56 protein-coding genes (1 of these 56 cut by a window edge) are annotated in these 55,848 nt (G+C 67.7%); 29 read left to right on the top strand and 27 right to left on the bottom strand.

The features are described 5' to 3' along the window. The 4 genes from ACFW6D_RS27740 to ACFW6D_RS27725 all read right to left on the bottom strand — a co-directional run. Positions 1-165, bottom strand: the beginning of a protein-coding gene (locus ACFW6D_RS27740; RefSeq protein WP_228537147.1) for a molybdenum cofactor biosynthesis protein B. The gene continues 330 nt to the left of window position 1, outside the view; only the first 165 of its 495 coding nucleotides appear in the window; it begins with the start codon at positions 163-165; the stop codon falls past the left edge of the window. 47 nt (positions 166-212) lie between these two features. Next, entirely contained in the window at positions 213-1,646 is a 1,434-nt protein-coding gene (locus tag ACFW6D_RS27735; protein ID WP_379332869.1) for a trypsin-like peptidase domain-containing protein, read from the bottom strand. A 93-nt stretch (positions 1,647-1,739) separates the two neighbouring features. Continuing rightward, entirely contained in the window at positions 1,740-3,191 is a 1,452-nt protein-coding gene (locus tag ACFW6D_RS27730; protein WP_379332867.1) for an ATP-binding protein, read from the bottom strand. A gap of 9 nt (positions 3,192-3,200) precedes the next feature. Next, positions 3,201-3,887 carry a response regulator transcription factor gene (locus ACFW6D_RS27725; RefSeq protein ID WP_378911181.1) on the bottom strand — a complete coding sequence of 229 codons (687 nt, stop codon included), beginning with the start codon at positions 3,885-3,887 and terminating at the stop codon, positions 3,201-3,203. A 301-nt stretch (positions 3,888-4,188) separates the two neighbouring features. Between ACFW6D_RS27725 and ACFW6D_RS27720 the strand changes: the two genes are divergently transcribed. The 6 genes from ACFW6D_RS27720 to ACFW6D_RS27695 all read left to right on the top strand — a co-directional run bounded on the left by ACFW6D_RS27720 (position 4,189) and on the right by ACFW6D_RS27695 (position 9,887). Then, complete coding sequence (locus tag ACFW6D_RS27720; RefSeq protein WP_379332865.1) at positions 4,189-7,005, top strand: ATP-binding protein; 2,817 nt, start codon at positions 4,189-4,191, stop codon at positions 7,003-7,005. Continuing rightward, on the top strand, positions 7,002-7,406 hold the full coding sequence (locus tag ACFW6D_RS27715) for a roadblock/LC7 domain-containing protein (protein WP_019049250.1): 405 nt from the start codon (positions 7,002-7,004) through the stop codon (positions 7,404-7,406). Before ACFW6D_RS27720 ends, ACFW6D_RS27715 begins: the two co-directional genes overlap by 4 nt. Positions 7,407-7,412: 6 nt before the next feature. Next, complete coding sequence (locus ACFW6D_RS27710) at positions 7,413-7,784, top strand: DUF742 domain-containing protein (RefSeq protein WP_378609420.1); 372 nt, start codon at positions 7,413-7,415, stop codon at positions 7,782-7,784. Positions 7,785-7,788: 4 nt separating this feature from the next. After that, positions 7,789-8,388, top strand: a complete 600-nt coding sequence (locus tag ACFW6D_RS27705; protein WP_379238986.1) for an ATP/GTP-binding protein — start codon at positions 7,789-7,791, stop codon at positions 8,386-8,388. Further along, positions 8,381-9,157: a hypothetical protein gene (locus tag ACFW6D_RS27700; protein WP_379332863.1), complete on the top strand. Its 777-nt coding sequence runs from the start codon at positions 8,381-8,383 to the stop codon at positions 9,155-9,157. The genes ACFW6D_RS27705 and ACFW6D_RS27700 overlap by 8 nt, the downstream gene beginning before the upstream one ends. A gap of 505 nt (positions 9,158-9,662) precedes the next feature. Continuing rightward, positions 9,663-9,887 carry a hypothetical protein gene (locus tag ACFW6D_RS27695; RefSeq protein ID WP_379226796.1) on the top strand — a complete coding sequence of 75 codons (225 nt, stop codon included), beginning with the start codon at positions 9,663-9,665 and terminating at the stop codon, positions 9,885-9,887. Positions 9,888-9,941: 54 nt separating this feature from the next. On the opposite strand, the gene rpmF is transcribed toward ACFW6D_RS27695, so the two are convergent. Genes rpmF through mrf form a run of 3 tightly spaced genes read right to left on the bottom strand, consistent with a single transcriptional unit; the run spans position 9,942 to position 11,686 of the window. Beyond that, on the bottom strand, positions 9,942-10,115 hold the full coding sequence (rpmF, locus tag ACFW6D_RS27690; RefSeq protein ID WP_378911147.1) for a 50S ribosomal protein L32: 174 nt from the start codon (positions 10,113-10,115) through the stop codon (positions 9,942-9,944). A 3-nt stretch (positions 10,116-10,118) separates the two neighbouring features. Next, positions 10,119-10,385, bottom strand: a complete 267-nt coding sequence (locus ACFW6D_RS27685) for a type B 50S ribosomal protein L31 (RefSeq protein WP_379332861.1) — start codon at positions 10,383-10,385, stop codon at positions 10,119-10,121. Continuing rightward, entirely contained in the window at positions 10,382-11,686 is a 1,305-nt protein-coding gene (gene mrf / locus ACFW6D_RS27680; RefSeq protein ID WP_379332859.1) for a ribosome hibernation factor-recruiting GTPase MRF, read from the bottom strand. Before mrf ends, ACFW6D_RS27685 begins: the two co-directional genes overlap by 4 nt. A 103-nt stretch (positions 11,687-11,789) precedes the next feature. On the opposite strand from mrf, the gene rpmB reads away from it, so the two are divergent. The 4 genes from rpmB to rpsR all read left to right on the top strand — a co-directional run bounded on the left by rpmB (position 11,790) and on the right by rpsR (position 12,869). Then, entirely contained in the window at positions 11,790-12,026 is a 237-nt protein-coding gene (rpmB, locus tag ACFW6D_RS27675; protein WP_379238964.1) for a 50S ribosomal protein L28, read from the top strand. 9 nt (positions 12,027-12,035) lie between these two features. Further along, positions 12,036-12,206 carry a 50S ribosomal protein L33 gene (rpmG, locus tag ACFW6D_RS27670; RefSeq protein WP_056813994.1) on the top strand — a complete coding sequence of 57 codons (171 nt, stop codon included), beginning with the start codon at positions 12,036-12,038 and terminating at the stop codon, positions 12,204-12,206. 72 nt (positions 12,207-12,278) lie between these two features. Then, positions 12,279-12,584, top strand: a complete 306-nt coding sequence (gene rpsN, locus ACFW6D_RS27665; protein WP_379238966.1) for a 30S ribosomal protein S14 — start codon at positions 12,279-12,281, stop codon at positions 12,582-12,584. A 27-nt stretch (positions 12,585-12,611) separates the two neighbouring features. Then, positions 12,612-12,869: a 30S ribosomal protein S18 gene (gene rpsR, locus ACFW6D_RS27660; RefSeq protein ID WP_067449582.1), complete on the top strand. Its 258-nt coding sequence runs from the start codon at positions 12,612-12,614 to the stop codon at positions 12,867-12,869. 61 nt (positions 12,870-12,930) lie between these two features. On the opposite strand, the gene ACFW6D_RS27655 is transcribed toward rpsR, so the two are convergent. Further along, the gene (locus ACFW6D_RS27655) at positions 12,931-13,488 is read right to left on the bottom strand and encodes a LysM peptidoglycan-binding domain-containing protein (RefSeq protein ID WP_379332856.1); all 558 of its coding nucleotides are present in this window, start codon (positions 13,486-13,488) and stop codon (positions 12,931-12,933) included. Between the two features lie 180 nt (positions 13,489-13,668). Here ACFW6D_RS27655 and ACFW6D_RS27650 point away from each other — a divergent pair, with 180 nt between their 5' ends. After that, positions 13,669-14,118, top strand: a complete 450-nt coding sequence (locus tag ACFW6D_RS27650) for a hypothetical protein (RefSeq protein WP_379332855.1) — start codon at positions 13,669-13,671, stop codon at positions 14,116-14,118. 71 nt (positions 14,119-14,189) lie between these two features. Here ACFW6D_RS27650 and purH read toward each other — a convergent pair whose 3' ends face one another. The 6 genes from purH to sucC form a co-directional block, all read right to left on the bottom strand. Further along, a complete protein-coding gene (gene purH / locus ACFW6D_RS27645) occupies positions 14,190-15,755 on the bottom strand; it encodes a bifunctional phosphoribosylaminoimidazolecarboxamide formyltransferase/IMP cyclohydrolase (protein ID WP_379332853.1) in 1,566 nt (521 codons plus the stop codon). Beyond that, entirely contained in the window at positions 15,748-16,428 is a 681-nt protein-coding gene (gene purN, locus ACFW6D_RS27640; RefSeq protein ID WP_379332901.1) for a phosphoribosylglycinamide formyltransferase, read from the bottom strand. Before purN ends, purH begins: the two co-directional genes overlap by 8 nt. A gap of 36 nt (positions 16,429-16,464) precedes the next feature. Then, entirely contained in the window at positions 16,465-17,958 is a 1,494-nt protein-coding gene (locus ACFW6D_RS27635; protein WP_379332851.1) for a DUF6350 family protein, read from the bottom strand. A gap of 117 nt (positions 17,959-18,075) precedes the next feature. Then, positions 18,076-19,116, bottom strand: coding sequence for a DUF5336 domain-containing protein (locus tag ACFW6D_RS27630; RefSeq protein WP_379332849.1), 1,041 nt, complete (start codon positions 19,114-19,116; stop codon positions 18,076-18,078). Positions 19,117-19,394: 278 nt separating this feature from the next. Next, positions 19,395-20,312: a succinate--CoA ligase subunit alpha gene (gene sucD / locus ACFW6D_RS27625; RefSeq protein ID WP_379332847.1), complete on the bottom strand. Its 918-nt coding sequence runs from the start codon at positions 20,310-20,312 to the stop codon at positions 19,395-19,397. An 11-nt stretch (positions 20,313-20,323) separates the two neighbouring features. Continuing rightward, the gene (sucC, locus tag ACFW6D_RS27620) at positions 20,324-21,493 is read right to left on the bottom strand and encodes an ADP-forming succinate--CoA ligase subunit beta (protein ID WP_379238974.1); all 1,170 of its coding nucleotides are present in this window, start codon (positions 21,491-21,493) and stop codon (positions 20,324-20,326) included. Between the two features lie 483 nt (positions 21,494-21,976). On the opposite strand from sucC, the gene ACFW6D_RS27615 reads away from it, so the two are divergent. Together ACFW6D_RS27615 and ACFW6D_RS27610 are read left to right on the top strand one after the other, a co-directional pair. Continuing rightward, positions 21,977-23,029 (top strand): M23 family metallopeptidase, encoded by a 1,053-nt coding sequence (locus ACFW6D_RS27615; protein WP_379332846.1) that lies wholly within the window; start codon positions 21,977-21,979, stop codon positions 23,027-23,029. Between the two features lie 207 nt (positions 23,030-23,236). Further along, positions 23,237-24,658 (top strand): DUF1731 domain-containing protein, encoded by a 1,422-nt coding sequence (locus tag ACFW6D_RS27610; protein ID WP_379332844.1) that lies wholly within the window; start codon positions 23,237-23,239, stop codon positions 24,656-24,658. 89 nt (positions 24,659-24,747) lie between these two features. On the opposite strand, the gene ACFW6D_RS27605 is transcribed toward ACFW6D_RS27610, so the two are convergent. Then, positions 24,748-27,300 carry a UvrD-helicase domain-containing protein gene (locus ACFW6D_RS27605; protein ID WP_379332842.1) on the bottom strand — a complete coding sequence of 851 codons (2,553 nt, stop codon included), beginning with the start codon at positions 27,298-27,300 and terminating at the stop codon, positions 24,748-24,750. A gap of 380 nt (positions 27,301-27,680) precedes the next feature. On the opposite strand from ACFW6D_RS27605, the gene ACFW6D_RS27600 reads away from it, so the two are divergent. After that, complete coding sequence (locus ACFW6D_RS27600; RefSeq protein ID WP_379332840.1) at positions 27,681-27,974, top strand: chorismate mutase; 294 nt, start codon at positions 27,681-27,683, stop codon at positions 27,972-27,974. Between the two features lie 97 nt (positions 27,975-28,071). Here ACFW6D_RS27600 and ACFW6D_RS27595 read toward each other — a convergent pair whose 3' ends face one another. Continuing rightward, positions 28,072-29,529, bottom strand: a complete 1,458-nt coding sequence (locus ACFW6D_RS27595; protein WP_379332839.1) for an NAD-dependent succinate-semialdehyde dehydrogenase — start codon at positions 29,527-29,529, stop codon at positions 28,072-28,074. Between the two features lie 89 nt (positions 29,530-29,618). Between ACFW6D_RS27595 and pgi the strand changes: the two genes are divergently transcribed. After that, positions 29,619-31,259, top strand: coding sequence for a glucose-6-phosphate isomerase (pgi, locus tag ACFW6D_RS27590; RefSeq protein ID WP_379332837.1), 1,641 nt, complete (start codon positions 29,619-29,621; stop codon positions 31,257-31,259). On the opposite strand, the gene ACFW6D_RS27585 is transcribed toward pgi, so the two are convergent. The 4 genes from ACFW6D_RS27585 to ACFW6D_RS27570 form a co-directional block, all read right to left on the bottom strand. Then, on the bottom strand, positions 31,228-31,794 hold the full coding sequence (locus ACFW6D_RS27585; RefSeq protein WP_379233293.1) for a potassium channel family protein: 567 nt from the start codon (positions 31,792-31,794) through the stop codon (positions 31,228-31,230). The two genes, pgi and ACFW6D_RS27585, sit on opposite strands and share 32 nt — an antisense overlap. Before the next feature lie 183 nt (positions 31,795-31,977). After that, positions 31,978-32,643 carry a nucleoside/nucleotide kinase family protein gene (locus tag ACFW6D_RS27580; RefSeq protein ID WP_379332835.1) on the bottom strand — a complete coding sequence of 222 codons (666 nt, stop codon included), beginning with the start codon at positions 32,641-32,643 and terminating at the stop codon, positions 31,978-31,980. Positions 32,644-32,692: 49 nt separating this feature from the next. Next, the gene (locus ACFW6D_RS27575; protein ID WP_379332833.1) at positions 32,693-34,321 is read right to left on the bottom strand and encodes an acyl-CoA dehydrogenase family protein; all 1,629 of its coding nucleotides are present in this window, start codon (positions 34,319-34,321) and stop codon (positions 32,693-32,695) included. Between the two features lie 13 nt (positions 34,322-34,334). Continuing rightward, complete coding sequence (locus ACFW6D_RS27570) at positions 34,335-34,940, bottom strand: TetR/AcrR family transcriptional regulator (RefSeq protein ID WP_379332831.1); 606 nt, start codon at positions 34,938-34,940, stop codon at positions 34,335-34,337. Positions 34,941-35,134: 194 nt separating this feature from the next. Between ACFW6D_RS27570 and ACFW6D_RS27565 the strand changes: the two genes are divergently transcribed. Together ACFW6D_RS27565 and ACFW6D_RS27560 are read left to right on the top strand one after the other, a co-directional pair. Further along, entirely contained in the window at positions 35,135-35,896 is a 762-nt protein-coding gene (locus ACFW6D_RS27565) for a crotonase/enoyl-CoA hydratase family protein (RefSeq protein WP_379332899.1), read from the top strand. Continuing rightward, a complete protein-coding gene (locus tag ACFW6D_RS27560; RefSeq protein ID WP_379332829.1) occupies positions 35,896-37,428 on the top strand; it encodes a hypothetical protein in 1,533 nt (510 codons plus the stop codon). The genes ACFW6D_RS27565 and ACFW6D_RS27560 overlap by 1 nt, the downstream gene beginning before the upstream one ends. On the opposite strand, the gene ACFW6D_RS27555 is transcribed toward ACFW6D_RS27560, so the two are convergent. Further along, positions 37,429-38,118, bottom strand: coding sequence for a TetR/AcrR family transcriptional regulator (locus ACFW6D_RS27555; protein WP_379332827.1), 690 nt, complete (start codon positions 38,116-38,118; stop codon positions 37,429-37,431). A gap of 57 nt (positions 38,119-38,175) precedes the next feature. Here ACFW6D_RS27555 and ACFW6D_RS27550 point away from each other — a divergent pair, with 57 nt between their 5' ends. Next, the gene (locus ACFW6D_RS27550) at positions 38,176-38,907 is read left to right on the top strand and encodes a DUF4386 domain-containing protein (RefSeq protein WP_379332825.1); all 732 of its coding nucleotides are present in this window, start codon (positions 38,176-38,178) and stop codon (positions 38,905-38,907) included. Here the strand turns inward: ACFW6D_RS27550 and ACFW6D_RS27545 are convergent. Next, positions 38,856-39,539 (bottom strand): TetR/AcrR family transcriptional regulator C-terminal domain-containing protein, encoded by a 684-nt coding sequence (locus ACFW6D_RS27545; protein WP_379332823.1) that lies wholly within the window; start codon positions 39,537-39,539, stop codon positions 38,856-38,858. The two genes, ACFW6D_RS27550 and ACFW6D_RS27545, sit on opposite strands and share 52 nt — an antisense overlap. Before the next feature lie 42 nt (positions 39,540-39,581). Continuing rightward, complete coding sequence (locus ACFW6D_RS27540; protein WP_379332822.1) at positions 39,582-40,880, bottom strand: alpha/beta hydrolase; 1,299 nt, start codon at positions 40,878-40,880, stop codon at positions 39,582-39,584. A gap of 132 nt (positions 40,881-41,012) precedes the next feature. Between ACFW6D_RS27540 and ACFW6D_RS27535 the strand changes: the two genes are divergently transcribed. Continuing rightward, on the top strand, positions 41,013-43,115 hold the full coding sequence (locus ACFW6D_RS27535) for a bifunctional lysylphosphatidylglycerol flippase/synthetase MprF (protein ID WP_379332820.1): 2,103 nt from the start codon (positions 41,013-41,015) through the stop codon (positions 43,113-43,115). Between the two features lie 84 nt (positions 43,116-43,199). On the opposite strand, the gene ACFW6D_RS27530 is transcribed toward ACFW6D_RS27535, so the two are convergent. Next, positions 43,200-43,892 carry a pyridoxamine 5'-phosphate oxidase family protein gene (locus ACFW6D_RS27530; protein WP_379332818.1) on the bottom strand — a complete coding sequence of 231 codons (693 nt, stop codon included), beginning with the start codon at positions 43,890-43,892 and terminating at the stop codon, positions 43,200-43,202. A gap of 79 nt (positions 43,893-43,971) precedes the next feature. Between ACFW6D_RS27530 and ACFW6D_RS27525 the strand changes: the two genes are divergently transcribed. The 3 genes from ACFW6D_RS27525 to ACFW6D_RS27515 all read left to right on the top strand — a co-directional run bounded on the left by ACFW6D_RS27525 (position 43,972) and on the right by ACFW6D_RS27515 (position 47,245). Beyond that, the gene (locus ACFW6D_RS27525) at positions 43,972-45,351 is read left to right on the top strand and encodes a PLP-dependent aminotransferase family protein (protein WP_379332816.1); all 1,380 of its coding nucleotides are present in this window, start codon (positions 43,972-43,974) and stop codon (positions 45,349-45,351) included. Between the two features lie 209 nt (positions 45,352-45,560). Then, the gene (locus ACFW6D_RS27520; protein ID WP_379332814.1) at positions 45,561-45,806 is read left to right on the top strand and encodes a DUF2630 family protein; all 246 of its coding nucleotides are present in this window, start codon (positions 45,561-45,563) and stop codon (positions 45,804-45,806) included. Next, positions 45,803-47,245, top strand: a complete 1,443-nt coding sequence (locus tag ACFW6D_RS27515; RefSeq protein ID WP_379332812.1) for a dihydrolipoyl dehydrogenase family protein — start codon at positions 45,803-45,805, stop codon at positions 47,243-47,245. The genes ACFW6D_RS27520 and ACFW6D_RS27515 overlap by 4 nt, the downstream gene beginning before the upstream one ends. Here the strand turns inward: ACFW6D_RS27515 and ACFW6D_RS27510 are convergent. Together ACFW6D_RS27510 and cobF are read right to left on the bottom strand one after the other, a co-directional pair. Beyond that, entirely contained in the window at positions 47,238-48,107 is an 870-nt protein-coding gene (locus tag ACFW6D_RS27510; RefSeq protein ID WP_379332810.1) for an Fpg/Nei family DNA glycosylase, read from the bottom strand. The genes ACFW6D_RS27515 and ACFW6D_RS27510 overlap by 8 nt on opposite strands. A gap of 42 nt (positions 48,108-48,149) precedes the next feature. Continuing rightward, the gene (gene cobF / locus ACFW6D_RS27505; RefSeq protein WP_379332808.1) at positions 48,150-48,890 is read right to left on the bottom strand and encodes a precorrin-6A synthase (deacetylating); all 741 of its coding nucleotides are present in this window, start codon (positions 48,888-48,890) and stop codon (positions 48,150-48,152) included. A gap of 80 nt (positions 48,891-48,970) precedes the next feature. Between cobF and ACFW6D_RS27500 the strand changes: the two genes are divergently transcribed. The 6 genes from ACFW6D_RS27500 (at position 48,971) to ACFW6D_RS27475 (ending at position 53,173) form a co-directional block, all read left to right on the top strand. Then, positions 48,971-49,774 carry a thymidylate synthase gene (locus ACFW6D_RS27500; RefSeq protein WP_379332807.1) on the top strand — a complete coding sequence of 268 codons (804 nt, stop codon included), beginning with the start codon at positions 48,971-48,973 and terminating at the stop codon, positions 49,772-49,774. Beyond that, positions 49,771-50,256, top strand: coding sequence for a dihydrofolate reductase (locus ACFW6D_RS27495; RefSeq protein WP_379332805.1), 486 nt, complete (start codon positions 49,771-49,773; stop codon positions 50,254-50,256). Before ACFW6D_RS27500 ends, ACFW6D_RS27495 begins: the two co-directional genes overlap by 4 nt. Positions 50,257-50,360: 104 nt before the next feature. After that, the gene (locus ACFW6D_RS27490; protein WP_379233259.1) at positions 50,361-50,687 is read left to right on the top strand and encodes a cupin domain-containing protein; all 327 of its coding nucleotides are present in this window, start codon (positions 50,361-50,363) and stop codon (positions 50,685-50,687) included. Positions 50,688-50,771: 84 nt separating this feature from the next. Then, positions 50,772-51,827, top strand: a complete 1,056-nt coding sequence (locus tag ACFW6D_RS27485) for a Dyp-type peroxidase (protein WP_379332803.1) — start codon at positions 50,772-50,774, stop codon at positions 51,825-51,827. Next, a complete protein-coding gene (locus ACFW6D_RS27480; RefSeq protein ID WP_379332801.1) occupies positions 51,824-52,621 on the top strand; it encodes a family 1 encapsulin nanocompartment shell protein in 798 nt (265 codons plus the stop codon). The genes ACFW6D_RS27485 and ACFW6D_RS27480 overlap by 4 nt, the downstream gene beginning before the upstream one ends. Before the next feature lie 36 nt (positions 52,622-52,657). Then, positions 52,658-53,173, top strand: coding sequence for a hypothetical protein (locus ACFW6D_RS27475; RefSeq protein ID WP_379332800.1), 516 nt, complete (start codon positions 52,658-52,660; stop codon positions 53,171-53,173). Between the two features lie 49 nt (positions 53,174-53,222). Here ACFW6D_RS27475 and ACFW6D_RS27470 read toward each other — a convergent pair whose 3' ends face one another. Continuing rightward, positions 53,223-53,906 (bottom strand): helix-turn-helix domain-containing protein, encoded by a 684-nt coding sequence (locus ACFW6D_RS27470; RefSeq protein WP_379332798.1) that lies wholly within the window; start codon positions 53,904-53,906, stop codon positions 53,223-53,225. Positions 53,907-54,122: 216 nt separating this feature from the next. Between ACFW6D_RS27470 and ACFW6D_RS27465 the strand changes: the two genes are divergently transcribed. Then, a complete protein-coding gene (locus ACFW6D_RS27465; protein WP_379332796.1) occupies positions 54,123-55,646 on the top strand; it encodes an amino acid permease in 1,524 nt (507 codons plus the stop codon). Positions 55,647-55,848 lie beyond the last annotated feature (202 nt).

Raw genomic sequence — 55,848 nt, 5'->3', positions numbered from 1 at the left:
CTCGACCTCCTCGGCCTGCACCGTCACCGAGGCGTCGACGAGGAACCCGGCCTCGTTGAGCAATTCGGTGACGAGCGGTCCGAGCGAATCCACGCCGCCATGAGCCGTCCGATCGTCGACGACAACAACCAGTGCGCGCCCTGCCACGGGAGCATCGATGTCCATGGTCATCACCGTAGCGCTTACGCACGACAGGTTCGCCGTCGATCGCATCATCGGCCGCCTTCTGCCGCCGCGGCCGTGAGCGTGACCTCGACGGTCTTGGAATTACCGCCCTGTTCGTCGGTGTAAGTCACCTTCACCTTGTCTCCTGGCTGATGTGAGCGGACGGCCGCGATCAACGCGTCGCCGGAATCGATGGGTCGGTCGTCGAGGCGGGTGATCACGGCACCCGCCGGGATGTTCGCCTTGGCCGCGGGGCCGTCGGGGGTGGCCTCCAGCACCCGCGCGGCGGAGTCCTGGGGGCGCAGTTTGATGCCGATCTGGGCGTAGGTGGCGTGGCCGGTCTTGATCAGTTCGTCGGCGACCCGGCGCGCCTGATCCACCGGGATCGCGAAGCCGAGGCCGATGGAACCGCTCTGGGTGCCGCCCGCCGCCTCGCCGCCGAGGCTGGCGATGGCGGTGTTGATGCCGATCAGCTTGCCCTGACCGTCGACCAGCGCGCCACCGGAATTACCCGGGTTGATCGCGGCGTCGGTCTGGATCGCGTCGATCACCGGGTTCACCTGGCTCGGCGTGCCCTCGCCGCTGGTCGAGACCGGGCGATTGAGGGCGGAGACGATGCCGGTGGTGACCGTGCCCGCCAAGCCGAGCGGGGAGCCGATCGCGATCACCGGCTGACCGACGGCCAGACCGTCGGAGGTGCCGAGTTCGATCGGAGTGAGGCCGGTCTTGCCGCTGACCTTGATCACGGCCAGATCGGAGACGGGATCCGCGCCGATCATGGTGGCGGGCGCGGTGCTGCCGTCGCTGAACACCACTTCCATCTTCGCCGAGGCACCCGCGCCCGCGGCGACGTGATTGTTGGTGAGGATCAGCCCGTCAGAGGACAGCACCACACCGGAACCTTCACCGGAAGCTCGATTACCCGCGACCTTGATCATCACGACACTGGGCAACACCCGCTGCGCCACGGCCTGGGTCGACCCGGCGGGCGCGTTGGCGACGTTGTTCACCGCAGGCTTCGGCGCCTCGAGCGCGTTGGTCACCGGCGCGGAACCCGAATCGGCGGCGAGCACGCCGACGACGCCACCGACACCGCCACTGACCAGCGCCAACGCCGTTGCACCCGCGATCAGGCCGAGCCGCAACGGCTTTCGCTGTGGGGCCGACGCGGGCCCGAATGCCTGCGGCTGCGCACCATGAGGCGGCTGTCCACCCTGCGAAGGTTGGCCACCGAACGACGTGGGGCCGTTGTAGGGCGCGGAACCGCCGAGGGGGTCGGTCGGTTGTCCCCCGTAGGGCGCCTGCCCGCCGAAGGGTGCCGATCCGCCGTAGGACGCCTGGTCGCCAGAGGACGGCTGGCCGCCGAAGCCTGGCGCCTGAGCCTGATTCCCGGTCGGCAGCCCCGACTCGACGGGGTGGCCCGTGTTGCCCGGTCCGGTCGCGGCGGGTCGGTCAGCGGGGTGCTGGGGATCGTCGGTCATCGTGTCTGTCTCCTCACGCTTGCAGACCAGCTTCCTGACGGCTACTGAGAGAGGCCTGAGATCGGACTATCAGTTCCCCGAGACTGACGTCGATCACTCGGCGGTCTCGTCGAGAACGGTCGGCGCCTCCCCCGGCAACACGATGCGCACCAGCGCGCCGCCCCGATCGGAGGTGTCGATGGCGATGGTGCCGCCGTGTTTGGTCACCACCTGCTTCACGATCGCCAGCCCGAGCCCGGAACCGGGCATCGAGCGAGAGGCGGTGGTGCGGTAGAAGCGTTCGAAGACCAGTTCGCGTTCACCCGACGGAATACCGGGGCCCGCGTCGCCGACGGCCAGTTCGAGCAGTCCCGGTCCGGCCGGGCGCATGGCGATCTGCACGACCGCATCGGGCGGACTCCACTTGGCCGCGTTGTCGAGGACGTTGAGAACGGCCCGTTCCAGCCCCGCCTCGTGCCCGTAGACGAACCAGGGCGCCAGATCGGCAACGAAGGTGATCCCCACCCGTCTGCGTCGCGCACGCTCGAGCGCACGCTCGGCCACCTCGCCCAGATCCACCCGCTCGTAGACGGTTTCGGGGGCGTCCTCGCGGGCCAGGTCGACCAGGTCGCCGACCAGCGTCGACAGCTCACCGATCTGGGCGACCACATCGGCGCGCAATTCGGCCATGTCCTCGTCGGGCAGTTGGGGCGCGCCCGGCCTGCCGGAGGCGATGAGCAGTTCCATGTTGGTGCGCAGCGAGGTGAGCGGGGTGCGCAGCTCGTGACCGGCATCGGCGACGAGTCGGCGCTGGCGGTCGCGCGATTCGGTGAGCGCGCGCAGCATCGTGTTGAAACTCTCGGTGAGCCTGGCCAGTTCGTCGTCGCCGGTCACCGGAATCGGGGTCAGGTCATCGGTGCGGGCGACACGCTCGGTCGCCGCGGTGAGGCGGGCGATCGGGCGCAAGCCGGTGCGGCCCACCGCGGTTCCTGCCGCGGCCGCGAGCACGACGCCACACGCGCCGACCACGAACAGCAGCCATGCCAGCTGGTCGAGCACCTCGCGGGTGCGGTAGAGCTTCTGCGAGATGATCAACGTCGCGCCGCTGTGCGTGCGCGCGGCGAGCACCCGCTGGTCACCGACGGTGCGCAGCGACGAGCCGATCTTGCCGTCGGCCACGGCGAGTTCCTGGGCGCCGACCGGCGGAATCGTCTGCTGGGGCGGCATATACGGCTTGTGCCCGGCATAGATCAGCGCCACGCCGACATCGTTGGAGAACAACCCGGCCAGCACGATCGACTGAAAGCCCGCGGTCTCGAAATTGTTGTTGATCATGGTCGCCGCGCGCGCCTCCAACTGGGCGTCGACATCGGCGTAGAGCGCGCGCGCCACCATCGCGTAGGCCGCGATCGAGGTGACCGCGACCGCGATCAGCACCACCGACGCCGCCAGCAGGGTCACCCGCCAGCGCAGCGAGACCGAGCGGGTCAGCGGGGTCGGCGGACGCATCTCGCTCGCGTCCAGCGGCCTGCCGAGTACGGCGACCGCGGGTTCCTTGTGTGCCATGCCGCCCGCCTACGGAGGGGTCTCGCGCAGCACGTAGCCGACGCCACGCACGGTGTGGATCAGCCGCTCTTCGCCGTCGGCCTCGGTCTTGCGCCGCAAATAGCCGATGTAGACCTCCAGCGCGTTGCCGGAAGTCGGAAAGTCGTAGCCCCAGACCTCTTCGAGGATTCGCCCGCGCGTGAGCACCCGGCGCGGATTGGCCATCAACATCTCGAGCAACGAGAACTCGGTACGGGTGAGACTGATCGCGCGTTCGCCGCGCGAAACCTCGCGGGTGACCGGATCCAGCGACAAGTCAGCGAACACCATCGCCTCCGACGCTTCACCAGGATCTGGTGTTCGCCGGCGCAGCAACGCCCGTAAACGCGCGAGCAATTCCTCCAACGCGAAAGGTTTCGGCAAATAATCGTCGGCGCCAGCGTCGAGGCCGGCCACCCGCTCGGACACCGAATCGCGCGCGGTCAAAACGAGAATCGGCAGATCGTCGCCCGTGCTGCGCAGTCGCCTGCACACTTCGAGGCCGTCCAGGCGCGGCATCATGACATCGAGGACCAGGGCATCAGGCCTGGATGCGGTCACTTTTTCGAGTGCGTCCAGACCGTCGACGGCGAGGTCGACGGTGTAGCCGTTGAAGCTCAGTGACCGGCGCAGTGATTCCCGCACCGCGCGATCGTCGTCGACTACCAGAATGCGCATGTGCAGTAGTTTGCCGTGATCGACTGAGAACGCACTGAGAGGACCGCCGGGCGCGTCGAGGTGTCCGCGCACAGCACTTCGCGACTTCGGTTGTAGGTCTTGACAAAATCCGCTGAATCGTCGTTGTGGCGCTGGCTATTCGGAGAATTATCGAACGTGCCGCCCGGATTGCCGTTGCCCACCCAGCACGGTATCTTTCCTGCGGTAAAAGAAGACCTCCAGTTGGTTCTGCGCTCGCATCGCTCCGCGACCTCCCCGCGCGGGCCGGGGTCACACGTGGAAGCAGAGGCAACGCACGCGGATGGAACCTGCATCGCGCTCCTGGCAATTCAGCCTGTCCAACTGGTCGGTAACGCGCAAGGTCGGTGTGGTGCTGGTGCTGCCGGTGATGCTCGCGACCACCTTCGCGGTGCTGCGCATCAACAACGAACTGCAGACGATGACGCAGCTCGGCGCCGCTACCGAGCAGGCCACCGTCATCCGTCCGGTCGTCAAATTCGCCACCGCGACCGAACAACTCGCCGTCGCCGCGACCGCCAACTGGGGTGCGATCGCCGACCCACAGACCGACGCCGCGCTCACCACCTACGACCAGGCACTAGCCGAAGTCCAGAGCGCCCTTCGCTCGGCTCGGATCGAGCCTGCTGTCGCCACTGAGCTCAACGCGGCCGTCACGGCGGGCGCGACCCTGCGCAATACGGTGCGCGGCGGCTCCCCCGCGATGGTCGGCGAGCAGACCGACCTGATCGGCGAACGCATCGGCAATGCGCTCTCGCGCACCCCCAAGGTCGACGACACCACCGTGGAGCGCTACTTCCTGCAGCTGACGGCGCTGCACCAGTCCCGCCGGATCCTCACCAGGGAACGCACGCTGGTCGTGTCGCCCGAGTCGGGTCGCAGCCAGAGCGCGCGGGCGAAGATGCTCGTCGAACTCGGCGCCGAAGCGAACATGATCAAGACCTACGCGATGGTCCTGCCCGAACACGCGGGCAACCAGGCCGCACTGCTGGATGCGGTGGAGACCCGGATCAGCGTGTTCAGCCAGAACAACGGCGACCCGACCACCAATGCCGCGGTGCTCAACACCCTGCAGGTCAGCGCCGACACCTATTCCTCGACCATCGCGAGCCTGCTCGACACCGTCGACCACACCCTCGACAGCAACACCGCCACCGCCCAGACGGGCGCCCTGCGCGAGACCACCCTGGTGCTCGGCATGCTGCTGGCGGGCCTGGCGCTCGCGCTGGCCGTGGCCCGCACCCTGGTGGTGCCGGTGCGCAGGCTGCGCCGTGACGCGCTCGAGGTGGCGCACGTGAAGCTGCCCGACGAGCTGGCCGTGGTCCGCAGCGGTGGCGCGACACCGGAGATCACCCCGGTCGGCGTGCATTCCACCGACGAGATCGGCCAGCTGGCCCGCGCCGTCGACGAGATCCACGAGCAGGCCCTGAATCTGGCAGGTGACCAGGCGCGCCTTCGCCTGCAGATCGGCAACATGTTCGAGACGCTCTCGCGGCGCAGCCAGTCGCTGGTGGAGCAGCAGCTCGCGCTCATCGAGGAACTCGAGCACGACGAGGACAACCCCTCGCGCCTGCAGACCCTGTTCCGCCTCGACCACCTCGCCACCCGCATGCGCCGCAACGGCGACAACCTGCTCGTGCTCGCCGGCACGGTGCTGCGCCGCGGTCATCTGCCGCCGGTGCCGCTGTCGGACATGTTGTGGAGTGCGGTCTCGCAGGTGGAGGACTACCAGCGGGTCGAGATCGGCAATGTGCCCGACGGTGTCGTGGCCGGTGAGTCCGCGGTCGATATCGAGCATCTGCTGGCCGAGCTCATCGACAACGCCCTTCGCTACTCCCCGCCGAGCACGTCGGTGGCGGTGATCGTGGGCCGTGCGGTCGACAGCGGCTATCTGATCGAGATCACCGACCGCGGCCTCGGCATGTCGGGCGACGATCTGCGCACGACCAACGAGCGGCTCGCCTCCGGTGGTGAGGTCACCATCGAAACCGCCCGTCGCATGGGTCTTTTCGTGGTCGGCAGGCTCGCCAAGCGCCACACCATCACGGTGAGCCTGCGCCGGACCAGCGGTGCTGCGCCGCAACCCGGCATCACCGCCAGCGTGCATCTGCCCAGCGCACTCGTCGCGCCGTCGCCGCCGCTGGCATCGGGCCCGCCCACCGGTCCGAACTCGCTGGTCTCGACCGGCCCGAACCCGATCGCGCCCGCCGGAATCGGCCCGTACGCGCTGACTCCGGCCGATATCACGGGCCCGAATCCGATCATGCCGATGGGACCGCGGCCGCTGGTCTCGCTGGAGGCGGTGACCGGTCTCGACCTCCCCGGTCTCCCGGCTTCCCCGCTGCCGCCGATCTTCACGCCTGCGAGTCCGAGCGTGCCGACCGACGGTGCGCGTACGTCCGACAGTCTGTTCACCAGTGTCGGTCTCCCGCAACGTATTCCGGCCGCAGTACCGGCGCCCCCGCCGGAGCCGGTCGCCGTCGAACCCGACGACGACGCGACCCCGGTCGGCATGTGGGCCGAACACGAACACGAACACGTCACCGACGATCTCCCGGTGGCGGCCGATCCACCGCCGCCCACCGACTCGCTGCCCTTCGGTCTGCCGCAGCGCATCCCCGCGAGCGCACTGGCCGAGCTGGCCACGCCTACCGCACCCGCGGAGCCAGAGCCGACGGAGCCAGAGCCGCCGACACGTCCCGTCGACGCGGACCCGATGCCGACCACGAGCACTCGTCTGCAGCCGGTCGCCGGTCCCGCACCGACCCCGATCTACCAGCGGATGGTCTCGGAGTGGCTCGTCGAACCCGCCTCCGCCCCTACCGAATCCGGTGGCGGCAACGGCGCGACGTGGAGCGCCCCCGGCGACGCGGGCTGGTCGGCCGCCGCGGAGGCCGACCACCCACCCACGTCTTCGCGCACGAGCGGCGGGCTCCCGATCCGCAAGCCGGGCGCCCAACTCGTCCCGGGTGGGCTCACCCCCGCCGAGGAAGAGGGCGCGCGCGACCCGGAGGAGATCCGCAACAACTTGACCAGACATCTCAGCGGCGTCCGCAGCGGCCGCGCCGAGATCCAGTACAACGACGGAGGCCTCGAATGAGCAACGCGCACCCCACAGACGAGAATCTGAACTGGTTGGTCGCCCGCTTCACCCGTGACGTGCCCGGCGTGTCGCACGCGGTGCTCGTCTCTGCCGACGGACTGCTCCAGGCGACCAGTCCCCATCTGCCCTCCGATCGCGCCGAGCAGCTGGCCGCGGTCACCGCCGGGCTGGCCAGCCTGTCGATGGGTGCCGCGCACCTGTTCGACGGCGGCAAGGTGATGCAGTCGATCGTGGAGATGCAGCGTGGCTACCTGCTGGTGATGAGCGTCGGAAACGGTTCGCACCTGGCGGTGCTGGCCAACAAGAGCCATGACATCGGCCGTATCGGCTACGAGATGGCATTGCTCGTCGACCGGGTGGGCTCGGCGGTTACCGCCACCGCCCGCTCCGCCGGCTGAGGTGAGATGTCGAGCCCTTACGGATCCGATGCCCGGCCGACTACACGAGTCAGGCCCTACGCGCTGACTTCCGGCCGGACCGAGCCCGCGATCGCGCTGCCACTGGAGGCAGTCGTGGAAACGGTCTCTTATACAGCGCACAACGACTGGTCCGCAGGCGATTTGCGGATCGAAATCGTGCGTCTGGCCACACATCGGCTATCTGTCGTCGAGATAGCCGCATACCTCGGGCGCCCACTGGGTATGGTCCGGGTGATGATCGGCGATCTCGTTGTGGGCGGGATTCTTCGAGTGCATTCGACGCTGACCGAGCAGGCGAGCTACGACGAACGCCGATCACTGATGGAGAGGACTTTGCGTGGACTCCGTGGCCTCTGATGGCATGCGCCCGCCGACACAGGAACAACGAGTCGCGTCGACCAAGATCGTGGTGGCCGGTGGATTCGGCGCCGGGAAAACGACTTTCGTCGGTGCGGTGTCGGAGATCGTGCCGCTGCGCACCGAGGCGATGGTGACCCATTTCTCCGACGGCATCGACGACCTCGCCGAGACGCCGGAAAAGGAAACCACCACCGTCGCGATGGACTTCGGTCGCATCGTGCTGCCCGGCAACCTGGTGCTCTACTTGTTCGGCACCCCGGGTCAGAAGCGCTTCTGGTTCATGTGGGACGACCTGATCCGCGGCGCCATCGGCGCGGTGGTGCTGATCGATACCCGCAGGCTGGAGGACAGTTTCGCCGCCGTCGACTTCTTCGAGGCGCGCGGGCTGCCGTTCCTGATCGCGGTGAACCGCTTCCCCAACGCACCGCGTTTCCCCATCGCCGAACTGCGCGAGGCGCTCTCGGTGCGCGAGGGCATTCCGATCGTCGACATCGACGCGCGCAATGCCGTCGAGGTCAGGCAGGCGCTCGCGGCTGTGACCGAATACGCCATCGCCCAGCTCGAGCCGCAGCAGTTCGAAGGAGCGGGCAGGCGTGCTTGATGTGCTCGCCGCGACCGGTGCCGAGACCTTCGCGCACGGCACCGGTATCGCGTGGCTCGCGCTGGATCTGTCGGCACTCGGCGCGCTGGTGGCGTTCGCCTGCATCCGGCATGCGAAGTACTCGATCAAGTTCCGGCTGATCTGGCTGACGATGGCCGCGGTCTCGCTCGGCGGGGTCGGGCTGTGGCTGGCGAATTCGGTCGCACTGCTGGCGATGCGGGTGCACGACAGCACCATGCGCTACAACGTTGCGCTCGGTGCGGCCGCGGCGGCTGTCGCGGTGGTCGGCGTGCTGGCCGGATTGCTGATCTGCGGCCGGACGCTGCAAGCGCCGCGGCTGATCATCGGCGGGTTGACGATGGGGCTGAGCGTCGGGCTGTCGACCTTTCTGACCCTGGATGCCGTTGCCGTGCAGGGCACTGTCGACGAGTCGCTCGGACTCATCGGGGTGGCCGTGCTGGAGTCGATGGCGCTGTGCACCGCGACGCTGTGGGCGGCGCAGGTGATGCGGCGGGTGCCGATGCGCGTGCTGGTGTCGGTGTTGTTCGCGGTCGGCGTCGCGGCGGTGTATTACACGGCGGTCGCCGCGCTGACGTTCTCGATCGATCCGGGTATTCGCACGCCCACCGGGATGCCGTTGTTCGACCTGGTGTTCCCGATGTTCGTGCTCGGTGCGCTCGGGTTGACCGTGCCGATCACCGCGGTGATGGTGGCGCCGGATCGGCGCGACGCGGTGGCGCCGGTGCGCCAGCCGGTTTCGGTGCGCTGAGGGACAAGCAGCTAACGTCCGGTTTGTCGGAATCTTTCCGGTCTCGCGCCCCGCTCGATCGAGCCGTCGCGACCTCCCGCGAAGTGCGGTGAAAACCGCCCCTGAAGTGGCGATGAGCGGGTTCCCCCAACTCGGGGAACCCGCCCTCCCGCACGAGAGTACATACCTGTGAGGGACTCCGCATCAGTGGTTCGGGAATTTTCTTGTGGCGCAAAACAAACCAAAAGTTGGCAATTCAATCACCAGCAAACCTTCCGCAAGCCCTTCTGTGTGCACACGCCAAGTGGCATCCCTCACACCGTTAACGGGGCGGTAGCCCTGACACCCCTTGCAAGGCCCTGAACAGGCACAACAGTGCCGGAGTAAGGCCCCTGGACAGACACGCACCCAGAACAGACCGACGACCCCGTGGAAGCTCACCCCATGATGCGCGAACCGAGTTATGGTCGCTGCGGGGCGCATTCGTCTCGCCCAGCACATCCAAGGTTCGTTCGAAGGAGTTCGCATGGCCGTAAACGTGGTGCTCGACAAAGTCCTCGACAAGGAATTCGAGAACAAGACGCTCGCTGAAATCCTCGCCGCGCCCCCGTCGGCGCTGGCCGGTCTCACCGAGGCGCACGACAAGCAACTGCTCGAGGCGCTGAAGATCAAGACCATCGCCGACCTGGGCAACAACAAGTTCTTCCAGCTCGCCGCCGCATTGGTAGCCGTGGCCGAGCGCGAAGGCTGACATTCTTTCAACAACGATGGCCTGCCAGTAATTACTGGCAGGCCATCGTTGCGTTCAGAGTCGTGCTGGGTCGATCATGCCCTTGCGGACCGCGTTGACGATGCGGCGCGGGACTCGATACTCGACGCCTGCCACGGTCACCGGGACCAGCTGGGGCACTTCGGCTTTCCACTGGGCACGCCTGCTGCGAGTGTTCGAGCGCGACATTCTGCGCTTGGGAACCGCCATGATTCAGCCCTCCTGCCCTGCGCGCGAGCGCTTTCCGTACTTGCGCTCGAACTTCTCGACCCGACCCTGGGTGTCAAGGTTGCGGGCGGTGCCCGTCCAGAACGGGTGCGAATCCGAGGTCACGTCGACCACCATCAGCGGATACGTGTTCCCGTCGGTCCATTCGATCGTCTGACCACTGGTCGCGGTGGACCTGGTCAGGAACTGCTTCCCGGTGTTCGCGTCCTCGAACACGACGGGGTGGTAATCGGGGTGGATGCCCGTTTTCATGCCATTTCTCCTCTCGGATTGGTGCCCTCGCTCGCCGAAGCCGTGGCCTCAGTGGGGTCGGCGCAGGGATCTTCGTGCCAGTCGCCGAAGGGGTCCGCCCACAACGCGACTCGTTCGGGGGCCCGGTCGACCAGCAGCAGCTCGTCGTCCTCGACCAGCGCCCAGTGCAGGGCGTGGCGGATCTCGGCGGGGTCGGCGTCGTGGGCCAGGATCACCAGCGACACATCGCGATCGCCGAACCGCTCGTCCCATCCCAATCCAGCCATCGCCCGCCGATCCGGGTTCGCGGCGGCCTGTTCCTCGGCGCTCATCGCCGCCAGCCAGCGACCGGCGCCGCCGACGCGCAGACCGCCGCCCGCCGACTCGAGCCACACGACATGGTCGGGCTGCGTCGCCAGCCAGACCCGGCCGCGCGCGGTGACGACGCCGTCCAGCAGCACATCGAGGGCCTCGTGCAACCGCTCGGGATGGAACGGCCTGCGGGCGGCGAATTCGACGATCGAGACACCACAGTCGGTACTCAGCGGCGGCTGACCGCGCAGCAGCGGGGCGTGCGCGTCGAAGATCCGGCCGCGGCGCGAGTCGGCGGGCACGCGGGTAAGCAGGGCGCCGACCTCGAGTGCGTCGAAGCCGGACAGCTCGCCGAGCCAGGCAACGGGAGCGCCGGGCGCGAGTCGGTCCAGCACCGCCCCGAGGCGTTCGCGGTCGAGTGCGTCGGCACCGGCGGTCAGGACGACCAGCGCGTCGGCGAAGTCGACCTGTCCGACGGCCACCTGCGCGACCGTCCGCTCGTCGTCTGCCGAGGCGAGCCCGCGATCGGCCAGCACTTCGTCGCTGGTGGCGTCCTCGAGCCACTGCGACCCGTCCAGGCAGGTCAGCACGGACTCGATGCGCACGGTGCGCCCGGCGGGCCCGTCGACGCGATCGGCGACTCCGGTGACCACGACGTGCTCGATCGCCTGGCACAGCGCCTCGGCCTCGATCCCGGGGTCCAGCGCGAGCACGATGCGCTTGACGTGATCACGCGTGGCGAGCTTGCACAGCATCGGCAGCAGATCGGCGCGCAGCGTGCACGACACGCACCCGTGCGCCAGTTCGAGCACCGCGGTGGTGACGTTGCCCGCGGTGCGCACCGTGCGGCGCACCACGCCTTCGCGCAGTTCGGCGAGATCGTGATGCACCACCACGGTGCCCGCGTCTTCGCTCAGCGTCGCGGCGATGTGTTCGACACCGCCCATGGCAGGTCCGGAGAAGCCGGCCAGCAGCACCACGGGCGTTCTCCGGTCGGTCTGGTCCAGCACCCGAAACCCCTTTCGACAATGATTTTCATTTACCTCACGGCGACTGTACAGTGCGGAATAATCGTTGTCGAAAATGGTTGTCATAACCATGGAAGGAGGTCGCATGTCGGCCCACTGCCAGGTCACCGGTCGCAAGCCCGGCTTCGGAAAAGCCGTCTCGCACTCGCACCGGCGCACCAACCGACGCTGGAACCCCAACATCCAGCACAAGACCTACTACCTGCCCAGCGAGGGCCGCCGCGTCACGCTGACGGTCTCCGCCAAGGGCATCAAGACCATCGACCGCGACGGGATCGAGGCTGTTGTGGCCCGCATCCGCGCCCGCGGCGACAAGATCTAGGAGCTGTCAATGGCCTCGAAGTCGACCGATATCCGGCCGATCGTCAAGCTGAAGTCCACCGCGGACACCGGCTTCACCTACGTCACCCGCAAGAACCGCCGCAACGACCCCGACCGGCTGGTCCTGCGCAAATACGACCCCGTCGTGCGCCGCCACGTCGATTTCCGCGAGGAGCGCTGACGCTCCCTGAGCTCAGGGCCGAAAGCGGCAGCGAAGCGTAACCATGTAGGCCCGTGAAGGGAGCCAATAGATATGGCCAAGAAGTCGAAGATCGCCCGCAACGAGCAGCGGCGCGTGATCGTCGAACGGTTCGCGGCCCGGCGCACCGAGCTCAAGGAGCTCATCCGCAAGCCGAGCACCAGCGAGACCGAACGCGCCGCCGCCCAGCTCGAACTGCGCAATCAGCCGCGCGATGCCAGTCCGGTACGCTTGCGGAATCGGGACGCTGCCGATGGTCGCCCCCGCGGCTACCTTCGAAAGTTCGGCCTCTCCCGGATTCGTGTGCGCGAGATGGCCCACCGGGGCGAGCTCCCCGGGGTCCACAAATCGAGCTGGTAGAGACACCCTCGTGAGAAGGAATATCCCATGGCTGTGAAGCGAGCACCGTCCAAGAAGGCACGCGCCGACCAGGGGCGCAAGCCGAAGAAGAACCCGCTGATCGCCGCGGGTATCGAGTACGTCGACTACAAAGACGTCAATCTGCTGCGCACCTTCATCTCCGATCGCGGCAAGATCCGCAGCCGCCGCGTCACCGGCCTGACCCCGCAGCAGCAGCGTCAGGTGGCCGTGGCGGTGAAGAACGCGCGCGAGATGGCGTTGCTGCCGTTCACCACCACCAAGTAACTACTCGTGAACGCGAGAATGGCCCCGAAGCTGTTGCCTCGGGGCCACTTTCGTCTGCCTATTACGGGATGGTCAGGACCTGACCCTCGTTGATGAGGTCCGGGTTGTCGATACCGGAGGCAGCCGCGATCTCCTGGTAGCGGTTGCCGTCACCGTAGAAGCGCTCCGAGATGGCCCACAGGGTGTCGCCCGACTCGACCGTGTAGGTCTGCGCGGCAGGCGGCGGCGCGACCTCTTCGGCGATCGGGGCGGCGGCGACCGGCTCCGGAGCGGGCAGCGGGTTGTCGGTGGCGGTCGCGGTGGTCCACGCGACCGAACCGTCGGTGCCGTAGAGCACCACGTTGCGGTCGGACTGCACGACCAGCTTCTCGACGTTCTTGCCGCTGGTGTCGGTGGCCCAGACGCGCTGGCCGCCGCCGTTGTAGACGACGAAATCGCCGTCGTGCTGCAGGGCCGCGCGCTGCGCGTCCTGCCCGTGCGTCATCGCGGCCCACACGACGTTGCCGTCGGGCTCGCTCAGCACCAAGTTGCCGTCCGGCTGCAGAGTCAGGGTGTAAGCACCGCCGGTGAGGGACTGCCCCAGTCCCAGTTCTTCGCCTACGCGCAGCGTGTCGCCCACGTTGTTCCTTTCGAAGATCCCGTAGCAGAGCATCAGAGCACTGATGCTGGCCGTATGCCATGACATGGCACCGCAGCCGAATGTAGTCCTCGCAGGGCCGAAACAGGACAGTTATGCGCAGGGTTCGCGGAAAGTTCACGGCGGGGACCGGCACCTACAGTTCCGTCTAGGGTTGGGGCCATGAGAACGATGTCGCGCCGCACCGCCACGGTGGCAACCCTGGCCGTCCTCCTCACCCCGCTCACGGCGTGCACCTCCTCCGAATCCGCTGCGCCCGAACCGGATTCGTCCCGAACGAACGTCCGCCCCGAGGAACCCTCCGCCACCTTCGGCCACCCCTTCACGTCCGACCCGACCCTGCTCTACCCCCAGCTGATTTCCTTCACCTCATGGAATCGTCTGGGCGACAACAAGATCAGCATCTTCTTCCAGACCGGGAACCCCGAGTGCCACGGGGTCGAGGCCGTCGCCACCGAAACCGTCGCCAGCATCTTGGTCGCCCTCCGCTCCGGCATCCGGGCCGACGCCGTCGACAAGATGTGCACCATGAACGCCGTCTTCGGCACCCTGGACATCACGCTCGATGCCCCTGTCCGCAATCGCCAGGTGATCGACGCCAAGAGCGACTGACCCCCGCTGGGGCCTCCAGAAACGCAGTGGGGCCCGCCACCACAATCGGTAGCGGGCCCCACTTTCACAGCTCAGTGCGCGAAGTGGCGTGCCCCGGTGAGATACAGGGTGACACCGGCTTCCTTGCAGAGTTCGATGGTGTCCTTGTCGCGGATCGAGCCGCCGGGCTGCACGATCGCGCGCACACCGGCGGCCACCAGGATTTCCGGCCCGTCCGAGAACGGGAAGAACGCGTCGGAGGCGGCCACGGAACCCTTGGCCCGCTCCCCCGCGCGCTCGACGGCGAGCTTGCAGGAGTCGACGCGGTTGACCTGGCCCATGCCGACGCCGACAGCGGCGCCGTCCTCGGCGAGCAGGATCGCGTTCGACTTCACCGAACGGCAAGCGCGCCAAGCGAATTCGAGGTCGGCGAGAGTGGTGACGTCGGCCGGGTCGCCCGCGGCGAGGGTCCAGTTGACCGGGTCGTCGCCCGCGGCGTCGAGCACATCACGATCCTGCAGCAGCGCGCCGCCGCTGATCGGACGCAGCTCCACACCCTTGCGCTGCGGCGCCTCGGCCACCAGCACGCGCACGTTCTTCTTGCGCTGCAACACTTCCACCGCACCGGGTGCGTACGACGGCGCGATGATGACCTCGGTGAAGATCTCGGCGACCTGCTCGGCCATCTCGACGCTCACCTCACGGTTGGCCGCGATCACGCCACCGTAGGCGCTGACCGGGTCGGTGGCGTGCGCCTTGCGATGCGCCTCGGCGATATCGGCACCAACGGCGATGCCACACGGGTTGGCGTGCTTGATCACCGCGACGGCGGGCTCGTCGAAGTCGAACGCGGCGCGCCAGGCGGCGTCACCGTCGGTGTAGTTGTTGTACGACATCTCCTTGCCGTGCAACTGCTCGGCCTGCGCGATGCCGACCGTGCCGTCGTTGCTGGTGTACAGCGCGGCGGCTTGGTGCGGGTTCTCGCCGTAGCGCAGTACCGCGGCGCGCTCCCACGAACCGGCCACCCAGCCGGGGAACTGCTCAGTATCCTCGGCCACGGCGGGCACGGCCACCGAGCCCATCCAGCTCGCGACGGCCACGTCGTAGCTCGCGGTGTGCTGGAAGGCCTTGGCGGCCAGCGCGGTCCGCTCGGCCAGGGTGAACCCGCCGGACTTCACCGCGGCGAGCACCTCGTCGTAATCGGTGACGTCGACGACCACGCCGACCGAGGGGTGGTTCTTCGCCGCGGCACGCACCATCGACGGTCCGCCGATGTCGATCTGCTCGACGCACTCGTCCACGCTCGCGCCGCTGGCCACGGTCTGGGTGAACGGGTACAGGTTCACCACCACCAGTTGGAACGCCTCGACGCCCAGCTCGACCAGCTGATCGACATGCTCGGCGCGCCGGGTGTCGGCCAGGATGCCGGCGTGCACGCGCGGGTGCAACGTCTTGACCCGGCCGTCGAGGGTCTCCGGGAACCCGGTCAGATCCTCGACTTTGGTGACCGGAATCCCGGCCTCGGCGATCTTGCCCGCGGTCGACCCGGTCGACACCAGCTCCACACCCGCGGCATGCAGCCCGGTGGCGAGCTCGATCAGCCCGGTCTTGTCGTAGACGCTCACCAGCGCCCTCTTGATCGCCTTACGTTCACTCACCGGCGTGCTCGCTCACTGGTATTTCTGCCTTTCGTCCGTCGGAGACAATGCCTCGCGTCGCGACGGCGGCGATGACCTGCGCCAGTAACCGTCGCTCGACAACCTTGATGCGTTCGTGCAGGGCGTCCTCGTCGTCGCCGGGCAGCACGTCTACCGCCTCCTGCGCGAGGATGGGACCGGTGTCGACGCCGCCGTCGACCAGGTGCACGGTGGTGCCGGTGACCTTGGCGCCGTAGGCGAGCGCGTCACGCACACCGTGCGCGCCAGGGAACGCGGGCAGCAGCGCGGGGTGGGTGTTGATGAATCGGCCGCCGAAGCGTTCGAGGAACGCGGGGCCGACGATCTTCATGAAGCCCGCGGAGACGACCAGGTCGGGCGCGAAGGCGTCGACGGCCTCGGTCAGCGCGATATCCCACGCGGCCCGGTCGGGGAAGTCCTTCACCTCGACGCGGAAGTGTTCGACACCGGCGGTTTCGGCGTGGTCGGTGGCCTGGCACACCCGGTCGACGCCGACGGCGACGATCTTCGCCGGGTAGCCGGGCACGCGCGAGGCGGCCAGCAGTGCGTTGAGCAGCGAGCCGGTACCCGAGGCGAGAACGACGACGGTGGCCGGGGTTCTGGCGGGCTTCCACGGGGCAAACGAGGACGTCAGCGCTCTACTCCTGCGTGTAATCGGGTGGCGGCGGGGGCGAGGATCGCCGGGTCGAGCTTAGCGACCGGGGGTCTTGTCCTCGTCCGGCAGGTCCGACTCGACCACTTCGACGTCGACGATGTCGTCGGCGGGCTCGTCGGTCGAGCCCGGTGCGGCGATGCTCACTTCGAGCTCGTCGTCGAAGTCCTCGACCAGTTCACCGTCGACTTCGACTGCGGGATCGTCGTATTCGACCGGGTCCGCGTCGTCGGCGGCGTCTTCGTCGTCGTAGTCGTCATCGTCGTAGTAGTCGTCGTCGTACTCGTCGTACTCGTCGTAGTCCTCGGCGGGCGCGGTCGGCGTCAGGAAGCGGCGGGCGAACGTCATGCCGACGAAGCCGCCGAAGCCGAACCAGGTGACCATCAGTACGACCAGCATCAGCAGATCGACGCCGACCCACCCGACCGCACCGAGCTGACCGCTGCCGAGAATCGCGAGTAGCAGGAACGTCAGCGTGGACAGCACGGCACAGGTGAGGGTCGCCCACGGCGCGCCGGGCCGATCGTCGCTGGTGCGGCCGAGTTCGACCCCGCCGAGCACGCCGACGGCGAGCGGGACCAGCAGCAGCCCGATCCACCACGGCGACGCGGGCCCTTCGGGCACCGGGATCAGCGCGGGCAGCACCGGCATGTGTCCGCCGGTCACCCCGAACAGCCCGACCGATCCGGCCCCGAACAGCACCGCGGCACCGCTGAGGATCCCGGCCGCGCCGATCACCACATTCGGCAGGTAGAGCAGCGACAGCACGGTCATGCCGAGCACATCGGTGAAGTTGTGCGCCTGCCGATAAGCGTCGTCGAGCCGGGACAGATGCGCGAAGAAGGAGATCGCGGTGGCCAGTGCGGCACAGCCGAGCATCCGCAGCACGGTGCGGCGCGCGGCACGGGCGCCGAGGACCGCCCATTCCGGGATCTCGATCGGAACGAGCGCGTACAACGAACTCCAGGCCCGGCTCGCGATTCCCGCGGCGGCCGCACCGAGATACAGCACGAGCACCCAGCCGAAGGCCGCGATCGGGCCGGGCGATGCCAGCGGGATGACACCCGAGGCATCACCGGTGACGGCGAGGCAGACGGCCGTCATCAGCAGCGGACCGGCGACGACCGCACCGGTCAACCAGCCCAGTTCGACCGGCGTCGGGCGGTTCGGGACCGCACGCGCGCATTCCCGGGCGGCCACCCAGATCAGCACTGCCGTCGGCACCAGCGGGAGCAGGCCAAGCGTTGTCCTGCCGACGGTGAGCGGAACCTGGTGTGCGGCAAGCCAAGTCGCGGCGACCGCAGCAGGCGCGCTGGTGAGATCGGTGCCGGTGGTGAGCATGACCACGAGCACGAGCAGCACCGTGGCGGCCATGGCGGTGATCGTCGGCCGCGCCGCGACCAACAGCAGGGTCCGTGCCCGCTCGGGCGAGAGTGACCACCAACCGGGCTCGGGCCCGGCCGGTGCGACGACGGTCGCCCCGGTGCCGCGTGACCCGGAGGTCCGGCGCACGAGGGAGTTACGGGAGCTCATGACGATTCAGCGTGGCAGCTTCCCCGGCAGCCGCGGGTCAGGCGCGCCGCGAGCCCACAGGCGTACCTGTGGGCTCGCGATCGAACCTGAACCACCATGCGCGGCAGCCGTCGGTCTTTACTTGTTGTCTTCGTTCGGACGGAACGCGGTAGTGGCGTCGGCCGCCGGATCGGCGGTCTGCTCACCACCGAACGGCTGCGGCTGCCCCGGCGACGACGGCTGCGCGCCACCGTAGGTCGGCGAACCGAACGGCTGCTGGCCCGACTGCTGCCCACCGAAGGTCTGCGTGGCGCTCTCGTCGGGACGCGGCTGTGCCTGCGGCGCCGCACCATACGGCGAAGGCTGCTGAGCCTGCGGGGCACCGTACTGCTGGCCGTACGGCGACTGCTGGCCCGGCTGACCGTAGGACTGCTGTCCCGGCTGGCCGTAGGACGGCTGCTGCGCCTGCGGCATCGACGGCGAACTCTGCTGGCCGTACGGCGACGGCGACTGCGTCGGGTACTGCCCACCGGTCTGCGCCTGGCCGTAACCGGTCTGGCCGTAGGCCTGCGGTTGGCCGGGGTTCTGGCCGTAACCCTGCTGGCCGTAACCCTGCTGACCGTACTGGCCGCCGTACTGACCCGGCTGCTGTTGCGGCTGAGCCGGTTTCGGCGCTGGCGCCTTGATGATGCCGAGCCCGAACAGCAGTGCCAGCACCATCAGCACAGCGACGATGAACGAGAACGCGGCGACCGCGAACGCGCCCCACTGCAGTTCCATGCCTTCGCCCACGCTGATCAGCGACACGACGACGCCGAGGAACGAGGCCACCGCGAGCGCCGCGGCGACGCCGAGGACGTTCTGCTTGGGCAGCAGCGACAGCCCGGCCAGCAAGGCGGCGGCCAGGATGAGCGAAGCGAGCGCGCCGTTGCTGGACTCGAACATGCTGCCGGTCGAGGTCTCACGCAGCGCGGTGAAGCCGATATACGGCGCGAAGCCGAGGAAGAAGGTGACGACGCCGAGTCCGGCGGCGGCCGCGGTCAGAATGAACGGCAGCCCTTTGCCTTCCGAAGCGGTCGCGGTCGATGGCGCAGCCGCAGCGGCTCCGGTGCTCGGGCCCTGAGGCGCGGCGGGCGTCGCGGGTGTGTTGTACCCGGAGCCCCCGGTCGGGTATGACATGTCTCGTCGTCTCCTTGTCGAGTCGTGCGCATCGGTCGCGTCGAACTGACTGGCGCGGTGTCCGATACCTGACGCTACTGCACGCCAGGTCCCCGGTCATCACCTACCGATCCGGGCTGTGGATAAACCATCGCCTGTGGATAAGTCGACGAAGGCCGCCCAGGTTAAACCTGAAGGCGGCCTTCGACAGTGTGAGAATCAGATCACGCAGTATTCAATTCGCCTGCCCCGGGGGCCCTGCGTGGTTACGCAAGCTACCGCCTCCGGGCCCTGACCGGTCAGGCAGAAGCGATAGACGCCTTCTCCAGGATCTCGCGAGCGAGCGCGGCGGTGGCGGACGGCGTCTTGCCGACCTTCACACCAGCGGCTTCGAGCGCGTCCTGCTTGGCCTGCGCGGTGCCACCACCGGAGGAGACGATGGCGCCCGCGTGGCCCATGGTCTTGCCCTCGGGCGCGGTGAAACCGGCGACGTAGCCGACGACCGGCTTGGTCACGTTGGCCTTGATGTAGGCGGCCGCACGCTCTTCGGCGTCGCCACCGATCTCGCCGATCATGACGATGATCTTGGTCTCGGGGTCCTTCTCGAACGCCTCGATGGCGTCGATGTGGGTGGTGCCGATGACCGGGTCGCCGCCGATGCCGATCGCGGTCGAGAAACCGAAATCGCGCAGCTCGTACATCATCTGGTAGGTCAGGGTGCCCGACTTCGACACCAGGCCGATCGGACCCTTGCCGGTGATGTTGTTCGGGGTGATGCCGACCAGCGCCTCGCCCGGGGTGATGATGCCGGGGCAGTTCGGGCCGATGATGCGGGTCTTCTCGCCCTTTTCGACGTTGTAGGCCCACGCGAACGCGGAGTCCTGCACCGGGATGCCCTCGGTGATGACCACGAGCAGCGGGATCTCCGCGTCGATGGCCTCGATGATGGCGTCCTTGGAGAAGGCCGGGGGCACGAACGCGATCGAGGTGTCGGCGCCGGTCTTCTCCATCGCCTCGGCGACGGAAGCGAACACGGGCAGCTCGATCTCGTTGCCGTCTTTGTCGGTGTGCTTGACCGTGGTGCCGGCCTTGCGCGCGTTCACGCCGCCGACGACGTTGGTGCCCGCCTTCAGCATCAGCGCGGTGTGCTTGGTGCCCTCGCCGCCGGTGATGCCCTGGACGATGACCTTGTTGTCCTTGTTCAGGAAGATGGACATGTTCGCGTTCCTTACTTGGCGCTGAAGGCGAGTTCGGCGGCCTTGTCGGCGCCCTCGTCCATGGTCTGGGCCAGCGTCACCAGCGGGTGGTTGGCCTCGGCGAGGATGCGGCGACCCTCTTCGACGTTGTTGCCGTCCAGGCGGACGACCAGCGGCTTGGTGGCCGCGGCACCGAGCACCTCGAGCGCGCCGACGATGCCGTTGGCGACCGCGTCACAGGCGGTGATGCCACCGAAGACGTTGACGAAAACACTCTTGACCTGCGCGTCGCCCAGGATGACGTCCAGGCCCGCGGCCATCACGGAAGCCGAAGCGCCGCCGCCGATGTCGAGGAAGTTGGCCGGCTTCACGCCGCCGTGGTTCTCGCCCGCGTAGGCGACGACGTCCAGGGTCGACATGACCAGACCGGCGCCGTTGCCGATGATGCCGACCTCGCCGTCGAGCTTGACGTAGTTGAGGTCGTTTTCCTTGGCCTTGAGCTCGAGCGGGTCGGTCGCGTCGACGTCGGCGAACTCGATGTGGTCGGGATGCCGGTACTCGGCGTTCTCGTCCAGGGTGACCTTGCCGTCGAGGGCGAGGATCTCGTCGTTGGGGGTGCGCACCAGCGGGTTGACCTCGACCAGGGTGGTGTCCTCGTTGACGAAGACCTCCCACAGCTTCTGGATGGTCACAGCCGCGGCGTCGAGCACGTCGGCGGGCAGGTGGCCCTTCTCCGCGATCTCACGGGCGAAGGCCAGGTCGACACCCTTGACGGCGTCGACGGCGATCTTGGCGAGGCGCTCGGGAGTCTTCTCCGCGACCTCTTCGATCTCCATGCCGCCCTCGACCGAACACATGGCCAGGTAGGTGCGGTTGGAGCGGTCGAGCAGGAAGGAGATGTAGTACTCCTCCGCGATGTCCTTGGCCTCGGCGACCAGGAGCTTCTTGACGATGTGGCCCTTGATGTCGAGGCCGAGAATGTTCTGCGCGTGCGTGAACGCGTCTTCCGGGGTGGCCGCGTACTTGACGCCGCCAGCCTTGCCGCGGCCGCCCACCTTGACCTGCGCCTTGACCATCACGGGCTTGCCGATTTCCTCGGCAATGGCGCGTGCTTCTTCAGCCGTGTCGCAAACACGACCCTCGGACGAAGGCACTCCGTGCTTAACGAAGAGCTCCTTCGCCTGATATTCGAAGAGATCCATGTACTCACCGTCTCGTCTGCGTTGCTATGACAACGTCTTTGTTGGCGGCCCGACGTCGTAGCGGGTCGGTCGGACTGTAACTAGTCACGGGGAGGGCTAAACGACCACGTTCATAGTAAGTGGCGCAGGTCACGACCGTTTACGGGAGTCCCGAAAAACCGCTGGCCAAGGCTACTGGCGAGTAGTTTTGTGGCGTTTTCCAACGCCTTGCCAGGTCGGGCCACTTAAAGCCAGAGCACCCCGCCATCTACTACGTTATGTCGTGGACGGACCTCACCCGAGATGCCGGAAAACGGTGAGATATTCCGTCGCGTTACGGTGACGAATGTCACACTGAGGTGTACGTTTCCGACCAGCGCTTGCCACTCTGCAATCGCTTCGTTACCGTCAATGCGGTCGAAGTCACAACCAGGTCACGACAACCAGGTCACGACTGGCAAGTCAGGACTGAGGAGGACGACATAGCGTGAGGTACTTCATCCGATGAACCACCGCTCCACCCTTCCAGTCGAAAATCGCACCCCCTCCGGGCATCGTTACCGGCATGCCGACGACTACACGTCGCATCCGGAAGCCCGTCGAGTTCCGGCCGCGCAGCCCCGCAGCGCTTGGCCGCAGACCGATGACGTGTGGCACAACCAGACCACCTGGTCCGACGACGCCGCTTGGACACCCGCCGAAGACGAATGGACCGCGGACGAGTCCTACGACACCGGCACCTACGGCGCCGACTGGGCGCCCGCCACGGCCGAAGAGACCACCGCCGAAGAACGTCCAGCATCGCGCCGTGCCGAACGTCGTGGCGGCGCGCACCGCGTCCCCGCTCCGCCCGCCGCGCTGAAGGGCCGCGCCGCGGTCATCGCCGTCGCCGCCGGTGCGGTGGTCGCCGCCGGACAGGCCGCCATGGCCGATCCGGGCCAGCCCACCACCGGTATCGATTACGAGGCCGCGGGCCAGGTCCACGAGATCGCCGCTCAGTCGATGAACACCGCCGAGGTCGACCCCCACACCGGGGCCGCCCCGCAGGTGCTCGACGCCACCACCATCGCCGACAAGAACCACTTCGACGACATCCTCGCCAAGGGCGCGAAGTTCGCCGAAGACCTGGCCGCCCAGGAATCCGCCAAGCTGCGGCCCCTGTTCGCCAAGTTCTCCGCGGGCAACTACACCTCAGGCTTCGGCGCCCGCTGGGGCGTCCAGCACCTCGGCATCGACGTCGCGGGCCCGATCGGCACCCCGATCTACGCGGTCGCCGACGGCACCATCATCGAAGCGGGCCCGGCCTCCGGTTTCGGCATGTGGGTCCGCGTCCTGCACGACGACGGCACCGTGACGATCTACGGCCACATCGACACCGCGACGGTCTCGCAGGGCGAACGAGTGCTGGCAGGCGATCAAATCGCCACCATGGGCAACCGTGGCTTCTCCACCGGCCCGCACGTGCACTTCGAGGTGTGGTTGAACGGCACCGACAAGATCGACCCGGTCCCGTGGTTGGCCACCCGCGGCATCAGCCTGGGCTCCCAGCGCGACTAGCTTGCGTGCTGTTCCGCCTCTCCGGGTCTTCAGGCCAGACTTAGGCGCGGGGGAGTTGGGGACGCGGCAAGCTCTGGGGACGGCCCGGGTTTGCTGTCGTCGGTGAGTTACCCATGTGCTTGCGTCATCAGTTGTCGCGTGCGCCAGTTCCGCTACGTGACCAGCAGCACGCTTCCGCTGTGTGGTGTTGCAGGGTTAGCGTTGGTCATGGCTGGTACGACGAAGTACACGCAGTTCATCGGGCTCGCACCGGAATTGGTGTGGGGGGTGCTCGGGGATCTCGAGCAGTGGCCGGAGTGGAATCCCGGGGTGCGGTCGGTGCGGATGCACGGGCCCGTCGCCGTCGGCGCCACCGGCGATTACCTTCCCAACGGAAATCTCTCGGCGCGAATTCACGGGCGGTTCGCGGAACCGTTCACCGTCACCGTGTTCGAGCCCGATCGTGAGCTCACGATCGAGCAGCCCGAACCCGCGGGCACCATGCATCTCACCTGGCGGCTGACGCCCCGCGACGGCGGCACCGAGATCACCCAGGAACTCCGCTTCACCGGCCCGTCCGCCGCCGCGGCGCGCACCGTCGTGCGCCCGTTCATCGAAACCGATGCGCGCGTGAACTTCTCGCGCCTGGCCCGACTGGCAGGCCTCGCCCCCACCGACGATGCCCTCAACGTCGTCATCGCCGGCGGCACCGGCGCCCTCGGTCTCCAGATCGCCGCCGACCTGACCTGCCGCGGCCAGCGCGTCACCCTGCTGACCCGCCGCCGCAACCCGAAACTGCCGTTCCGCCAGACCGAATGGGACGGCCGCTCGGTCGGCGCCTGGTCCGCCGAACTGCGCGAACCCGGCCGCCTCGCAGTGATCAACCTGGCAGGCAAGCTGGTCGACTGCAGACCAACCGAACGCAATGTCGCCGAACTGCGTTCCAGCCGAGTCGATTCCACCACCGCCCTGGTCGCCGCAGCGGGCTTGCGCGACACCCCCGTCGACTACTGGGTCCAAGCCAGCACCACCGCCATCTGGTCCGACGCAGGCGAAACCCGCTGCACCGAAACAACTCCCCTCCCCGTAGGCCTCCCCCAAATGACCGGCGTAGCCCAACCGTGGGAAGAAGCCTTCGACCCCACCCGCGCCGACCACTGGACAATCCTGCGCACCTCCATCGTCCTCGACCCCGACGCCCCCGCCCTGAAACGCCTGGCCCAACTCACCAAAGCAGGCCTAGGCGGCCGCGTAGGCCCCGGCAATCAGTGGTTCAGCTGGATCCACATCGAAGACTGGCTGTCCATAGTCCGAGCCACCCTCGGCCTGGACCCCACCGTTACCCTCCCCAACGGCATCCTGGTCGCCGCCACCGAATTCCCCGTCCGCAACACCGAACTGATGTCCACCCTCCGCCGAACCCTGCACCGCCCCCCATCACCCCCGACCCCCGCAGCAATCCTGAAGGTCGGCGCAATAGCCCTCCGCACAGACCCCGCACTAGGCCTCACCGGCCGCCACGCAACCTCCGAAGTCCTCCACAAAGCAGGCTTCGACTTCAACTACCCCACCCTCGACGAAGCCCTGACCGACCTGTTCGGTTCCGCCTCTCCGCGTCTTCAACGTGCCGTCCGGGACCTCGACCGTTAGCTCTCGGCCTTACGTCATGCGCGCGGCGACTGGGAGGTGGTTGGGAAGTTACCCATGTTCTCGCGAAATCAGCGGGTTCCCCAACCGCCTCACAGCTTCACGATCGTCCGGCTGAACTGCGGAATCAACCGAATCTTGCCAGCGGACCCGAAGTCGATCGTCACCGTAGCCAACGGCCCCACCCCGTCAGCAGCGACAACCCGCCCCAACCCGTACTTGTCATCGGTAACCCGATCGCCCACCGCCAGAACGAGTTCGGTGTTGTTGCGCTTGACAGCCCCACCCGGCGCCGGCCGCCGCTCACCGCTCCCCCCACGCACACCCGGCCGCTGATCCCACCCACTCCCACTGGTCCAATCCCGATCGAACCCACTGTCCTCCCCCCGACGCCGCCCCCGCTGCGGCGACATCACCGGCTCCAACCGCCGCCAATCCAACAAATGCTGCGGAATCTCCTGCAGGAACCGCGATTCCGGATTGGAAACCGGCTGCCCCCACCCGGATCGCACCACGGCGCGCGAAAGATAAAGCCGCTGCCGAGCCCGCGTGATCCCCACATAAGCCAGCCGCCGTTCCTCGGCCAACTCGTTCGGATCACCCAGCGCCCGCATGTGCGGGAACTGCCCGTCCTCCCACCCGGTCACGAATACCACCGGGAACTCCAACCCTTTGGCCGTGTGCAGCGTCATCATCGTGACCACACCCGTGCCTTCATCCGGGATCTGATCGGTATCGGCAACCAGCGATACCCGCTCGAGGAACGCAGCAAGCGACCCCGGCTCCGGCTCACCGTCACCGGCCTCGGGAACCAGTCCTTCCTCCCGCGCCGCCTCGGCATTGTTGAACGCCTCGGAACTGAATTCCCGTGCGACGCTCACCAATTCGTTGAGATTGTCGAGCCGAGCACCGTCCTGCGGATCGTCGGAAGCTTCCAGCTCCGCCCGATACCCGGTGCGATCGAGCACCGCCTCGACCACATTGCCCACATCGGGATAGTCACTGTCGGCCCGCTTACCGGCCACCCGAATCTCGTCGAGCAGATCGAGGAACCCCGCGATGGCCCGCTGCGCACGGGTATTCAGCAACGCGACCTTCCCGTCGGCCGCATCACGCAGCGCCGCCGCGAACCCGATCCCCCGCTGTTCGGCGTGCACCGCCACACAAGCCTCGGCCCGATCACCGATCCCGCGCCGCGGAGTGTTGAGAATGCGGCGCACACTCACCGCGTCCTCGGGATTCTCCAGCACGCGCAGGTAGGCCACCACATCGCGCACTTCCTTGCGCTCGTAGAATCGCACCCCACCGACGACCTTGTACGGCAGGCCCATTCGGATGAAGATCTCTTCCAGCGCACGCGAATTGTTGTTGGTGCGATAGAACACCGCCACGTCGCCGTAGTTGGCGTCGCCGGTGTCGACGAGCCGGTCGATCTCCTTGGCGACGAAGGAGGCTTCGTCGTGTTCGTTGTCGGCGACATAGCCGGTGATCAGTTCACCCTCGCCGGAATCGGTCCACAGCTTCTTCTCGCGCCGGTTCTCGTTACGCGCGATCACCGCGTTGGCGGCGGACAGGATGTGCTGGGTGGAGCGATAGTTCTGTTCCAGCAGAATGGTTTCCGCATCGGGGAAGTCGCGTTCGAATTCCTCGATATTGCGGATCGTGGCCCCACGGAAGGCATAGATCGACTGGTCGGCGTCACCGACCACGCACAGCTCGCTCGGCTCGACCTCCTGCTCCGCACTGTGATGTCCGACCAGCTCACGCACCAGCACGTACTGGGCGTGGTTGGTGTCCTGGTACTCGTCGACCAGCACGTGCCGGAACCGGCGCCGGTAGTACTCGGCGACCTGTGGATGGTTCTGCAGCAGCGCGACCGTCTCGCCGATCAGATCGTCGAAGTCCATCGCGTTGGCCGAGCGCAACCGCCGCTGGTACTCCGCGTAGACCCGGGCGACCAGCGCGGGCAGTTCGGTGTCGTCGGCTTCGGCGTCGGCGGCGGCCTTTTCCGGACCGATCAGTTCGTTCTTCAGATTGGAAATAGCGGTCGACAGCAAACGCGCCGAATACTTCTTCGTGTCGATCTCGAAATCGCGGCTGATCATCGTGAGCAATCGGCGAGAATCGTCGGCGTCGTAGATCGAGAAATTCGAATTCAGGCCCGGCAGCAGTGCCGCCTGCATCCGCAGAATGCGCACACAGCTGGAATGGAAGGTCGACACCCACATGCTGGCCGCGCGCGGACCGACCAGCCCGGCGACGCGTTCGCGCATCTCGGCGGCGGCCTTGTTGGTGAAGGTGATGGCCAAGATCTCACCGGTGCGCACCCCACGCGCCGCCAGCAGATAGGCGATCCGGCGGGTGAGGACCGCGGTCTTGCCCGAGCCCGCGCCCGCCACGATCAGCAGCGGCGACCCCGCGTGCATCACCGCGGCACGCTGGGGCGGGTTCAGTCCGTCGAGTAGCCGCTCGAGCTCCTCGGCGCGCTGTTGTTCGCGCTCCTGACGGCGCTGCGACTGTTCGGCGCTGTTGCGGGCCGCCGCCTGGGCAAGCGTGGAGGCACCACCGTCCCGAGGCGGTAGCGCGGCGGGCGCCGGTTCGCTGGGTTCGGCTGCTGAGGCGTGGGGAGCGACCGTGATATCCATCGTCTGTCCACGCTACCGGCGGGCACCGACAAGCTGCGAACTGCTCCCGCCAGGGTGACCTGGCGACGACCGCTGGGCAAACTACTGGTGAACGAGCACAGCTCCGCGCGGGGACCACCTGGTGAACGTTCTCAGCGAATTCATAAACGGAACTGTTTTGCCTACTTACCTGCCCGTGGCAGACTGGGCCACATGGTCAGCGCTTCTCCGCATGCCCGGATCGGCCGCCGATCCGATATCGTGACGGGGAGTACGGCTGATTGCGCACTCCCGGGGGGATCCAGTACAGCCCATCGGGAAAAGTTTCAGGGTGACGGAACAGATCGGGTAACAGGCCGTTCGGTCCGACCGATCCAAGTTCTGACACGAGGAGATGAATGATGAGCACCCCTGCTACGACCACCGGGTCCGATTCGGCCTTGCCGCAATCCGAAGCCGAGATCGACAAGCTTCGCCTCGAGATCGACGAACTCGACGCCACGATCCTCGCCGCGATCAAACGCCGCAGCGAGATCTCCCGGATCATCGGCCGCACCCGGATGGCATCCGGTGGCACGCGCCTGGTCCACAGCCGTGAGATGAAGGTTCTCGAGCGGTTCAGTGAGCTCGGCCAGGAGGGTCACACCCTCGCCATGCTCCTGCTGCGCCTCGGCCGCGGCCGCCTCGGCCGCTAGGCCACCCCATAGATCACGCGGCGGACCAGCCAGTTCGCCGCTGCCGAAAAGCCGCCCCGGGTGCAACATCATCCCCGGGGCGGTTATTTTTATCGTCTCAGGTCAGGGCGATGTACTTGGTGTTGAGGTATTCCTCGATGCCCTCGGTGCCGCCCTCGCGACCGAAGCCCGATTCCTTGACCCCGCCGAACGGGGCGGCCGGGTCGGAGATGACGCCACGATTCACCCCGACCATGCCGCTCTCCATACCCTCCGCGATGCGAAGCGCCCGGTCGAGATCCCGGGTGAAGACGTAGCTGACCAGCCCGTATTCGGTGTCGTTGGCGGCCGCGACGCCTTCGTCCTCGGTATCGAAGGCGACGATCGGGGCCACCGGGCCGAACACTTCCTCACGCAGAATGCGCGCGGTCGGCGGAACATCGGCCAGGATCGTGGCCGGGTAGTACCACCCCGGACCGCCGGGAGCTTTGCCACCGACCAGCACGCGAGCGCCCACCGAAACCGCATCGTCGACCAGCTCGCTCACGATCTCGCGCTGGTCCTCGCTCACCAGCGGGCCGAGGGTGGTCGAAGGATCGGTGCCCGGGCCCATCACCACGTTGTCGGTCATCGCGGCGACGAACTTCTCGGTGAACTCCGCGACTACCCCGCGCTGCACGTAGAACCGGTTGGCCGCGGTGCACGCTTCGCCGCCGTTGCGCAGCTTCGCCTGCATGGCACCGGCCACGGCGGCGTCGATGTCGGCATCGTCGAACACGACGAACGGGGCGTTGCCACCCAATTCCATGGAGGTGCGCAGCAACCGGTTCGCGGACGCCGCAACGAGTTTCTTGCCGACTTCGGTGGAACCGGTGAAGGTGAGCTTGCGCAGCCGCGGATCGTCGATCAGCGGGCCCGTGACAGCCCCGGAACGCTGCGTGGTGACCACCGACAGCACCCCATCGGGCAGGCCGGCCTCACTGCACAGCTTGGCCAGCGCCAACATGGTCAACGGCGTCGCCGAGGCAGGTTTGACGATCATCGTGCAGCCCGCCGCCAGCGCGGGCCCGATCTTGCGGGTGCCCATCGCCAGCGGGAAATTCCACGGCGTGATCGCCAGACACGGCCCCACCGGCTGCTTGGCGACCATGATCCGCCCGGTCCCCGACGGCGCGTTCAGATACCGCCCATGAATCCGCACCGCCTCCTCACTGTTCCACCGGAAGAACTCGGCCCCGTACCGCACCTCATTGCGACTCTCCGACAGCGCCTTGCCCATTTCCAGCGTCATCAACAACGCGAACTCCTCCGCCCGCGCAGTGAGCTGCTCGAACACCGCCCGCAGAATCTCCCCCCGCTCCCGCGCCGGCGTAGCGGCCCACGCCGCCCCCGCCGCGACAGCCGCATCCAAGGCCCGCATCGCATCCTCGGGAGTCGCATCAGCAACCTGCGCGATCACCGTCCCATCCGCCGGATTGCGCACGTCGAAAGTCCCACCCCCCGTGGCCTGGACAGGACCGGAACCGATCCACAAACCCTTCGGTACGAATTCGAGTACGTCGCGTTCAGACACCATGTCGCCAGACTAGGCCTGTTGTCGCGACCACCACCTCGAACCCATGAACACGCAGCGCCGGTCGATGGCCGACGCGGTACCCTCGGCACGTGAGCAGCGACATCACCGCGTCAGCGGCCTGGCAGGCACTGCACAACAATCACCGCACCGTTGCGCCGATGCATCTACGGCAACTGTTCGCCGATGACCCGGCGCGCGGCCGCGAGCTGACGATGCAGGTGGCCGATCTGCACATCGACTACAGCAAACATCGCGTGACCCGCGAAACCCTGCGCCTGCTCATCGATCTCGCGCGCACGGCCGGTGTACCGCAGCGCCGCGACGCGATGTACTCGGGCCAGCACATCAACACTTCAGAGGACCGCGCGGTCGGCCATATCGCCCTACGTCTGCCGGTCGGCGATCAGCTCTGTATCGACGGCACCGACGCCGACGCCGAGGTGCACGACGTGCTGCGCCGGATGGGCGAATTCGCCGATTCCGTGCGCTCGGGTGCGTGGCGCGGCGCGACCGGCGAACGTATCCGCACCATCGTCAATATCGGCATCGGCGGCTCGGATCTGGGCCCCGACATGGTGTATCGCGCACTGCGCCACTATGTCGACGCGGGCATCGAAGCGCGTTTCGTCTCGAATGTGGATCCCGCCGATCTGGTCGCCAAGCTCGCAGGCCTCGACCCGGCGACGACGCTGTTCATCGTCGCGTCCAAGACCTTCTCGACGCTGGAAACCCTCACCAACGCCACTGCCGCCCGCCGCTGGCTGGTCGACGCACTGGGCGAGGAAGCCGTCGCCAAGCATTTCGTCGCCGTGTCGACGAACGCGGAACGGGTGGCCGCCTTCGGCATCGATACCGCGCACATGTTCGGCTTCTGGGACTGGGTGGGCGGACGCTACTCGGTGGATTCGGCCATCGGCCTTTCGGTGATGGTGACCATCGGCAAGGAGCAGTTCGGGGAGTTCCTCAGCGGAATGCACGCCATAGACAAGCATTTCGCCACCGCCCCGCTGGAAGAGAACGTGCCGGTGCTGCTGGCGATGCTCGGCATCTGGTACTCGAATTTCTTCGGTGCGGAATCCCGTGTGGTGCTTCCTTATTCGAACGATATGGCCCGATTCCCCGCCTATCTGCAGCAATTGACGATGGAGTCCAACGGCAAGTCGGTGCGCGCCGACGGCACCCCCGTCACCTCCTCGACCGGCGAGATCTTCTGGGGCGAGCCGGGCACCAACGGCCAGCACGCCTTCTACCAACTCCTGCACCAGGGCACCCGCCTGATCCCCGCCGACTTCCTCGGCTTCGCCAAGTCCACCGACGACCTGCCGACCCGCGACGGCACCGGCAGCATGCAGGACATCCTGATGAGCAACCTGTTCGCGCAATCGAAGGTGCTGGCGTTCGGCAAGACCGCCGAGGAGATCCGTGCCGAGGGCACCGACCCGGAACTGGTGCCGCACAAGGTGATGCCGGGCAACCGGCCGAGCACCACGATCCTGGCGACGGAGCTCACGCCGTCGGCGCTGGGTCAGCTGATCGCGCTCTATGAGCACCAGGTGTTCGTCGAGGGCATCATCTGGGGTGTGGACAGTTTCGATCAGTGGGGTGTCGAGCTGGGCAAGCAGCAGGCTCTCGCGCTGATGCCGTTGCTGAGCGGGCCGGAAAAGCCGGTGTCGGTGGGTGATTCGTCGACCGACGAGCTCATCGAGTGGTATCGGGCCCATCGCCGCTGATCTTGTTCGCGGCCTGGGTGGCGGCCTGAATCCGACCGGTCACGCTGCTGGTGATGATGGTGAGCAGGGTGCCGAGCACCACGAGGTCGAACACGATCTGCACCATGGTCGCGATCCGCGCGACCTGGCCGACGGGATGCACATCACCGTAACCGACGGTCCCGAGCGTGACCAGCGTGTAATACAGTGCGTCGGTCCGGGTTTCGAGTCCGTCGAATTGATCCGGATGTAGCTGCTGCAGCCGGAAGTAGAACAGTGCGAACACCACGCCGACGATGCACACGAGCAGCAGCAACCCGTCGACGCGTCCGCCCGCAGCGGTCGGCGCCCGCAGATAGCTCTGGACTCGCCGCCACACCAGCCAGCCGAGCCCGGCAATTCCGGCGAAGAACATGCACACCCCCGCCAAGCGTCCCGGCCAGGCATCGAGCTCGAACGCCCACCCCACCGGCACGCTGTAGTACAACAGCACCGCGAACACCGCCGCCGCACCGTTACGCGTCGCATGTCCGGGCACCCACCGACCTCGCGTCATCCCTCCATGATTGCCCCGAGCCCACCGTTTTCCGTGCCACACGCGCCGAACGGGCGCACGGTTGCGCGCGGAATGGGATCGGACTGGCGTCATGACACAATCGGGCCGCTTTCAGTCAGAAAACTGATCAAAAGAGCGCGAATTGCGTGATTACGCCAGTCGTCGGCGAGCGAAACCGGTGGATCAGTTCACCCGGAAGCTGGGGCCCTCGGCAGTCAGGACGTAGTCAGCGCGGTTCCTGCTCGCGGCGATCAGGTCGGCATTGCGCAGGTCGCTGCCCGCCACTTTCTCGCTCGCCTCGTCGGGTGTCCGCCCGCCGACGGTGTGCCGGTGAACCAGGCGTTCGGTGAGCACCGGACGAGGTGCGTCCAGGTACCAGCATTCATCGAGCAGTCCGCGGACCTCCGCCCAGCCGGGCGCTTCGGCGTCGGTCAGCAGCAGGTAGTTGCCCTCGACGATGACAACGCGCTCATCGCGGACAACCACCCCGCCGTCGGTGGGTTCGTCGATCGCCCGGTCGAACAGCGGCCACGGTACCGGCGTACCGACGGGTGTCTCCCGCAGCAACCGCAGGTCAGCGACGAACCCCGCCGCGTCGAAGGTGTCCGGCTCGCCCTTGCGCGCCAACGCGTTCCGAGCTCGCAGGACCTCGTTGCGCAGGTGATAGCCATCCATCGGCGCGACCACCGCCGCACGACCGGCCTCTCCGAGCTCCGCGCAAAGCCGCTGCGCGAGCGTAGATTTCCCTGCCCCTGGCGGCCCCGCGATGCCGAGCAGAAACCGCGCCGACCGCACGGGCACATGCTGAGCCAGTTCGCATACCGACAGCACCCCATTCGGCAAGGTCACCGCACTACCCTACCGACGGGCGCGGGCCACGAACTCGATACTGCCGGACTTACTGCACGTCGACGAACCCGCGCTCGAGGATCGCGCCGGTGTCCACGCCCACGGGCAGCGTGCCGAAGGCGATGCCCCAGTCGCCGCCGAGGCGGGTCGCGCAGAAGGCATCCGCAACGGCCGGATGACCGTGGCGGACCAACTGCGCGCCTTGGAGAACGAGTGCCATCAGTTCGACAACGCGACGGGCACGGTATTCGATATCGGACAGGTCGGTCAGTTCCTTGCCCACCCGGCCGATCGCATCGTCGAGGCGCGCATCCGCACCGCGGGCGAGCCCGACCTCGGCGAAGTACGCCTCGACCGTCTCGGGCTGACGCCCCATGGCGCGCAACGCATCCAACGCCGCCACATTCCCCGAACCCTCCCAGATCGACATCAACGGCGCCTCGCGATACAGCCGCGGCATCCCCGATTCCTCCGCATACCCATTGCCGCCCAGGCATTCCAGCGCTTCTGCGGCATGCGCGGGCGCGCGCTTGCAGACCCAGTACTTGGTGATCGCGAGGGCGATCCGGCGCAGCGCGGCCTCGGCAGGATCGGCACCGGCACGATCGGTGGCCCCGGCCAGCCGCATCATCACCGTGGTCGCGGCATCGGATTCGACGACGAGATCGGCGAGCACATTGCGCATGGCGGGCTGGTCGATCAGCTCGGCACCGAACGCTTCTCGGTGTCTGGCGTGGTGGATCGCGGTGACCGCGCCGAGGCGCATACCGGTGGCCGAGCCGATCACACAGTCGAGGCGGGTCATGTTGACCATCTCGATGATCGTCTTCACACCTGCGCCCTCGGCACCGACGAGCCAGCCGGTGGCGTTCTCGTACTCGATTTCCGAGGAGGCGTTGGACTTGTTGCCCAGTTTGTCCTTGAGCCGCTGAATGCGAATCGGGTTGCGGGTGCCGTCGGGCAGCACGCGCGGGAGTAGGAAGCACGACAGGCCGCCCGGGGCCTTGGCCAGGGTGAGGAACATGTCCGACATGGGCGCCGAGGTGAACCACTTGTGCCCGACGATGCGGTACGAACCGTCGGGTTGCGGTGTGGCGGTGGTGGTGTTGGCCCGGACATCGGAGCCGCCCTGCTTCTCCGTCATCGACATGCCCGCGATGAGACCGGCCTTGGTCGATGGTTCGCGCAGACCGAAATCGTAAGTGCGCGAACCCAACAGCGGCTCGAAGCGGGCGGCGAGTTCGGGGTTGTGACGCAGCGCGGGTACGACCGCATAGGTCATCGAGATGGGGCACATGTGTCCGGCGTCGGCGGCACCCCAGGTGAAGAACTTGGCGGCGCGGGCGGTGTGCGCGCCGGGCCGCTCGTCCAGCCACGGTGAACCGTGCAGGCCATGTGTCACAGCGACATTCATCAGGTCGTGCCAGTGCGGGTGGAATTCCACCTCATCGATCCGATTGCCCCACCGGTCGTGGGTGTGCAGGACCGGCGGGTACTCGTTGGCGAGCCTGCCCCACTCCTGCGCCTCGAAACCGCCTGCCAGCACGCCGAGTTCGCGCACCTCGGCTTCGGCCCAGCCTGCTCCTTCGCGGTGCAGGCCTTCCAGCAGCGCGGGGTTGCGCGCGGCGTCGAAGGGGATCAGCGGTGGCGCCTGATTGAACACTTCGTGGGTCGGCATGAGACTCCTTCGACTACAACGTTTCCGGGCGGGCGCCGAGCGCGCGCACGGCGAAGGCGACCAATTCGGGAATGACGGTTTCGGCGTGCGGCGCGGCGGCCAGCGGCCCGACGAGCACCTCACCGATCGCGCCGACGAGGGCGGCGGCGGTGAGGCTCGAATCCTGTGCGGGCAGTCGACCTTCGGCGACGCCGTGCGCGATGGCGGTCTCGAACGAGGCGGCGAACGCGCGCCGGAACTCCAGCCGCTGCGCATCGACGGCCGGATCGACGGGCTCGGCCAGCAGCACATAGGCCAGCTTCGGATTCTTCAACGCACGACCGGCGAAGGTCTCCACCGCCGCGGTGACCCGCCCGACCACATCACCGTCGGCCACCGCGGCCCGCACCGCGTCGACCTCGCGGGCGACCACTGTCTCGAACACCGCCGCGACCAGCTCCGCCTTGTTCTCGAACTGCTTGTACACCGTGCCGGTGGCGATCCCCGCCTCGGCGGCGACCGCGGCCATCGACAATCCCGCGAACCCCGCCCGCGAGAGCACCCCGGTGGCACCCTGCACGATCAGCGCCCGTTGCGCGTCGAGCCGGGCCTGCACGGCCGGGGTCCTGCGATACACCATGCAAAGAAGTGAACCACCGATTCACCCCTTCACACAAGAGCACCCTGGCCGTATCGTCGAAGAATGGAACCAGGCCCAACCGCCGCCGACCGCGCGCAACCCCGGCAGCCCGTGGCCGAGCACGGCTTAACCGCCGCCGAGAGCAGCGCGCGAGGGCAATCCGCCAACTGCAGTGGGGTGAAGCGGTGAGTCCAGTGCGAGTGGAGCACGCGGGCCCGGTGACGACGGTGATCTTGGATCGACCGCATGCGCGCAATGCGGTCGATGGGCCGACCGCGCAGGCGCTGGTGGACGCGTTTCGTGCCTTCGAGGCCGATCCCGCGTCCTCGGTGGCGGTGCTGTGGGGCGATCACGGCACGTTCTGCTCCGGTGCCGATCTCAAAGCTCTCGGTACCGAGAACAGCAATCTCGTCACCGAAGACGGGGACGGGCCGATGGGGCCGACCCGGCTGCGGCTGTCCAAGCCGGTGATCGCGGCGGTCTCCGGGTACGCGGTGGCGGGTGGTCTCGAACTCGCGCTGTGGTGTGATCTGCGAATTGCGGAGCAGGACGCCACTTTCGGTGTGTTCTGCCGCCGCTGGGGCGTCCCGCTCATCGACGGCGGCACCGTGCGATTGCCGCGCATCGTCGGCGAGGGCCGCGCGCTCGACATGATCCTGACCGGCCGCCCGGTGAGCGCACCCGAGGCGCTGCAGATGGGCCTGGTCACCCGCGTCGTACCCACCGGCGACGCCCGCCGAGTCGCCGAGGAGCTGGCTGCCCAGCTCGCCGCCCTCCCCCAGACCTGCCTGCGCACCGACCGCGCCGCGCTCTACGACCAGTACGGCCACCCCGAAGAGGAGGCATTGCGCATCGAATTCCGGCACGGCATGACGGCCCTGTCCGGCGGTGCGCTCGACGGTGCCGCCCGCTTCGCCGCGGGCGAGGGCAGGCACGGCAGCACCGGCCACCGCTGATGGATCACCTCACCGTCGTCGACGAAATCTTCCTGCGCACCCACCGCGGCATGGGCACCCCCATCGCCCTCCAGGGCCTCTGGCGAACCCCCGACGCCATGGAACCCGTTCTCCTACAAGCGATTCACCACCACCTACGCCTAGGCCCCCTCAGCCGCCGAGTGGTCAACCCCCGAGTCCCCGGCGCCCGACGCACCTGGCACCCCAACACCAACGCCCATCCCCTCGACCTCCTCCCGAGTGCCCGGCACGGCCGTGCCGAGGAGGCTGCCAAGGCTTCCCGTAGCTCCAGCACCGAAGTCGAGCCCGCCGACAGCCACGCCCACAGCGACGGACACACCCCACCGCACGGCCGCGCCCAGGCAAGCGATTTCCTCCGCGTCGGCCCACTTTCCGACAGCGAAATCCTGCCGTGGGCCGACACTCTCGGCACCGACCTCGACCCTGAGTTCGGCCCCGGCTGGCGTCTCTCCGCCGCCTACCTCGAAGACTGCGGAACAGTTGTCGCCCTGACCTGTTCGCACGCGCTCGCCGACGCCCGCGGCCTGATCCACGCCATTACCACCGCCCTCCGATCCCTCGGATCGGCCGACACCGACCCAGCGCACGATGGCGGACCGGCACAGATCGGCCCAACACCTGTCGCAGGAATACGAAGTGGCACAGCATCTTCGGAATGGATGGATGCAGTCTCCCAATGGACCACGATCCTCGGCGGCACCGCCCGTGCACTGCACCAGAGACTTCCTCGACTACTCGCACGCCCCTCCCGTGCAGCATCCTTTGACGACGTCCCCGGCAAAACCCGGACCGCTTACAGCAGCACAACCGGCGAGGCCCCGCCACCGATCCAGGGTTCCGACACCACCACCGACCGGTCAACGACTGTGCCGAACCAGCGCACCGACAGACGCCTGCACCCACTCCTACTCACCTTCGACGCCACCCACTGGAACACCACCGCCACCACCCTCGGCGCAACCCCCAACAGCCTCTTCATCCACCTGATCGCAAACATCCTGTGGCACAACGGCTTCCCGAGCCCCACGATCACCGCCAGCCTCCCGGTGGACACCCGCGACGAACCCCGCGTCGACAACGATCTCGCGATGACCGAGATCACCATCCACCGCTCCGACACCCCCTCGACAATCCGCGACAAAGCCAAGGCGGCCTACCAGCGCCGAATGTCCAGTCCCGCAGGGCTTCCCGAGGAAATACTGCAGGTCGTCCCAGACCGCTTGGCCTATGCTCTCAGCAGGGGCGCTGGTGAACGAGACATCCTGTGCTCCAACATCGGCCCGCTACCCGACGACATGCGAAAAGTCGGACCGCACAACTGCACTCGGGTGGCAGCCCGTGCCATCCACCCGGGCATCACCACCTTCCCCCGCACCCAGCTCTCGGGTTACCTCTCCCACCTCGGCAACACCTATACCCTCGCCCTGGTGAGCCTCGCCGACAATGACGCACTGCCGGAGTCCGTCGACAAGGCCTGTGCGGCAATCGGATTACCTCCCCAGCCCTGGTAGTCAGACGTCGGCTATCCCGGTGAGCAAAGCACGTAACCCCCACACGAACTGATCCTCGGAATTCCACGCCGCCATCGCGTCAACCTGCGCGGCAGTGCGTGGCCAGCGATCGGCGTCGAGCAGGGCAAGCCCCTCGCGCCGTTGGGCGACGCGCTCGGATTCCGGTGCGAGCGGCGGCTTTCCGTCTGTCTCGGCGACATTGAGCGCGATCCCACCGAGTACCTGCACGATCACCGCGTACACACCGTTGGCCTGTTTCGCCGCGGGCAACCCGCCCCGGGCCAGGCACCCGAACATCGCCTCGCCGACGTCGCCTGCCGCCTGCCCGTCCATCGGCCCCGACATCATCAATATCGCGACCGCCGGATGCGCGAGCAGCTCGCCGCGCAGGCCGAGTGCGAAGCCGATCACCCCGTCGGTCCACTCCACGCTCAGGTCGCGCAGGGGTTCGAGGGAAACCGCCGAGAGCACGCGTTCGATCACGGCGCGTTCGAGATCGGCCCGGCTCGCCACGTAGGTGTACACCGCGTTGGGATTCACCCCGAGCGCGCCCGCGACGGCCCGGATCGACAGCGCCCCGATTCCGCCCTCATCCAGCAGCCGCAACGCGATGTCGACCACCTGCTCCTCGGTGAACGAACGCCGAGTCGGCCGTGACGCGCCGACACCTGTTGACTTCGCCTTCGACATGCGATGAACTGTACCCCGTACAGCCATCTGTACCCCGTACAGCCAGAATGGATTCTCATGCGGAACACGTCATCGACAGAGCACCGCTGCCCGCCCGTCCGCCCGACGAGCCGCGGACAATCGCTCGCCACCATCACACTGCTGATCGGCGCCCCGATACTGATGAACCTGGCGTTCCTCGGCCTGGGGACGACGTTCGATTACCCCGACGTCCTCCAGCTGCCCGCCACCGAGGTCCTCGCCCGATTCCGGACCGAGCAGCGCACGATTATCACGCTGTTCACCGTGCTCGCCGCCGCGGCCTGCGCGTTCGTCCCGCTGTCGGTCCTGATCGGCCGCCTCGACGATTCACCCACGATGCGCTGGGCGGTGCGCGCGGGCGTCGCCGCGGCCATCGTGCAGACGATCGGCCTGCTGCGCTGGCCGCTGCTCGTCCCCACCCTGTCCGATTCCGCGATCGACGTTTTCGAACGGCAGCACATGCTGCTCGGCACCCTGCTCGGGGAAACCGTCGGCTACACCATGACCGCGATCTGGACAGCGCTGGTCGCCAAGGCCCTGCGCACCCCTGGCTGGTTCGCCGCACTCGGCTACACCAGCGCCGCCGCCATCGCCACCGGCGTGGTCGTCCCACTCGGCATCGAACCGGCCGCCGTCATCAACTTCGTCGGCTATCTACTGTGGAGCGGGTGGCTACTCGCCTTCGCCGCCCTGCTCGCGAAGGGTACGGTCGCCCGTCAGGTCGCCGTCATCCCGACGAGCAACACTCGAAGCCCCCAGACGAACTGATCAACCGAAGTCCAAGCCGCGATCTCCGCCAGATGCGCGGTCGCACGCGGCCACCGTGCCGGATCCAGATCCTGTAAAGCCTTGCGGCGAGCCGCGATTCGCTCCGATTCCGCGGGCAGTGGTGGCTTCCCGTCGGTTTCGGCCACATCGAGGGCGACCGAGCCGAGCACGTACACGAACACCGCGTAGACCCCGTGCGCGCGAATCGCCGCGTGCAGCCCACCACGGGCCAGGCACGCGAACAGCGACTCGGTCATATCGCGCGCCACCGGCCCGTCCGCCGACGGGCTGTCCATGGGCCCCGACATGATCAATTCCGCGACGGCGGGGTGTTCGAACAGCTGCCCCCGGATACCGAGCGCGAACTGGATCACCGCCGCGGTCCACTCCACACCGTCGTCGGTGAGCGGCACGAGCGACACCGCCGACAGCACGTGTTCGATCACCGCGCGTTCGATGTCGTAGAGGCTGCCCGCATCCGCACGCACCGCGTCCGCGTCGGCCCCGAGCCGCGCCGCGATCGCGTCGATCGACAGGGCGTTCGCCCCGCCCGCGTCGAGGATGGCGAGCGCGGCGTCGACCACGCGCGCCTCGACGATCGGGCCGGTACCTGGGGTTTCGGCCTCAGACATGCGTCGCACTGTACTCCGCGAACCCCTGCGGAACCGTCACGATCACGGTGTCAGACCGAGCCGCGTGGCCAGCCACGGCAGCTGATCGCGCAACCCCGCCGCCCACAGCGCGAAGTTGTGGCCGCCCGGCAGAATCCGCAACCGCACGTCCATCCCCGCGTCCTTCGCCGCCTGATACATCCGCTCCACCTGCGGCCGATACATCTCGTCCGAGGCCCCGACGACGAACGCACCGGCCGAGTCCGGGTATGTCCGCGACCGCAGCAGGTCGAGCGGATTGACCCGAAGCAGCGCCTCGGTGTCGCCACCGAACGCGGCGTCGACGGTGCGCTGCCGGTCTCCCAGCGTCGGTTCGTCCTGGCCGGAGATGTCGAGGAAGGTGGGGTAGACCTGGGGATAGTTCGTGGCCAGTTGCAGCGAACAGGTTCCGCCGTAGGACAGCCCACCCACCGCCCATGACCGCGGATCCGGATCGACCTGCAGATTCGCGCGCGTCCACGCGGGCACGTCGACGGCCAGATAGGTGGCGACATTGCCGAGCTTGGAATCAAGGCACAGCGGGTTCGCCAACTGGGAGCCGGTCCCGTCGGCCACCACAACCACCGGCGCGAGCCCACCGTGAGCACGCGCGAAGGAGTCCATGGTCTCGTCCAGTTCCCCACCGATGAACCAGTCCTCCGGTGCGCCCGGCTCACCGGCGAGCAACACCAGCACCGGCAGCAGCGGTCGCGGATCTGCGAAATAGGCTGGCGGCAAATAGATCTGGGCGTCACGCGCGGTGAACCCGGACGCGGTCGGCGGCACCGTCGCGGTCAGCACCCGCCCACCGTCGGGCAATCCGGCGGGCTCACGCCACGCGGGTTCGAGCGGACGCGCGCTGACCTCCTGCTCGCGCCGCGTCAGCTCACCGGCCTCGACCCGCTCCACCTGCTCGACGCCGAGCGCCGCGCCGACAGTCGGATACGACGCATACACCAGATTGATCCGCACACCCACCGTGACCAGCACGGCCACCGCCGCGAGCACGGTCACCACCCCGGTCCCCACGCTCCGACGGACCAGAATCCGCGGCACCACCAGCAGCACCGCGGCCACCGCGATCCCGATCAGCACATACACCGACACGGCGATCGGATCGGGAAACGGCCGCCACACCTCCTCGACGAACAGGTACAGCGCCACGGTCAGCACCGCGGCGGACAGCACCACGATCGGCATGGTCGTGGTGACATACCGCCGAGCGCGAGGTAACAGCAACCACACCGCACCCACGGCGCCGAGTACCGTCAGCGCCACCGGCAGCCATCCGGTGAGCAACGACAGATCGGTGATTCGCGTCATCGCTGACCTCCACAGATCTCACTTCGACCGCCATGAGCGCCCGCATCGCAGTCCGGTACAGCCGCGATGACATACGGTACACAGAAGACCTCACCGCACCGGTGCGGCGCACTCGCAGCAAAGGGTGGTTCCATGGACGACAACGCAGCCGCCACCGAACCGGCACCCGCACGCGGCGTCACCTTGGCGCGCACCGTGTTCCACCGGTTGCCGTTCACCGCAGGCTTCCTCGCCGTGGTCGCGCTCCTCGGTCTCGCCACCGGCAGCCTCTGGCACCGGCTCTACGAGCGTTCGTGGTTCCCCGATATCGCCTACGGCTGGCCCGCACTGACCGAGGGCAAGTGGTGGACGCCGCTGTCCGGCTGGTTCTTCGGCCTCACACCCTTCCAATACCTGTGCATGGCAGTGCTTTTCGCGTTCGCGGTCGGCTGGGCGGAATGGCGTCTCGGCACCGTACGCGCGGCCCTCGTCTGCCTTTCCGGCCAGTTGGTCGGCATCCTCGGCGCCTCGGTGACGGTCGGCCTGCTGGCACACACCCATCTCGAATGGGCCGACCGGCTGTCGGAGGTGCGCGATGTCGGGTTCAGCACGGCGGCGATCTCGGCGCTGGCCGCCGTGTCGGCGACGCTGCGCTCGCCGTGGCGACTGCGGGTGCGGGCCGCGCTGATCGCGTACGTGTCGATCACCTTCCTGTTCGAATCGACCTTCGCCGATCTCATGCATCTGCTCGCGATCGCCGTCTGGCTGCCTGCGGGCGAAAAGCTGTTCAGCCGTGCCGAACACGGCTTCTGGCCGCGCACCCGACGCGAGGTGCGGATGCTCGCCTTCGTCGGACTGCTGGTGATCGCGGCGGCCTCGGTGGCGGTGTACTTCTTCCCCGGCAACAGCCTGCTCGGACCCACCGGGAACGAACGCGGCTCACTGTGGAGCACGATTCTCACAGTGCTGGTGATCGCGGTGGTCGCCGACCAGCTACGCAAGGGCAGGCGCTGGGCGTGGTGGGCGACGCTGGCCTACGGCCTGCTGATCGTCGTCAGCACGCTGGTACTGCTCGGCGTGGCCATCGGCAGCGACTACGAGACGACCGGCGCGGTGACCGTCGGCACGGGCCTGCTGTGGGCGGGCGAGGTGGCGCTGCTCTACGGCGGCCGCGGTGCGTTCCGGGTGCCCATGCGGCGCAAGATCGCCGACGGCGCGCTCACCGGCACCGCGCCCGGCGAGGCGGTCCGTACCCTGCTGGCCCGCTACGGCGGCAGCACCATGTCGTGGATGACCACCTGGCCGGAGAACAAGTACTGGTTCGCCGCCGACGGTGAACGCTGCGTCACCTACCAGCGGCACGCGGGCACCGTCATCGCGCTCACCGACCCGATCGGCCCCGCCGACCTGCTGCCCGACACCATCGCCACCTTCACCGACCGCTGCGAATCCGACGGCCTGATCCCGTGCCTGTTCTCCACTACCCAGGCCGTGGCCGACATCGCGGGCGAACTCGGTTGGCGCAGTGTGCAGATCGCCGAGGACACCATCGTCGACCTGCCCCAGCTCGAGTTCAAAGGCAAAGCGTGGCAGGACATTCGGTCGGCCATCAACCGGGCGACCAAGGAAGGCATCGACTTCCGGCTCGTGGAACTGGCCGACCAACCGTTCGCCGTGATCGCCCAGGTACGTGCGATCTCCGAGGAGTGGGTGGGCGAAAAGGGCCTGCCGGAAATGGGATTCACGCTCGGCGGCGTGGAGGAAGCCCTCGACCCGGCCGTGCGCGTAGGGCTGGCGATCGACACCGAAGGCAGCGTGCACGGCATCACCTCCTGGCTGCCCGTCTACGCGGCAGGTGGCGAGATCCGCGGCTGGACTCTGGACGTGATGCGCAGGCGACCCGGCGGTTTCCGGCCGGTGGTGGAATTCCTCATCGCCTCCGCGTGTCAGGCGTTCAAAGAGGAAGGCGCCGAGATCGTTTCGCTCTCCGGCGCCCCGCTGGCGCGCAGTGCGGGCACCGATGACGCCGAGCCGATCGATCGTCTGCTCGAAGGGCTCGGCGCCGCGATGGAGCCGTATTACGGCTTCCGGTCATTGCATTCGTTCAAGGCCAAGTTCCAGCCCCGCCACGAGCCGGTGTACCTGTGCTACCGCGACGAAGCGGATCTGCCCCGCATCGGTATCGCGCTGACGAAGGCGTACCTGCCCGAGGTCTCTGCCAAGGACCTGATGGCACTCGGCACGGCCGGACACTAGCCACCTGCCAGGTCGCCGCTCGGCGCGGCCGGACCTCAGCCACCCGCCAGGTCAGCCGCTCGGATCGCCGTGCATGGGCGAGCCTCAGCTCACCGGCACTTCGACCGGTGTCACCCGGGCCGCGACATCAGCGGGCACATCGACGCCCGGTTCCAGATTGTCGGCCGGGATCGGCTCGCCCCACACCTGCCGCAGCGGCAGCACCCCGGCCCACACACCACCGGCCTCGATGTCACTCTCGTCGTCGTTGGGCCCGCCGGTACGCACCTTGACCGAGGCCTCGGTGAGGTCGAGCGCGAGCACCATCGTCGCCGCCATCTCCTTACGATCGGGCGAGCGCACCCGATCCCACGCACCGGGCGCGGAATGCTCGACGATCACCCGCAGGGCATTCGCACGCTCGGCCTCGTCGGTGACCAGCACGGCCCGACCCCGGACCACCGCGGACCGGTAGTTCATCGAGAAGTGCATGGCCGAGCGGGCGTAGATCAGCCCGTCGACATGGGTGACCGCGAGCGAGATATCGGTGTCGATCGCAGCACGCAGGTTGCCCGCACCGGTGGATCCGTGCAGGTAGAGCGTGTCCCCGACGCGTCCGTAGATGGTGGGCAGCACGACCGGCGACCCGCCGAGCAGCACACCGAGGTGGCAGACCATACCCGCGTCGAGCACCGCATCGAGCTCCGTGCGATCGGTGGCACCGCGTTCCTTGGCGCGGGTCAGCGTGGTGCGCGGGGTCGGCGACAGGGGGCTGCGGTTGACGTCGTGCGTGCTCATAAGATGAGCTTCGCCGACAAAGTGGACCGAGAGAAGGTCCAATTCAACCGAAGTTCAACAGGCCAATTCGAGGTGGACGATGCTCGACGACCTTCCGATTCCGCTCGACCGAACCGCCCCCGAACCACTGTCGGTGCAGGTAGCCGATGCCCTGCGCGCCGCCGCGACCGACCGGGTGCTGCGCGTCGGCGACCGTCTGCCGTCCTCGCGCGCCCTGGCACAGCGGCTCGGCGTGAGCCGGACCGTGGTGGCGGGCGCCTACGACCAGCTGCACGCCGAAGGCTGGCTGACCGGCAAACACGGCTCCGGCACCTACCTCAGCACCGCCCCCGCCGCCGCGCCGACGACCACCGACGCCCACCACGACACAGACCCGGACGCGAACCTGCTCGATCTCAGTCCCGGCGCCCCGTGCGCCGAAGCGGTCGACTCCGCCGCGTGGCGCCGGGCCTGGCGCGCGGCAGGCGATCAGGCACCCGAAACCCGCAAGAACCGCGCGGGCGAGCCAGACTTCCGGACAGCGGTCGCCGACCATCTGCTCCGCCATCGCGGATTGGCCGCCGGACCCGGATCGGTGGTCCTGGCCACCGCGGGTGCCAGCAGTGCGGTGGCCGAGCTCGCCGCCGCCCTGCTGGCACCCGGCGATACGGTCGCCATCGAAGACCCCGGCTACCTGCGTGCTGTCGGCGCGTTCCGGGCCGCGGGAATCGAAGTCCTGCCGGTACCCGTCGACGCCGGCGGCTTGTGCGTCGACCGTATTCCGGCAGGCGTGCGCGCGGTGTATTGCACTCCGGCACACCAGTTCCCACTCGGCGCGATGATGCCGGCTTCCCGCCGGGTCGAACTCATCGAATTCGCCAGAACCACCGGCGCTTTCGTCATCGAAGATGATTACGACGGCGAATTGCGTTATGACACAGCACCACTGCCCCTACTGGCATCGATGGCACCCGACGTCGTCGTCCACCTGGGAACCACCAGCAAGATCATCGCCACCACCCTCGGTGTCGGCTGGCTCGTCGCCCGCCCCGACATCACCGACGCCGTACTCACCCACCGCACCCACATCGGCAGCTCCCCCAGCCCCGCCGGCCAGCATGTCCTCAGCGAGTTCGCCCGCCACGGCGACCTGTCGCGCCACCTTCGCCGCCTCCGCAGAGTGGTCCCGCCCCGGCGCGCCCTCGTCGTCGACGAACTCGCCCGCCACGGCCTCCCCGTCACCGGCGACGACGCCGGCTCCCACGTCGTCGTCGAACTCCCCGACGCCGCCGCCGAACACCACGCCGTCACCACCGCCCGCACCCGCGGTGTCCTCCTGGACGGCCTGGCCCGCCATCACCTCGCCGAGCCCGACCACCACTTCGGCGTCGCGATCGGCTATACCGCCCTGAACAGCACCGATCTCGCCCGAGCCATGCCCATCGCCGCCAGCTGCCTCGCGCAGGCGTCCCGCAGATAGCGCGCCGGCGCCGACCACAGGCCTGACCGAAGGATGTCGCATCGCACTGAACCGCTCCGACTCGCCGATCGTCGCCGACAAACCTCGACGGAGACGTGTCGCGGGGACCTCCGGCGCGCCACCACGGACCATGCCCGCCAGCCGGGTGCGGTCGTAGCATGGACCACAGAGTCCGGCACTACCCCTCCGACTATCGAACGGGTGAGCACATGACCGATCAGGACATTCTGGCGCGGATCAAGCAGCTGGTCGACGACGAGCACGCCCTGCGAGCCAAGGCCACCGCCGGTGAGATCGACCCGGTCGCCGAGCGCAAGCAGCTGGCCGAGTTGGAGGTGATGCTCGATCAGGCGTGGGATCTGTTGCGGCAGCGGCGCGCTCGGATCGGCTCCGGCGAATCCCCCGAGGAAACCGGGCTGCGTTCACCCCGTGAGGTCGAGGGCTATCTGCAGTGACCGACGAATACGACGTCATCGTGATCGGTGGCGGCCCGGCGGGTGAGAACGCCGCCGCCTACGCCATCGCGGGCAGCGACCGCACGGCCGCCATCGTCGAGCGGGAACTGTTCGGCGGCGAATGCAGTTACTGGGCGTGTATTCCCAGCAAGGCGCTGTTGCGCCCGGGCGCCGTTCTCGAACTCGGTGAGGCGATGCCGGGCGTGACCGCGAGCGGCCCGCAGGTGGGCGATGTCCTGGCTCGCCGCGACACGTTCGTGCACAACCACGACGACAGTTCCCAGGTCGAGTGGGCGAAATCGGCCGGAATCGACCCTGTTCGCGGCACGGGCCGCCTGGTCGGCGAACGACTCGTCGAGGTCGACACCGGCGACGGCGTGAAAACGCTGCGCGCCCGGCACGCGGTGGTGCTGGCCACCGGCACCACCGCCACCATCCCGGACATTCCGGGCGTGCGCGAGGCCCTGCCGTGGACCTCTCGCGACGCCACCAATCTCACCGTCGTCCCGCGCCGCGTCGCCATCGTCGGCGGCGGTGTCGTCGCCTGTGAGGCGGCGACCTGGCTGGCCGAACTCGGCGCCGAGGAGGTGACCCTGCTGGTCCGCGGCGACCGCCTGCTCCCCCGCAACGAACCGTTCGCCTCGGCGATGGTGCTGCAGGGTCTGCTCGAAACCGGCATCGTGAAGGTGCGCTTCCACACCGAACCGAAGCTGGTCTCCCGCCGCGACCCCGAGGACACCGGCGTCGGCCACATCCACGGCGGGCCGGTCACTCTCGTGCTCGACGACGGCGAACTCGAGGTCGACGAACTCGTCGTCGCGACCGGCCGCACCCCCGCCACCTCGTCCCTTGGCCTCGACACTGTCGGACTACCTGCGGGATACATCGCGGTCGACGATCAACTGACCGCACGCGACGTGCCGGGCGACTGGCTGTACGCCGTCGGCGATGTGAATCACCGTGTGGCACTGACACATATGGGTAAGTACCAGGCCCGCGTGTGTGGTGACGTGATCGCCGCCCGCGCCGAGGGCCGCCCACTGGACGGCATGCGATTCACCGCGAGCGCCGACCACCAGCAGGTACCCCAAGTCGTCTACACCGCACCGGAACTCGCGGCCGTCGGCCTCACCGAACACGAGGCGCGCACAGCGGGCCACGCGGTCGACACCGTCGAACTCGCTATCGAGGTCGCGGGTTCGGCCCTGTCGCGCGACAACTTCCACGGCCGCGCGAAACTCGTCGTCGACACTGCCGCCGACCGGATTCTCGGCGCCACCTTCGTCGGCCCCGACATGGGCGAGCAACTGCACGCCGCCACCATCGCGGTGGTCGGTCAGGTGCCGATGGACACCCTGTGGAACGCGGTCCCCGCTTTCCCGACTGTCAGCGAATTCTGGCTCCGGCTACTGGAATCCTGGCGCCAGAAGACTATTTGAGCAGCCGCGACATCCGCCGGTCGGCGAGCACCTTGCCGCCGGTCTGGCAGGTGGCGCAGTACTGGAACGAGCGCTCCGCGTAGGACACCTCGCGCACCGTATCCCCACACACCGGGCACGCTTCGCCCGTTCTGGCGTGAACCCGCATGCCAGAACGCTTTTCGCCCTTCAACCGGGCCGCGTCCTGCCCCACCGAGCGGTCGACCGCGTCGAGCAGGACTGTGCGCATCGCGGTGTACAACTGCGAAACCTTTTCCGCCGACATCGTTTTGGTGTTCGCGAACGGCGAGATCTTCGCGGTGTGCAGTATCTCGTCGGAGTAGGCGTTGCCGATCCCCGCGAGCAAGGTCTGATCCACGATCGCGGTCTTGATCCGCTGCGAGGTACTTTTCAGCAGCGCGGCGAACTCGTCCTCGGTCAGCGCGAGCGCGTCGGGCCCCAGCCGCGCGATCCCCGGCACCGTCATCGGATCCTCGACGACGTAGACCGCCAGCCGCTTCTTCGTCCCGGCCTCGGTCAGATCGATCGACGGGGTGGTTCCCTCCGGCGTGAAGAAGTGCACGCGCAAAGCGAGGGGACTCTTCCCACCAGGCTTGGGCGGCAACGGATTCGGCTCGTCGACCCACCGCAACCAGCCCGCGCGCGACAGATGGGTGATCAACCACAGTCCGCCGCAATCCATTCCGAGGAATTTCCCCCACCGGGCCGCCCCGGTGACGTCACGACCGGACAGCGCGGTGACCGGCGGATCGAAGGTCTTCACCACGCTCAGGGCCGCCACGTCCACACGACCGACCACGGCGCCGACCGCATGATCCCGAAGGAACTGCGCCAACGCCTCGATTTCCGGCAGCTCGGGCACCAGGCCAGTTTAGCTACCTCGCGGGGATCGGCGCGGGATCCGTCAGCCCTCGCGGAGCAGATAAACGTCCATGATCCAGCCCTTCGCCGCGCGTAATTCCGCTCGACGGGCCACGATGTCGCGTTCGACTTCGCGCAGATTTCCCTCGATCAGCGTTTCGTCGGGCATGCCGAGGTAGGCCCCCCACCAGATGTGGATATCGGTGCCTGGCACCTCGGTGAACGAGCATTCCCCATCGAGCATCACCACCGTCGAACCGGGGCCGAGGCCTTCTTCGCGCAGCTTGCGGCCGGTCGTCACATGGACGGGTTCGCCGATGCGATGCAGCACCATCCGGTGCCTGGCGGCCAGGGCGGCAATGCTGGTGACACCCGGAATCACCTCGTAATCGAACGCCGTCCGCCCACGCGCCAGCACGTGTTCGACCATCCGCAGGGTGGAGTCGTAGAGCGCCGGATCACCCCACACGAGAATCGCACCGACCCCGTCCACCTGGTCGAATGCGGCTTCGAGCAGTTCGGAGCGTCGTTCGTGCCAGTCCACGACCACCCCCGCGTAGTCATCGGGGGTCCGCTCGCGCGGCGGATCGGCGATCTCGATGATCCGATGTGGGGTGTCCACGTACTCGGCCAGGATCGTGGTCCGCACATCGACCAGTTCCTGTTTCTCCGCGCCTTTGCCGATCACGAAGAACGCCTCGGCCTTTCGCATGGCCTTGACCGCCTGCATCGTCACCTGGTCGGGGTCGCCCGCACCGATGCCGATCACGTAGAGCTCGCGCATAGGCGAAGAGCTTGCCAGGTGGCCGGCCACCAGGTGACCAGGTGGTTGACCACCTACCGATCCCCGTAGGATTACCAGACGTGGCCACCCTTGATACGCAGTACGAGGATCTCCTCCGGGACGTGCTCGAGCATGGCACGCCCAAAGCCGATCGCACCGGCACCGGAACCCGCAGCATCTTCGGACATCAGCTGCGCTACGACCTGTCCGAATCCTTCCCGCTGATCACCACCAAGCGGGTCCACATGAAATCCATCGCCTACGAGCTGCTGTGGTTCCTGCGCGGCGATTCGAATGTCTCCTGGCTGCGCGAACACGGCGTCACCATCTGGGACGAATGGGCCGACGCCAAGGGTGAGCTCGGCCCCGTCTACGGCGTGCAGTGGCGCTCGTGGCCGACCCCCGACGGCACCCACATCGACCAGATCGCCCAGGTGCTGCACACCCTGCGCACCGACCCGGATTCGCGCCGGATGATCGTCTCGGCCTGGAACGTGGCCGACCTGGACAAGATGGCTCTGGCACCCTGCCACGCGTTCTTCCAGTTCTATGTGGCCGACGGCAAGCTGTCGTGTCAGCTGTACCAGCGCAGCGCCGACCTTTTCCTCGGCGTGCCGTTCAATATCGCCAGCTACGCCCTGCTCACCCTGATGGTCGCGCAGCAGACCGAGCTCGAACCGGGCGAATTCATCTGGACCGGCGGCGACGTGCACATCTACGACAACCACGTCGACCAGGTCCGCGAGCAGCTCACCCGCGAGCCCTACCCGTTCCCGACGCTGCACCTGCGCCCGGCGACAAGCCTGTTCGACTACACCTACGAAGACATCGAGCTGTCGGACTACAAACATCACCCGGGCATCAAGGCGCCGGTGGCGGTGTGAAGCAGATCGGCCTGATCTGGGCGCAGGCGAACGACCGGGTGATCGGCGTCGACAACACCATTCCCTGGCGCGTGCCAGAGGACATGGCCAGCTTCCGCGATACCACCATGGGTCACCCGGTGATCATGGGCAGGCGGACCTGGGATTCGCTGCCCGCGAGTTTCCGTCCACTGTCCGGCCGTCGCAACATCGTGGTCACCCGCCAGCCCGATTGGGCCGCCGAGGGCGCCGAACGCGCCGCCTCGGTGCCCGACGCGCTGACCATGACCGGCGAGTCCGACACCTGGGTCGCCGGTGGCGGCGAGATCTACCGGGCCGCGCTGCCGCTCGCGACGACCCTGCTGGTCACCGAGGTCGACACCACCGTGGCGGGCGACGCGTTCGCCCCGGTCATCGGCCCCGAATGGCATGCCGACGACACGCCGTGGCTGACCTCGAAATCCGGTCTGCGCTACCGCATTCGCCGCTACACCCGCGACTGACAACACCTGGCTAACGGTCGCGGCAAAACGCCCGACCGCGTGCGCGACGTCGGGCATACTCTTCGCAGACCTGCCCGCGAGATGCCTGCGAAAGGCTCGGATCCATGGACAAGAAATCGCTGACAGCGGTGGCCCGTCAACAGCTCAAGCTGGCTGCCACCTCGACGAGCGGCCGGAGTTCGCAAACGCTCATCGGCGGCCACACTCACGCGCTGCGCCAGACCGTCGTCGCCCTCGCCGAGGGTCAGAGCCTGGCCGAACACGACAATGCGGGCGATTCCACCATCCAGGTGCTGTCCGGCACGCTGGTGCTGATCGCGGGCACCGACGAGTGGAAGGGCTCGGCAGGCGACCTCATCGTCGTCCCGCGCGCCCGCCACAGCGTCAAAGCCGTCGACGACGTCACCTTTCTGCTGACCGTCGCGAAGTAGATCACCTGGTCGTTCGCCCGAAATGCACTGACACACCAGGACGCTGATTCGAACCTGTCGGTACGGAGCCGTACTCTGGACGCCATGGGTGAGCCACAGTCGGTCCTCGTTCCACTCACGCCCGCCGCAGTCTTCCTCGTCACGACCATCGACGAGGGCGGCGAGGCAGCCGTCCGAACCTTGCTCGGCGAGGTCGACGGCCTACGAAAGTCTGTCGGGTTCCGCACGCCGGGCGGGGGTCTGAGCTGCGTCACCTCGATCGGTTCCAGCGCATGGGACCGCTTGTTCACCGGGCCCAAACCCGCTGAGCTGCACGAGTTTCCGGGCTACAACGGGCCTAAGCACTCCTGCCCCGCCACGCCCGGCGATCTGCTCTTCCACATCAGGGCCGAGAGCACCGGCGCCTGCTACGAGCTCGCGATGGCCATCGCCACCCGTCTGCGCGGCGCCGCCACGGTGGTCGACGAGACCTCCGGCTTCCGCTATTACGAACAGCGCGACCTGCTCGGCTTCGTCGACGGAACTGCCAATCCGGAGGGCGCGGCGGCCGAGGCCTGTGTGTTCGTCGGCGACTCCGATCCCGAGTTCGCCGGTGGTAGCTACGTGATCGTGCAGAAGTACATCCACCCGCTCGACCAGTGGAACGCGCTGTCGGTCGAGGAGCAGGAACGCATCATCGGCCGCACCAAACTCAGCGATTACGAACTGCCCGACGATGTGAAGCCGCCGAGCTCGCACGTGGTGATGAACACCATCGTCGACGAGAACGGCGTCGAGCACGACATCGTGCGCGCCAACATGCCGTTCGGCACCATCGGCGACGGGCAACTCGGCACCTATTACATCGCGTACTCGGCCACCCCGTCGGTCACCGAGAAGATGCTCGAGCGGATGTTCCTCGGCACCGATCAGGCCGCCTACGACCGCATCCTCGACTTCTCCACTGCCCTCACCGGCACCCTGTTCTTCACCCCATCAGCCGATTTCCTCGGCGACCTACCCGCCGCGCCCGCAGCGACCGCCACCGAAGACCCGGACGTTCCCGTCCCCGAATTCGAGCCGGTGATCGAGGCGAATGCGGCGGCGGCAGGCTCGGACGGTTCACTCGCCATCGGCACGATGAAAAGGAGCGCTCAATGAACAACCTGTACCGCGAACTCGCGCCGATCACCGGCGCGGCCTGGGCACAGATCGAAGAAGAAGCCACCCGCACGTTCAAGCGCAATATCGCGGGTCGCCGAGTAGTCGATGTGTCGGGCCCGCACGGTGTCGCCTACTCGGCGCTCAACCGCGGCAGGCTCACCTCCATCGAGTCACCGGACGACGGCGTGCAAGCCCACCAGCGCGTGGTACAGCCGCTGGTCGAGCTGCGGGTGCCGTTCACGCTGAACCGCCAGGAACTCGATGACGTCGAGCGCGGCGCCAACGACGCCGACTTCGACAACCTCAAAGCCGCCGCGCAGAAGATCGCCTTCGCCGAGGACCGCGCGATCTTCGAGAGCTACGCCGCGGGCGGCATCACCGGCATCCGGGCCGCCGCGTCCAACGCGCCGGTCGCCCTGCCGAGCAATGTCGTCGACATCCCCGACGCCGTCGCGCACGCCCTCACCGGCCTGCGCCTGGCCGGTGTGCAGGGCCCGTACTCGGTGGTGCTCAGCGCCGAGCTGTACACCCAGGTCAGTGAGACCTCCGACCACGGTCACCCGATCCGCACCCACATCGAGCGCCTGATCGACGGCGAGATCATCTGGGCACCGGCGATCTCGGGCGGCTTCGCGCTCACCACCCGTGGCGGCGACTTCGAGCTGGCACTGGGCCAGGATCTGTCGATCGGCTACCTCAGCCACGACGCCGAGACCGTGCAGCTGTACTTCCAGGAGACCTTCACGTTCCTCGTGGAGACCACCGAAGCAGTGGTGTCGCTCGGTTCATGACTAGGGTGGGCCACGAGTCGTGAGAGGGAGGTCCGCATGTCGGTCGTGCGTGCCGGGGTGGTGCCCGTTGGTCGGAGCCTGTTCTATTGCTTGATCGGAGTCCTGGTCACCACGGGCGTTGTCGGGTTGTTCGGGGTGAACCGGGTGATCACCGGGTTGCTGGTCGGAGCGGTCGGCGGGTTCGCGGCGGGTGTCGCGCTGTTCGTCCGTGACGTCATCGAACTGCACGAGCACGCCATCTACGCGCGAACCCCGTTCCGCTCGTCGACCGTGCCGTGGGACCACGTGGTGGCGGGCCGCTTCACCCTCGACGAGCACGACCGCTGGGCCCTGGCCCTCGACCTCAACGGCGAGCCCAGCGACGAGCTGGTACTCCTGTCGATCCCCCCGGTGATCCGCCCCGTCACCGGCGCCTACGACATGCGCAAGCGCGAACAGGTCAGCGAGATCCGAGAACTTTTGCGCGCGAAACGAATCCCGATCACCGTCCTGCCCGAAATCGCAGGCGCCCTCAACCAACACTGGCAGATCGCACCCCCGACCACCCGCTGATTCCAGCCCGATGGCCGCGCACCGAGTCGATGCAGGTCGCGCCGGGCAGTTATCCGGTAGCTGGGGTGCTGTGGGCCTCGCCCAGTCGGGTGAGTAGTGCGTCGGCCGCCGCGCGCACCTGCTCGACGTCACCGCGGTAGCCGACGGTCCGCATGATCGCGGTCGGGATCTCGCGCTCGATGCCGACTCCCGCGGCCCCCTCGTCGTACCTGATCGCGATCACCGTCTCGACCAGCCGGAACGGCAGAATTCGTGAGTCGTCGGATTCGCCTGCGGCCGCTGATGATTCGGCGGCCAGGCGCTCGTAGTGTCCGCGCAGTTCGTCGCGACGGCAGCGGAACGCGACGAAACGCTCCGTGCGAAGTTCGGGCAGCAGGTACAGCGCGCCCAGATTCCAACGCGCGGTGCGCAATTGGCGCACATCGAACAGCGCCAGCGCGTACAGCTGGACCGCCGCGGGTTCCGGCTCGCCCATCATCCGCTGCGCGAATTCCACCGGGCCCGCCACCGTTTCGGCCAGGAGCGCGTCGAGGATGTCGTCCTTGGCCGCGAAGTGGTGATACAGCGAGGCCTGGCGGATCCCGACCGCGTCGGCCACCGCCCGCGTCGAGGTGTTGGCGTAGCCCTTGGTGGTGAAGAGTTCCGCCGCCGCGTCGAGGATCTCCGCGCGCGGCGTGGTTCCCTGCCTGCGCCGCTGTTCCAGCCGGGGACGCCCGGGACCAAGATTTGCCACAGGTCGATTCTGTCATCGGACACTCACCCGGGCCGCAGGGGGCAGTTCACCAGCAAGAATGCCGGTCGGTCGAATTCCTGTCATTTGACAGAAACCCAGGCAACGCAGAAGTTACCGCGGTACCCGCAGTCGATACACGCACGACACCGTTCGAGCGATCGCGCGCGCAAAACTATCGACTGATAGATATTGGCCGCACCGCTGAAGGACACCGACATGGCCACGACGCTCGAATCTCCCACAGCCCCACCCGAACTCGGCCGCGACAGCGCCGATCTGGCAGCTTTCGGCTATCAGCCGGTCCTGCACCGCAAACTAGGGCGCTACGCGTCGTTCGCGGCAGGTTTCTCGTTCGTCTCCATTCTCACCACGATCTTCCAGTTCTTCGGCTTCGGCTATTCGTTCGGCGGCGCCGCCTTCTTCTGGACCTGGCCGCTCGTGTTCGCCGGCCAGTTCCTGGTCGCGCTGAACTTCGCCGAGCTCGCCGCCCGGTACCCGATCTCCGGCTGTATCTATCAGTGGTCGCGCCGCCTGGCGGGCGGTCTGGTCGGCTGGTTCGCCGGTTGGATGATGGTGATCGCCCAGGTCGTCACCGCCGCCGCGGCCGCCATCGCACTGCAGGTGGTACTGCCGTCGATCTGGAGCGGATTCCAGCTCATCGGCACCGACACCGCGCTCACGTCCCCCGACGGCGCGATGAACGCCGTGCTGCTGGGCAGCGTGCTGCTCGTGGTCACCACCACCATCAATGTGATCGGCATCGATCTGATGTCGAAGATCAATTCGATCGGCGTCACCGTCGAGATCGTCGGCGTGCTGGCGATCATCGCGCTGTTCTTCGTCAACACCGAGCGCGGCCCCGACGTGGTGTTCCAGACCGACCAGGCCTCCCCCGGCCCGTACTGGGCCGCGTTCCTGGTCTCGGGCCTGATGGCCGCGTACGTGATGGTCGGATTCGATTCCGCCGGTGAGCTTTCCGAGGAAACCAAGAACCCCCGCCGGGTCGCGCCCCGCACCATCCTGCTCGCCCTGTCGGTGTCGGCACTCGGCGGCGGCCTCATGCTGCTCGGCGCCCTGATGGCGGCGCCGAGCCTGTCCGGCGGCGAATTGTCCACCGGCGGACTGGCTTACGTCATCACCTCGAAGCTGAACAGCCCCGCCGGATCGGTACTCCTCGGCTGCGTGGCCGTCGCCGTCATCGTCTGCACCCTCGCCATCCAGACCGCAGGCTCACGCCTGATGTTCTCGATGGCCCGCGACGGCAAGCTCCCCTTCGCCAAGGCCCTCTCGACCGTCCACCCCCGCTTCGGAACCCCCGTCTGGCCCGCCGTCGTAATCGGCGCCCTCGGCATCGGCCTCCTGGTCCTGAACCTCGGCAACCCCGCCATCTTCGCCACCCTCGCCAGCGTCTGCATCGTCAGCCTCTACCTGGCCTACCTCCTGGTCACCATCCCCCTGCTGATCCGCCGCATCAAGGGCATGCCCGCCCTCGACGACCCCTCCCTGTTCCACCTGGGCCGCTGGGGCATCCCCCTCAACGCCCTCGCCGTCGCCTGGGGCATCGCCATGGTCATCAACCTCGCCTGGCCCCGCCCCGAGGTCTACACCCCCGCAGGCGGCAGCTGGTGGCAACTCTGGGCAGGCCCCCTCTCAGTAGCCGTAATCCTCACGGTGGGCGCCATCGTCTACCGCACCGTAGTAGCCACCAAACACCCCACCCCCGAACCCACCACCCCCTGACTCACTCCCCCCGAAGCCCCCGCCCGACCAACACCCCAAAACCCCAGACCCACCACGACAGCACTACCCAGCCACACCGCACACCCCAGACCCACCACGACAGCACTCCCAGCCACACCGCACACCCCAGACCCACCACGACAGCACTCCCAGCCACACCGCACACCCCAGACCCACCACGACAGCACTCCCAGCCACACCG

Origin of the sequence: Nocardia sp. NPDC058705 (assembly GCF_042749305.1) — a bacterium.
Taxonomy (GTDB): domain Bacteria; phylum Actinomycetota; class Actinomycetes; order Mycobacteriales; family Mycobacteriaceae; genus Nocardia.
This window is presented reverse-complemented; position numbering and strand designations above follow the sequence as displayed.

Bases quoted from the DNA above. Each gene is read 5' to 3' on its own strand.
- ACFW6D_RS27735 (WP_379332869.1), bottom strand. From the start codon at position 1,646: ATGACCGACGATCCCCAGCACCCCGCTGACCGACCCGCCGCGACCGGA.
- ACFW6D_RS27730 (WP_379332867.1), bottom strand. From the start codon at position 3,191: ATGGCACACAAGGAACCCGCGGTCGCCGTACTCGGCAGGCCGCTGGAC.
- ACFW6D_RS27725 (WP_378911181.1), bottom strand. From the start codon at position 3,887: ATGCGCATTCTGGTAGTCGACGACGATCGCGCGGTGCGGGAATCACTG.
- ACFW6D_RS27720 (WP_379332865.1), top strand. From the start codon at position 4,189: ATGGAACCTGCATCGCGCTCCTGGCAATTCAGCCTGTCCAACTGGTCG.
- ACFW6D_RS27715 (WP_019049250.1), top strand. From the start codon at position 7,002: ATGAGCAACGCGCACCCCACAGACGAGAATCTGAACTGGTTGGTCGCC.
- ACFW6D_RS27710 (WP_378609420.1), top strand. From the start codon at position 7,413: ATGTCGAGCCCTTACGGATCCGATGCCCGGCCGACTACACGAGTCAGG.
- ACFW6D_RS27705 (WP_379238986.1), top strand. From the start codon at position 7,789: ATGCGCCCGCCGACACAGGAACAACGAGTCGCGTCGACCAAGATCGTG.
- ACFW6D_RS27695 (WP_379226796.1), top strand. From the start codon at position 9,663: ATGGCCGTAAACGTGGTGCTCGACAAAGTCCTCGACAAGGAATTCGAG.
- rpmF (WP_378911147.1), bottom strand. From the start codon at position 10,115: ATGGCGGTTCCCAAGCGCAGAATGTCGCGCTCGAACACTCGCAGCAGG.
- ACFW6D_RS27685 (WP_379332861.1), bottom strand. From the start codon at position 10,385: ATGAAAACGGGCATCCACCCCGATTACCACCCCGTCGTGTTCGAGGAC.
- rpmB (WP_379238964.1), top strand. From the start codon at position 11,790: ATGTCGGCCCACTGCCAGGTCACCGGTCGCAAGCCCGGCTTCGGAAAA.
- rpmG (WP_056813994.1), top strand. From the start codon at position 12,036: ATGGCCTCGAAGTCGACCGATATCCGGCCGATCGTCAAGCTGAAGTCC.
- rpsN (WP_379238966.1), top strand. From the start codon at position 12,279: ATGGCCAAGAAGTCGAAGATCGCCCGCAACGAGCAGCGGCGCGTGATC.
- rpsR (WP_067449582.1), top strand. From the start codon at position 12,612: ATGGCTGTGAAGCGAGCACCGTCCAAGAAGGCACGCGCCGACCAGGGG.
- ACFW6D_RS27650 (WP_379332855.1), top strand. From the start codon at position 13,669: ATGAGAACGATGTCGCGCCGCACCGCCACGGTGGCAACCCTGGCCGTC.
- ACFW6D_RS27635 (WP_379332851.1), bottom strand. From the start codon at position 17,958: ATGAGCTCCCGTAACTCCCTCGTGCGCCGGACCTCCGGGTCACGCGGC.
- ACFW6D_RS27630 (WP_379332849.1), bottom strand. From the start codon at position 19,116: ATGTCATACCCGACCGGGGGCTCCGGGTACAACACACCCGCGACGCCC.
- sucD (WP_379332847.1), bottom strand. From the start codon at position 20,312: ATGTCCATCTTCCTGAACAAGGACAACAAGGTCATCGTCCAGGGCATC.
- sucC (WP_379238974.1), bottom strand. From the start codon at position 21,493: ATGGATCTCTTCGAATATCAGGCGAAGGAGCTCTTCGTTAAGCACGGA.
- ACFW6D_RS27615 (WP_379332846.1), top strand. From the start codon at position 21,977: ATGAACCACCGCTCCACCCTTCCAGTCGAAAATCGCACCCCCTCCGGG.
- ACFW6D_RS27610 (WP_379332844.1), top strand. From the start codon at position 23,237: ATGGCTGGTACGACGAAGTACACGCAGTTCATCGGGCTCGCACCGGAA.
- ACFW6D_RS27605 (WP_379332842.1), bottom strand. From the start codon at position 27,300: ATGGATATCACGGTCGCTCCCCACGCCTCAGCAGCCGAACCCAGCGAA.
- ACFW6D_RS27600 (WP_379332840.1), top strand. From the start codon at position 27,681: ATGAGCACCCCTGCTACGACCACCGGGTCCGATTCGGCCTTGCCGCAA.
- ACFW6D_RS27595 (WP_379332839.1), bottom strand. From the start codon at position 29,529: ATGGTGTCTGAACGCGACGTACTCGAATTCGTACCGAAGGGTTTGTGG.
- ACFW6D_RS27585 (WP_379233293.1), bottom strand. From the start codon at position 31,794: ATGACGCGAGGTCGGTGGGTGCCCGGACATGCGACGCGTAACGGTGCG.
- ACFW6D_RS27575 (WP_379332833.1), bottom strand. From the start codon at position 34,321: ATGCCGACCCACGAAGTGTTCAATCAGGCGCCACCGCTGATCCCCTTC.
- ACFW6D_RS27570 (WP_379332831.1), bottom strand. From the start codon at position 34,940: ATGGTGTATCGCAGGACCCCGGCCGTGCAGGCCCGGCTCGACGCGCAA.
- ACFW6D_RS27560 (WP_379332829.1), top strand. From the start codon at position 35,896: ATGGATCACCTCACCGTCGTCGACGAAATCTTCCTGCGCACCCACCGC.
- ACFW6D_RS27555 (WP_379332827.1), bottom strand. From the start codon at position 38,118: ATGTCGAAGGCGAAGTCAACAGGTGTCGGCGCGTCACGGCCGACTCGG.
- ACFW6D_RS27550 (WP_379332825.1), top strand. From the start codon at position 38,176: ATGCGGAACACGTCATCGACAGAGCACCGCTGCCCGCCCGTCCGCCCG.
- ACFW6D_RS27545 (WP_379332823.1), bottom strand. From the start codon at position 39,539: ATGTCTGAGGCCGAAACCCCAGGTACCGGCCCGATCGTCGAGGCGCGC.
- ACFW6D_RS27540 (WP_379332822.1), bottom strand. From the start codon at position 40,880: ATGACGCGAATCACCGATCTGTCGTTGCTCACCGGATGGCTGCCGGTG.
- ACFW6D_RS27535 (WP_379332820.1), top strand. From the start codon at position 41,013: ATGGACGACAACGCAGCCGCCACCGAACCGGCACCCGCACGCGGCGTC.
- ACFW6D_RS27530 (WP_379332818.1), bottom strand. From the start codon at position 43,892: ATGAGCACGCACGACGTCAACCGCAGCCCCCTGTCGCCGACCCCGCGC.
- ACFW6D_RS27525 (WP_379332816.1), top strand. From the start codon at position 43,972: ATGCTCGACGACCTTCCGATTCCGCTCGACCGAACCGCCCCCGAACCA.
- ACFW6D_RS27520 (WP_379332814.1), top strand. From the start codon at position 45,561: ATGACCGATCAGGACATTCTGGCGCGGATCAAGCAGCTGGTCGACGAC.
- cobF (WP_379332808.1), bottom strand. From the start codon at position 48,890: ATGCGCGAGCTCTACGTGATCGGCATCGGTGCGGGCGACCCCGACCAG.
- ACFW6D_RS27490 (WP_379233259.1), top strand. From the start codon at position 50,361: ATGGACAAGAAATCGCTGACAGCGGTGGCCCGTCAACAGCTCAAGCTG.
- ACFW6D_RS27485 (WP_379332803.1), top strand. From the start codon at position 50,772: ATGGGTGAGCCACAGTCGGTCCTCGTTCCACTCACGCCCGCCGCAGTC.
- ACFW6D_RS27480 (WP_379332801.1), top strand. From the start codon at position 51,824: ATGAACAACCTGTACCGCGAACTCGCGCCGATCACCGGCGCGGCCTGG.
- ACFW6D_RS27475 (WP_379332800.1), top strand. From the start codon at position 52,658: ATGTCGGTCGTGCGTGCCGGGGTGGTGCCCGTTGGTCGGAGCCTGTTC.
- ACFW6D_RS27465 (WP_379332796.1), top strand. From the start codon at position 54,123: ATGGCCACGACGCTCGAATCTCCCACAGCCCCACCCGAACTCGGCCGC.